The sequence below is a fragment of the Herbaspirillum sp. WGmk3 genome (genome assembly GCF_023952535.1).
GTDB lineage: Bacteria > Pseudomonadota > Gammaproteobacteria > Burkholderiales > Burkholderiaceae_D > Herbaspirillum > Herbaspirillum huttiense.
The window spans coordinates 512,608-570,278 of record NZ_JAKYWT010000004.1 but is presented as its reverse complement, the minus strand read 5'-3'; the positions used below and the strand labels follow the sequence as shown (position 1 = coordinate 570,278).

The 57,671-nt window shown below is 65.1% G+C and carries 46 protein-coding genes (1 of these 46 running past the window's edge); 34 read left to right on the top strand and 12 right to left on the bottom strand.

From position 1 onward, the window contains the following. Nucleotides 1–137: 137 nt before the first annotated feature. Together MKD49_RS18165 and MKD49_RS18160 are read right to left on the bottom strand one after the other, a co-directional pair. A complete protein-coding gene (locus tag MKD49_RS18165; protein ID WP_034332680.1) occupies nt 138–593 on the bottom strand; it encodes a hypothetical protein in 456 nt (151 codons plus the stop codon). 217 nt (nt 594–810) lie between these two features. Beyond that, nucleotides 811–1,230, bottom strand: coding sequence for a thioesterase family protein (locus MKD49_RS18160; protein WP_252697003.1), 420 nt, complete (start codon nt 1,228–1,230; stop codon nt 811–813). Nucleotides 1,231–1,440: 210 nt separating this feature from the next. On the opposite strand from MKD49_RS18160, the gene MKD49_RS18155 reads away from it, so the two are divergent. Together MKD49_RS18155 and MKD49_RS18150 are read left to right on the top strand one after the other, a co-directional pair. Beyond that, the gene (locus tag MKD49_RS18155; protein ID WP_371925486.1) at nt 1,441–2,517 is read left to right on the top strand and encodes an alpha/beta fold hydrolase; all 1,077 of its coding nucleotides are present in this window, start codon (nt 1,441–1,443) and stop codon (nt 2,515–2,517) included. A gap of 62 nt (nt 2,518–2,579) precedes the next feature. Beyond that, nucleotides 2,580–3,002 carry an EamA family transporter gene (locus MKD49_RS18150; RefSeq protein WP_034332684.1) on the top strand — a complete coding sequence of 141 codons (423 nt, stop codon included), beginning with the start codon at nt 2,580–2,582 and terminating at the stop codon, nt 3,000–3,002. A gap of 29 nt (nt 3,003–3,031) precedes the next feature. Here the strand turns inward: MKD49_RS18150 and MKD49_RS18145 are convergent, their stop codons facing one another. Further along, nucleotides 3,032–4,549, bottom strand: coding sequence for a lyase family protein (locus tag MKD49_RS18145; RefSeq protein ID WP_204725066.1), 1,518 nt, complete (start codon nt 4,547–4,549; stop codon nt 3,032–3,034). Between the two features lie 127 nt (nt 4,550–4,676). Then, nucleotides 4,677–5,438, bottom strand: a complete 762-nt coding sequence (locus tag MKD49_RS18140; RefSeq protein WP_209583213.1) for an SDR family oxidoreductase — start codon at nt 5,436–5,438, stop codon at nt 4,677–4,679. A 189-nt stretch (nt 5,439–5,627) separates the two neighbouring features. Between MKD49_RS18140 and MKD49_RS18135 the strand changes: the two genes are divergently transcribed. The 15 genes from MKD49_RS18135 to MKD49_RS18065 all read left to right on the top strand — a co-directional run bounded on the left by MKD49_RS18135 (nt 5,628) and on the right by MKD49_RS18065 (nt 31,416). After that, nucleotides 5,628–6,509: a LysR family transcriptional regulator gene (locus MKD49_RS18135; RefSeq protein WP_252697001.1), complete on the top strand. Its 882-nt coding sequence runs from the start codon at nt 5,628–5,630 to the stop codon at nt 6,507–6,509. Between the two features lie 123 nt (nt 6,510–6,632). Further along, complete coding sequence (locus MKD49_RS18130; RefSeq protein ID WP_252697000.1) at nt 6,633–8,285, top strand: VRR-NUC domain-containing protein; 1,653 nt, start codon at nt 6,633–6,635, stop codon at nt 8,283–8,285. After that, entirely contained in the window at nt 8,282–10,588 is a 2,307-nt protein-coding gene (locus MKD49_RS18125; protein WP_252696999.1) for an ATP-dependent DNA helicase, read from the top strand. Before MKD49_RS18130 ends, MKD49_RS18125 begins: the two co-directional genes overlap by 4 nt. Nucleotides 10,589–11,165: 577 nt before the next feature. Beyond that, a complete protein-coding gene (bcsQ, locus tag MKD49_RS18120) occupies nt 11,166–12,455 on the top strand; it encodes a cellulose biosynthesis protein BcsQ (RefSeq protein WP_252696998.1) in 1,290 nt (429 codons plus the stop codon). After that, nucleotides 12,452–14,800, top strand: coding sequence for a UDP-forming cellulose synthase catalytic subunit (gene bcsA, locus MKD49_RS18115; protein ID WP_252696997.1), 2,349 nt, complete (start codon nt 12,452–12,454; stop codon nt 14,798–14,800). The genes bcsQ and bcsA overlap by 4 nt, the downstream gene beginning before the upstream one ends. Then, nucleotides 14,800–17,106, top strand: a complete 2,307-nt coding sequence (bcsB, locus tag MKD49_RS18110) for a cellulose biosynthesis cyclic di-GMP-binding regulatory protein BcsB (protein ID WP_204725070.1) — start codon at nt 14,800–14,802, stop codon at nt 17,104–17,106. Before bcsA ends, bcsB begins: the two co-directional genes overlap by 1 nt. Next, entirely contained in the window at nt 17,099–18,316 is a 1,218-nt protein-coding gene (bcsZ, locus tag MKD49_RS18105; RefSeq protein WP_252696996.1) for a cellulose synthase complex periplasmic endoglucanase BcsZ, read from the top strand. Before bcsB ends, bcsZ begins: the two co-directional genes overlap by 8 nt. Then, nucleotides 18,292–22,329, top strand: a complete 4,038-nt coding sequence (locus MKD49_RS18100) for a cellulose synthase subunit BcsC-related outer membrane protein (RefSeq protein WP_252696995.1) — start codon at nt 18,292–18,294, stop codon at nt 22,327–22,329. Before bcsZ ends, MKD49_RS18100 begins: the two co-directional genes overlap by 25 nt. Before the next feature lie 33 nt (nt 22,330–22,362). Then, nucleotides 22,363–23,034 (top strand): SGNH/GDSL hydrolase family protein, encoded by a 672-nt coding sequence (locus MKD49_RS18095; RefSeq protein WP_252696994.1) that lies wholly within the window; start codon nt 22,363–22,365, stop codon nt 23,032–23,034. Beyond that, nucleotides 23,031–23,699, top strand: coding sequence for an alginate O-acetyltransferase AlgF (locus tag MKD49_RS18090; RefSeq protein WP_121038002.1), 669 nt, complete (start codon nt 23,031–23,033; stop codon nt 23,697–23,699). Before MKD49_RS18095 ends, MKD49_RS18090 begins: the two co-directional genes overlap by 4 nt. A 46-nt stretch (nt 23,700–23,745) precedes the next feature. Next, nucleotides 23,746–25,176, top strand: coding sequence for an MBOAT family protein (locus MKD49_RS18085; protein ID WP_252696993.1), 1,431 nt, complete (start codon nt 23,746–23,748; stop codon nt 25,174–25,176). Between the two features lie 7 nt (nt 25,177–25,183). After that, the gene (locus tag MKD49_RS18080) at nt 25,184–26,347 is read left to right on the top strand and encodes a cell division protein FtsQ (RefSeq protein ID WP_252696992.1); all 1,164 of its coding nucleotides are present in this window, start codon (nt 25,184–25,186) and stop codon (nt 26,345–26,347) included. A 200-nt stretch (nt 26,348–26,547) separates the two neighbouring features. Next, nucleotides 26,548–27,885: a hypothetical protein gene (locus tag MKD49_RS18075; RefSeq protein WP_209583191.1), complete on the top strand. Its 1,338-nt coding sequence runs from the start codon at nt 26,548–26,550 to the stop codon at nt 27,883–27,885. Further along, nucleotides 27,878–28,603: a DUF4194 domain-containing protein gene (locus MKD49_RS18070; RefSeq protein WP_252696991.1), complete on the top strand. Its 726-nt coding sequence runs from the start codon at nt 27,878–27,880 to the stop codon at nt 28,601–28,603. The genes MKD49_RS18075 and MKD49_RS18070 overlap by 8 nt, the downstream gene beginning before the upstream one ends. Beyond that, nucleotides 28,603–31,416, top strand: coding sequence for an ATP-binding protein (locus tag MKD49_RS18065; RefSeq protein WP_134134655.1), 2,814 nt, complete (start codon nt 28,603–28,605; stop codon nt 31,414–31,416). The genes MKD49_RS18070 and MKD49_RS18065 overlap by 1 nt, the downstream gene beginning before the upstream one ends. Before the next feature lie 59 nt (nt 31,417–31,475). Here the strand turns inward: MKD49_RS18065 and MKD49_RS18060 are convergent, their stop codons facing one another. From MKD49_RS18060 to MKD49_RS18045, 4 genes are all read right to left on the bottom strand, one after another. After that, the gene (locus tag MKD49_RS18060) at nt 31,476–31,769 is read right to left on the bottom strand and encodes a hypothetical protein (protein WP_209531803.1); all 294 of its coding nucleotides are present in this window, start codon (nt 31,767–31,769) and stop codon (nt 31,476–31,478) included. 111 nt (nt 31,770–31,880) lie between these two features. Next, on the bottom strand, nt 31,881–32,666 hold the full coding sequence (gene pcaD, locus MKD49_RS18055; RefSeq protein WP_121038023.1) for a 3-oxoadipate enol-lactonase: 786 nt from the start codon (nt 32,664–32,666) through the stop codon (nt 31,881–31,883). A 77-nt stretch (nt 32,667–32,743) separates the two neighbouring features. Then, nucleotides 32,744–33,031, bottom strand: a complete 288-nt coding sequence (catC, locus tag MKD49_RS18050; RefSeq protein ID WP_013233325.1) for a muconolactone Delta-isomerase — start codon at nt 33,029–33,031, stop codon at nt 32,744–32,746. 226 nt (nt 33,032–33,257) lie between these two features. Further along, complete coding sequence (locus MKD49_RS18045; protein WP_039788858.1) at nt 33,258–34,211, bottom strand: LysR family transcriptional regulator; 954 nt, start codon at nt 34,209–34,211, stop codon at nt 33,258–33,260. Between the two features lie 144 nt (nt 34,212–34,355). Here MKD49_RS18045 and MKD49_RS18040 point away from each other — a divergent pair, with 144 nt between their 5' ends. The 13 genes from MKD49_RS18040 (at nt 34,356) to MKD49_RS17980 (ending at nt 49,338) form a co-directional block, all read left to right on the top strand. Then, nucleotides 34,356–35,549, top strand: a complete 1,194-nt coding sequence (locus MKD49_RS18040) for a muconate/chloromuconate family cycloisomerase (RefSeq protein WP_252696990.1) — start codon at nt 34,356–34,358, stop codon at nt 35,547–35,549. A 49-nt stretch (nt 35,550–35,598) separates the two neighbouring features. Continuing rightward, complete coding sequence (gene catA / locus MKD49_RS18035) at nt 35,599–36,534, top strand: catechol 1,2-dioxygenase (RefSeq protein ID WP_121038026.1); 936 nt, start codon at nt 35,599–35,601, stop codon at nt 36,532–36,534. A 112-nt stretch (nt 36,535–36,646) separates the two neighbouring features. Beyond that, entirely contained in the window at nt 36,647–38,020 is a 1,374-nt protein-coding gene (locus MKD49_RS18030; protein ID WP_204725079.1) for a Rieske 2Fe-2S domain-containing protein, read from the top strand. Then, nucleotides 38,017–38,511: a benzoate 1,2-dioxygenase small subunit gene (gene benB, locus MKD49_RS18025; protein WP_252696989.1), complete on the top strand. Its 495-nt coding sequence runs from the start codon at nt 38,017–38,019 to the stop codon at nt 38,509–38,511. Before MKD49_RS18030 ends, benB begins: the two co-directional genes overlap by 4 nt. Before the next feature lie 21 nt (nt 38,512–38,532). Further along, the gene (gene benC / locus MKD49_RS18020; protein WP_252696988.1) at nt 38,533–39,558 is read left to right on the top strand and encodes a benzoate 1,2-dioxygenase electron transfer component BenC; all 1,026 of its coding nucleotides are present in this window, start codon (nt 38,533–38,535) and stop codon (nt 39,556–39,558) included. Continuing rightward, nucleotides 39,555–40,343, top strand: coding sequence for a benzoate diol dehydrogenase BenD (benD, locus tag MKD49_RS18015; RefSeq protein WP_252696987.1), 789 nt, complete (start codon nt 39,555–39,557; stop codon nt 40,341–40,343). Before benC ends, benD begins: the two co-directional genes overlap by 4 nt. Nucleotides 40,344–40,377: 34 nt before the next feature. After that, nucleotides 40,378–40,788, top strand: a complete 411-nt coding sequence (locus MKD49_RS18010; protein ID WP_039788846.1) for a RidA family protein — start codon at nt 40,378–40,380, stop codon at nt 40,786–40,788. Between the two features lie 98 nt (nt 40,789–40,886). Further along, nucleotides 40,887–42,254, top strand: a complete 1,368-nt coding sequence (locus MKD49_RS18005; RefSeq protein ID WP_252696986.1) for an MFS transporter — start codon at nt 40,887–40,889, stop codon at nt 42,252–42,254. 48 nt (nt 42,255–42,302) lie between these two features. Further along, complete coding sequence (locus MKD49_RS18000) at nt 42,303–43,523, top strand: benzoate/H(+) symporter BenE family transporter (RefSeq protein ID WP_371925484.1); 1,221 nt, start codon at nt 42,303–42,305, stop codon at nt 43,521–43,523. A gap of 19 nt (nt 43,524–43,542) precedes the next feature. Beyond that, the gene (locus tag MKD49_RS17995; protein WP_252696984.1) at nt 43,543–44,814 is read left to right on the top strand and encodes a GTPase; all 1,272 of its coding nucleotides are present in this window, start codon (nt 43,543–43,545) and stop codon (nt 44,812–44,814) included. After that, entirely contained in the window at nt 44,811–46,364 is a 1,554-nt protein-coding gene (locus MKD49_RS17990; RefSeq protein ID WP_252696983.1) for a dynamin family protein, read from the top strand. The genes MKD49_RS17995 and MKD49_RS17990 overlap by 4 nt, the downstream gene beginning before the upstream one ends. Before the next feature lie 78 nt (nt 46,365–46,442). Then, nucleotides 46,443–47,387 carry a methyl-accepting chemotaxis protein gene (locus tag MKD49_RS17985; protein WP_252696982.1) on the top strand — a complete coding sequence of 315 codons (945 nt, stop codon included), beginning with the start codon at nt 46,443–46,445 and terminating at the stop codon, nt 47,385–47,387. Nucleotides 47,388–47,421: 34 nt separating this feature from the next. After that, nucleotides 47,422–49,338, top strand: a complete 1,917-nt coding sequence (locus tag MKD49_RS17980) for a sigma-54-dependent Fis family transcriptional regulator (protein ID WP_252696981.1) — start codon at nt 47,422–47,424, stop codon at nt 49,336–49,338. A gap of 38 nt (nt 49,339–49,376) precedes the next feature. On the opposite strand, the gene MKD49_RS17975 is transcribed toward MKD49_RS17980, so the two are convergent. Genes MKD49_RS17975 through MKD49_RS17965 form a run of 3 tightly spaced genes read right to left on the bottom strand, consistent with a single transcriptional unit; the run spans nt 49,377 to nt 53,580 of the window. Then, nucleotides 49,377–50,285, bottom strand: coding sequence for a transporter (locus MKD49_RS17975; protein WP_252696980.1), 909 nt, complete (start codon nt 50,283–50,285; stop codon nt 49,377–49,379). Nucleotides 50,286–50,342: 57 nt separating this feature from the next. Next, nucleotides 50,343–51,809 (bottom strand): benzaldehyde dehydrogenase, encoded by a 1,467-nt coding sequence (locus tag MKD49_RS17970; RefSeq protein WP_252696979.1) that lies wholly within the window; start codon nt 51,807–51,809, stop codon nt 50,343–50,345. A 31-nt stretch (nt 51,810–51,840) separates the two neighbouring features. After that, the gene (locus MKD49_RS17965) at nt 51,841–53,580 is read right to left on the bottom strand and encodes a GMC family oxidoreductase (protein WP_252696978.1); all 1,740 of its coding nucleotides are present in this window, start codon (nt 53,578–53,580) and stop codon (nt 51,841–51,843) included. A 348-nt stretch (nt 53,581–53,928) separates the two neighbouring features. On the opposite strand from MKD49_RS17965, the gene MKD49_RS17960 reads away from it, so the two are divergent. The 4 genes from MKD49_RS17960 to MKD49_RS17945 all read left to right on the top strand — a co-directional run bounded on the left by MKD49_RS17960 (nt 53,929) and on the right by MKD49_RS17945 (nt 56,633). Then, complete coding sequence (locus tag MKD49_RS17960) at nt 53,929–54,342, top strand: hypothetical protein (protein ID WP_121038053.1); 414 nt, start codon at nt 53,929–53,931, stop codon at nt 54,340–54,342. Nucleotides 54,343–54,594: 252 nt separating this feature from the next. Next, nucleotides 54,595–55,224, top strand: a complete 630-nt coding sequence (locus MKD49_RS17955) for a DUF5666 domain-containing protein (protein WP_252696977.1) — start codon at nt 54,595–54,597, stop codon at nt 55,222–55,224. A 12-nt stretch (nt 55,225–55,236) separates the two neighbouring features. After that, entirely contained in the window at nt 55,237–55,851 is a 615-nt protein-coding gene (locus MKD49_RS17950; protein WP_252696976.1) for a cytochrome b/b6 domain-containing protein, read from the top strand. Continuing rightward, nucleotides 55,848–56,633 carry a molybdopterin-dependent oxidoreductase gene (locus tag MKD49_RS17945; protein ID WP_252696975.1) on the top strand — a complete coding sequence of 262 codons (786 nt, stop codon included), beginning with the start codon at nt 55,848–55,850 and terminating at the stop codon, nt 56,631–56,633. Before MKD49_RS17950 ends, MKD49_RS17945 begins: the two co-directional genes overlap by 4 nt. Nucleotides 56,634–56,652: 19 nt before the next feature. Here the strand turns inward: MKD49_RS17945 and MKD49_RS17940 are convergent, their stop codons facing one another. Further along, on the bottom strand, nt 56,653–57,671 hold the 3' portion of the coding sequence (locus MKD49_RS17940; RefSeq protein ID WP_252696974.1) for a c-type cytochrome. The gene runs 1,885 nt beyond the window's last position; the window shows 1,019 of its 2,904 coding nt (coding positions 1,886–2,904); its start codon lies off the right edge, out of view; the stop codon is at nt 56,653–56,655.

Sequence of the window (57,671 nt, the reverse complement as noted above, 5' to 3'; positions counted from 1 at the left end):
ACCCTCCGGGAGAGGCCGCCAAGCGTCGCCTGCCGTTGTTGCAGCTCCTTGCCGTGGCACCACCACGGCGCGTCGCTGCGCCTAGGCAGCCAACGCTTGGCGACCTCTCGCACTCGCAGATTAAATGTGAACAGGCCCTAGCGTACCTTGTACAGCACAGCAGCCCCAGGCTTCGGTTCGAAAGCAGGCACGGTGCGCTGCGCAAGTTGCTTGCCGTTGGCATCCCATACCAGGGTGTCTGCGGGGTATTCATCCTTGCGGGTCATGGTGTCGATCTGCTTGACGATCACCTGCGCGCCTGCAGGCAGCTCCGGGTTCCATGCGAATACCCCAACTCTGCCGAAGAAGACCGCCGGTGCGTCGGCGTCGAGGCGGCGGTCAGGGCACATGACCAGACCACGTTCCAGCATGACCCGCAGTGCGCCGACAGGCAGCATCTTTACCGTCGGCGTGGTGCGCGCCGCGCTATGGCCCGGGCAGACATTGGCCGAGCGAGTCACCATGTCTTGCACCACCTGACTGTCGGATTGGGCGTGTGCCGAAAAAGCAGCGGCAGAAAGGGCCGCCATGACGAGAGTTGATTTCAGAGGCATGAGAGAAGTCCTGAGAGAAAAGGTTTCCACATAGCGGCTTGCTCCGGCTTGGCATGCGGCCACGTGCAAGCTGAATGCGTTCAGACTATCCCGGCATTGATCTGTTCCCTCTCCGCATCGATGCGCAGGCCAACCAGATGGCTGGATGAAGATCAGCGGCGAACGGAAAAGCGGCGGACATCGATGTGAAGGCCGCCGCGTAAATCCGCCATGGCGGCTATGGCGCAGGTTGCTCCCGATCGGCGGCAGGAGCCGCCGCCAGCGCCGCCGCAATCGCCTCCGGCACGAACGGCCGGTTATTCATGAAGCAAGCCCCGACAAAGACCGCCTCCGCATACACCACATCCCCCACCTTGATCTGCTGCACGAAATTCACCCGGCTGCGCTTTTCGTGTTTCTGCACTTCGCAGGTGACCTCCATCGTGTCGCCCCTTTGCAGGCTCTTGCGAAAGCGCAGCGAGTATTCCAGCACCATGAACACCTGACCTTGCCGGAAGGCCTCTTCGATATCGATTCCCAGCGCTTCCTTCAAAAAGGCATGCCGCGTCCATTCCATATAAAACGGGTAGTACAGCCCATCGACCACGCCCTGGAAATCGATGTGCTTGGGATCCACTTCAAACTGTTTTGAAAACATGATGTCGTTCCTTCCGTTCAGATTGGTCAAACCGGTGACACGATAATCGCAGGGCAGGGCAGCCGTCTACCCTCCACGCGCGCAGCCATCGCAAAAGGTCGGGCCGGTAAAACGAGGTGAAGCCCGACCTTGTTGCGCGAATCCGGCTACCATCGGCGATATCGATTGTGCGCGCCATCCCGATCTCACCTACCACCCTGAATCCGCCCCATGCATTTGCCTCCTTTTCTGTTCCGTGCGAAAACTGTGCTGGCTGCCAGCCTGTTGAGCGTGTTGGCCTCCATGCCTCCGCCGGTCCCTGCTGCCACTACGACATCTGTCCCCGACATGGAAAACGCGCCGGTCTACGGCCCCCAGCTGGAGGGCTTCGACTACCGCTGGCCGGTCTCGCGTTATCGTTTCCACTCGCAGCGCCAGGACATCGAGATGGCCTATCTCGACGTGGCACCTGCCGCCGGCAGTGTCCCGCACGGCACCGTCGTCCTGCTGCACGGAAAGAATTTCTGCGCCGGCACCTGGGAGCAGACCGTCGATGTCCTGAGCCGCGCCGGCTACCGTGTGATTGCACCGGATCAGATCGGCTTCTGCAAATCCAGCAAGCCCGAGCAATACCAGTTCAGCTTCCAGCAACTGGCCGCGAATACGCACGCCTTGCTGGCCTCGCTCGGCATCGATCAGGCCATCCTGGTAGGCCACTCCACTGGTGGCATGCTGGCCATCCGCTATGCGTTGTCCTATCCACAGCAGACCCGCCAGCTGGTGCTGGTCGACCCCATCGGCCTGGAAGACTGGCGCGCCAAGGGCGTGCCGCCGGTGTCGGTGGACCAGTGGTATGCGCGCGAACTCGGTACCACGGCCGAGCGCATCCGCAACTACGAGCGCGCTACGTATTTCTCCGGGCAGTGGAGTGCGGAGTATGAACCCTGGGTGCAGATGCTGGCCGGCATGTACCGCGGGCCGGGCAAGGAGCGGGTGGCGTGGAATTCCGCACTGCTGTACGACATGATCCTCACGCAACCGGTGTTTTACGAACTGAAGAACCTGAAGACGCCCACGGTCCTCATGATCGGCGACCAGGACAGCACCGCCATCGGCAAGGAATTCGCACCGCCGGCATTGCGCGCCGGGCTGGGCAACTATGCGGTGCTCGGGCGCGAGGCGGCTGCCGTCATTCCGCACGCAACCTTGGTGGTATTCCCCGGCGCTGGTCACGCACCGCAGATGCAGATGCCGGAGTTGTTTCATGCGCAGTTGCTCAAGCGGCTTGCGCCCGAAGGCGGGCGCTGAACCGCAGATGCACAGATGGTTGCGGTTGTTGCCTTACATGATCTTCATTCAAGGATAAGACGATGGAACGCTGGATCGCCTACGCATTCATTTCCATGGCCTTTGCAGGCTTCACCTCGGTCATCGCCAAACTCGGCTTGACCGGCATCTCCAGCGATCTGGGATTGGCCATCCGGACCTGCTTCGTGTTCGTCTTCGTCCTCATGTTCGCCGCCGCTGTCGTGCCGGCCGCGCAGTTGAGCGCGGTCACCTGGCAGAACGTCCTCTGGCTCGGCCTGTCGGGTGTGACCACCGCCGTCTCCTGGGTGTTCTACTACAAGGCCATCAAGGCGGGGGACGTGTCCACCGTGGCGCTGATCGACAAGGGCAGTGTCATCGTGGCCTTGCTGATGGCGGTCTGGATTCTCAATGAAGTCATCACGCCCGCCAAGCTGATCGGGGCCGCGCTCATTGCTGCGGGATTGCTGGTGATTTCCCGCGGCTAGGCCAAGCTGCACGGCCCGCCCGGCACGACTTACTTCACCCCCGCCGAGACGGCCATCCGGTCAAAATCGGCATCCAGTTTCTGCAGCGATCCTGCAATGCGCTGCTGCCGGGCCTTGATCCACGCATCCTGCTGCGCCACGCGCGCAGTGGCCTCGCGCAGCATGCGGTCCATCTCGGCGGGTTGCGGACCGCCCACGGTGGCCCGATTGCGCACGATCGCCACCGGATCGAGGGTGCTGCGGAACTCCTGTTCCGACATCGGCAGGGCCTGCGGGAATTCCGAATTCAGCACTGCTTCGTGATAGATGCGCTGCGCCTGGTCATAAGGAAACTCCAGCGGCCGGATGTTGTTGGCCTTGGCATACTCCACCACTTCCGAAGCGAAGTGATGACCCACGCGGAAGGGCAGCTTGTACTTGCGCATGAGCACGTCGGCCAGTTCCTGGGACGCGGTCCAGTCGCTGTTGAGTTCTTCCAGCGCGCGTTTCGGATCGATCACCAGCGCGCCCAGGATGCTTTCCCAGTTCTTCAGGACCTTGACCGTATTGAGCACCATCTCCTTGTTGGGCTTCACGTCCTTGGCATCGCTCATGCCGGGCGGGATGTTGTGCGCCACGATGGCCACGCCCATGCCCTCGGCAATCACCATCGAGGCATCGCGCCGGGTGCTGTTGAGCAGGCCCGGATTGCGCTTCTGCGGCATGGCCGACGACACGTAAGTATTGGCCCCTCCCTCCTGCAACAGGATCCACGGACGCGGCTGCGCATATTGCGTCATCACGTCCTGGATGAAGGCGCCGGCATGCAGGGCAATGGAAGAGACCACCGCGCCCGCTTCCACCGGACCATCCACCGCCGACAGTTGCGCAGCGTCATAGGCGTTGTCGACGATGGCGCCAAAGCCCAGGTAGTCGGCCATGCGCTGGCGGTTCAACGGCCAGCTGGTGCCGTTGAGCACTGTGGTGCCCATGGCCGAGCGGTCCAGCCGCCCATAGGCTTCGCGCAGGCGCTGGGCATCGCGGTCCAGTGCGGCGGCAAAGCCCAGCAGGTAGTGGCCGTAGCTGTTGGGCTGCGCCGCCACCCCATTGGTGTAGTTGGGCACGATGGTGTCACGCTGGCTGGCGGCCAGTCTGACCAGCGCCGCCGTGGTGGCGTTGAGCTGGTTGGCCAGCGTCAGCAGGTCTTCGCGCAGGATGGCCGCGCGCAGCGTGGCCAGCATGTCCTGGCTGGAACGGCCGGCGTGCAGCAGCGTGATCTGCGGACCGGCCGCCTGGATCAGCAGCGGCTCGAACGTGATCACCAGCGTCGGACGCTTGGCACCTGGCAGCTCGCCATCGGCCAGCACCTTGCGGATGCCCTTGACGACCAGCGGGGTCATCGACTTGTCCAGCAAGCCTTCGTCGGTGTTGATCACGGCCGTGGCCTTGTTGATTTCGCCGAGCCAGAAGAATTCATCATGGCGCGGCGTCTGCTGCGCGTGCAAGGGCGCGGCGCAAGCCAGCAGGGCAGCGGACAGCGCGACGGCGAGGGTGGAAAGCTTGGGCAAGGCGGTCTCCTGGAAGTTTTGATTGGTCTGTGCAGGGCGACTATCTTAGCGGGCAATCGCGATTTCGTTTTGGATGATCCGCTTCGGGTGTCGCTGCACAGTCCCTGAATCAGCCGACTCAGCCGGTTCAGCCGATGCTGTTGACCAGGTTCTCGCCGCCGGTCACGTCCAGTACCGTGCCGGTGACGTAGGGATTGGTCATCAGGAACAGCGCCGCATGGGCGATGTCCTCGGCCTGTCCGGCCCGGCGTGCCGGGAAGCTGGCAGCCACCTGTTGCATCATGCCGGCCCGCACGTCGGCCGGGAGGAAATTCCACATGTCCGTTTCCACAAAGCCGGGACGGAGGGTGTTGACCCGCGTCGGTGCCAGTTCCACCGCCAGCGACGCCGCCAGCGCCTCGACTGCCGCAAAGCTGGAGGTCACGGCCGTGAAGCCCGGCTTGGGCCGCACCGCCATGCCGCCGCTGAGGAAGGTCATGGTGCCGCCCGCGCGCAGCAGTGGTGCGGCGTAGCGGGCACAGGCCCAGGTGCCGAGGAATTTGCCTTCCACATAGCTGCGCACGCCGCGCATGTCGGCATCCATGAAGCTGCCCCAGCTGCCGACGTCGGGCGCAGCGGTGACCACCAGGTGATCGAAGGGGCCGATGGCCGCAAAGGCGCTGCGCACGGCGGTTTCGTCGCGCATGTCCAGCGTGACCTGCTGCAGGCCAGCCAGTTCAGGGCGCTCTTGCGTGGACGTGATGCGGCGGCTGGCGACGATCACCGTGGCCCCGGCGTCCAATGCGGCGCGGGCAATCCCCAGGCCGATGCCGGTCTTGCCGCCGACGATGACGACGGTCTTGCCGCTGAGGGAGAGTGAACCAGCCAAGGAGGGAGTGGAGAGAGTCATGGTGTATCCGATCGATTCAAGAGTGAAAGAAAACTGATGGAGCAGGCCGGCAAGCGAAGAGCGCTTCGGCCAGCGGTGAACCGATGGTAATTGCGGCCGGATTTGTTGATAATCCCTGTGAAATTGATTGCTGTTATTCTCTTTTGGAATAAATCCGGCCTCGTGGCCTGCCTCTTTCAGCGAATACCCATGGACAGATTCCAAGAAATGACGGCCTTCGTCGCCGTGGTCGAGACCGGTGGATTTTCTGCCGCGGCGCGTCGGCTCGGCGAATCGCAGTCCAGCGTGAGCAAGGCCGTCAACGCCCTTGAACAGCGTCTGGGCGTGGCCCTGCTCCATCGCAGCACGCGCAGCGTGACGCTGACCGAACACGGCCGCACCTACTACGCGCGCACCGTGCCGCTGCTGGAGGAGATGGCGCAGACCGATGCCGAGCTCTCCAGCAGCACGCTGGACATCGCCGGCCCGGTCCGGCTGGCCACGTCCGCCACCTTCGGCCGCCTGCACGTGCTGCCGCTGGTGCCGGTGCTGCTGGCGCGCTATCCGGGGATAAGGCTCGATCTGCAGTTCTCCGATGGCGTGCGCGATCTGCTGGCCGATGGCGTCGACCTGGCCATCCGCGTCAGTCCGGTGCTGCATCCGGATGCCGTGGTCAAGCGCGTGGCCAGCACGCCGCTGGTGTGCGTGGGAGCGCGCAGTTATTTCAGGCGGCATGGGCTGCCGCGCACGCCGCAGGAGCTGGCGCGCCATAACTGCCTGATCTACAACGACATGCACGAATGGCCTTTCAGCGGACCGCACGGGCGCTTCAGCGTGCCGGTGCAGGGCAACCTGTCTGCCAACACGGTCGAGGCCATCCTGGCGGCGGTGCGTGCGGGCGTGGGACTGGGGCTGTTCAACCGGGCCTCGCTGGTCGGCGAGATGCGCCATCCGGACATCGCCACCGTCCTCGATGCCTATCTGAAGGAAACCCGCGACATCAGCCTGGTCTGGCCGCGCCGCCGCTTCCTCCCGCAACGGGTGCGGGTGGTGACCGATTTTTTTGCCAAGGAGCTGGCAGCCAGGATCTGAGCGGCTGAGCGGGCGGAGGGGCTGCACGTTGCTTCATGTTCGGCACAATGAATATGTTGCTTCTGGCAGGAAGCGATATACTGTGCATCCATACAGTTCCTTTCCTGCCTGCTTTTCGCCGCAATGCCCGCCGTCCCCGATCACCGTTTCTACTACCTGAGCAATTTCCAGCAGGCGCTGGATTGGCTGGGGCAGCGCTATGCCGACCTGCTGCAGGACGAGGAGCGCGATTTCCTGCTGCGTTTCCCGGCCTTGCCGCTGGCTGCGCGGGCGCTGTTCGTGCGCATGATGATGCGCAAAGGCGAGCACTTCCGCGCCAGCCGTCTGGCTTATCCGGAGATCGGCTGCCCGCTGCAGGCGTCCCGCGATCTGCCGCCCGAATGGGTGGAGCAGGATGCGCCGCTGTCGCTGGCCCAAGTCTTCGCGCTGGCGACCAAGCCGGAGCTGCTGCGCTGGTTCGGCGTGCGCGGTGGACTCAGGACGGCGCGCAAGGACAGCTTGCTGGCGGCACTGGAAAGCGATCCCCTTCATGCTGCGCCGCGCTGCCTGTCGCAATGGATAGCGCCGGGGCAGGGCGGGGAAGCGGTCCTGCGCATGCGGGTTGGCGGCCTGTGTGAACGTTTGCGTTTGATGTTCTTCGGCAACCTGCGCCAGGACTGGAGCGAATTCGTGCTGGCCGATCTGGCTACGCTGCGCTATGAACAGATCGCCCTTTCTGCCGAGGCGCGCGGTTTTCGCAGCCGCACCGACATTGATCTTTACCTGCAACTGCAGGCCTGCAAGCAGCGCTTTGAGGCCAGTGACAAGGTCGCGGCGGTGCTCGACGCGCTACCCGCGGAGCGCTTCGACAATCCCTGGCTGGAGAGCCGCCGGGAACGCCTGCTGTTCCAGCTCGGCCAGCATTGCGAGAAGGCCGGCGACTGGCCACAGGCACAGCAGATCTACGCTGCCTGCCGTTATCCCGGCGCACGGGCACGCGCCATCCGCGTGCTGGAAAAACTGGGCCGCTTCGGTCCCGCGCAGGCCCTGCTGACGATCGCCCGGCAATCGCCCGAGAGCGAGGCGGAACGCCAGCAACTGCTGCGCATCGCGCCGCGCCTGGCGCGCCAGCTGGGTTTGCCGCCGGCGCTGCGGCCGCGCCCCGCCGTGGTCGATCAGATCGAGCTCGTGTTGCCGGCCGAGGGCGGCCGCGTCGAGCGGGCGGTGCAGTTGCATTTGCAGCAGGCCGATGCGCCGGTGTTCTATGTCGAAAACGCGCTGGCCAATGCCCTGTTCGGCTTGCTGTGCTGGGAAGCGCTGTTCGCGCCCATTCCCGGCGCCTTCTTCCATCCCTTCCAGCGCGAGCCGGCCGATCTCTTGAGCGCCGATTTCGCGGCGCGTCGGCGCGATGTGCTGGCGCGCTGCCTGCGCCGTTTCGATGACGGCAGCTACCGTGCGCATCTCCTTGCCACCCATGAGAGCAAGCACGGCCTGCAATCGCCCTTCGTCGCCTGGGGCTGGGTTACGCGCGAGCTGCTGGTGATGGCGCTGGACTGTATCCCCGCTGCACATCTGAAGCTGTGGTGTCTGCGCATCCTTGACGACATTCGCGAGAACCGCAACGGCTTCCCCGACCTGATCCAGTTCTGGCCGCAGGAAGGGCGCTATCGCATGGTCGAAGTCAAAGGCCCGGGCGACCGCCTGCAGGACAACCAGCGCCGCTGGCTGGACTATTGCGCGCAACACGGCATGCCTGTGGCAGTGTGCTACCTGCAATGGGAACAGGCGGCAGCATGAACGAGCCTCTCTCGGCCGGCGCTGCGCAAGAGCAGTCCTCACCGCGCTACACCGTCTCGGTTCGTGCACTGTGCGAATTCACCGCCAAGCAGGGCGATCTCGATCTGCGCTTCACGCCCACACCCACCGCCCAGGAAGGCATCACCGGTCACGCCATCGTGGCGCAGCGGCGCGGGGAAGGCTACCTGAGCGAAGTGACGCTCTCGGCCGATCATGGCGCGCTGCATGTGCGCGGACGCGCGGATGGGTATGACCCCGCGCGCCAGCTGCTGGAAGAAGTGAAGACTTATCGCGGCCAGCTCTCCAGCCTGCCCGACAATCATCGCCACCTGCACTGGGCGCAACTGCGGGTCTATGGCCACCTGATGTGCGAGCGGGAAGGGCTGGCGCGCATCCATCTGGCGCTGGTGTATTTCGACATCGGCAGCCAGCAGGAAACGGTACTGGAAGAAACCCGCAGCCGCGAGGAACTGGCTACGCTCTTTGCGGCGCAATGCGAGCGTTTCATGTGCTGGGCCGAACAGGAGCTGGCGCACCGCGCGGCGCGTGATACGGCTTTGCAGACGCTGCGCTTTCCGCATGGCGATTTCCGTCCCGGTCAGCGGCAACTGGCGGAGGCGGTATTTCGCGCGCAGACGGGCCGGCGCAGCCTGCTGGCGCAGGCACCGACCGGCATCGGCAAGACGCTGGGCACCTTGTTCCCGGCCCTCAAGGCAGCCCCGGCGCAGCGGCTGGACAAGATCCTCTTCCTCGCGGCCAAGACCCCCGGCCGGCAACTGGCGCTGGATGCCGCCGCCACCTTGAAGGATCACGGCGAACTGCCGCTGCGGGTGCTGGAACTGTGCGCACGCGACAAAGCCTGCGAATATCCGGACCGGCTGTGCCGGGGCGATTCCTGTCCGCTGGCGCAGGGCTTCTACGACCGCCTGCCTGCCGCCCGCGCGGCCTGCCTCTCGCAGCCGCTGCTGGATCGCGAACATCTGCGCAGCGTGGCCCTGCAGCATCAGGTCTGTCCCTACTACCTGGGCAGCGAGATGACGCGCTGGAGCGATGTCATCGTCGGCGATTACAACTACTGGTTCGATGGCGGTGCCATGCTCTACGGCATGGCGCAGGCGCATGACTGGCGCGTGAGCGTGCTGGCCGACGAGGCCCACAACCTGGTCTCGCGGGCGCGCAGCATGTACAGCGCGCAACTGAGCCGGGCAGCGCTGCGGGCCGCGCGCGGCGTGGCGCCGCCGGCCGTGGCCAAGCCGCTGGAACGGCTGGGCCGCGCCTGGACCGCCGCCGGCAAGAAGGCCGACTTGCCCTATCAGGTGCTGGAAGCGCCGCCGGCCAAGTTCGTCGAGGCACTCAGCAGCAGCGTGGGCGCCATCAGCGATTTCCTGGCGCAGGTGGCGGTGCCGCTGGATCCGCCGCTGCGCGATTTCTACTTCGATGCCATGGCCTTCGTGCGGCTGGCCGAATCCTTCGGCCCGCACTCGCTGTTTGATCTCACCCGGGAAGATGAACGCAATACCGTGCTGTGCATCCGCAACGTCGTGCCTGCGCCTTTCCTGGGGCCGCGCTTCGCCTTTGCGCATGCGACCACGCTGTTCTCGGCCACGCTGGCCCCGTGGAATTATTTTGCCGATCTGCTGGGCATGCCGGCCAATACCGCCTGGATCGATGTCGAGTCTCCCTTCCAGGCCAGCCAGTTGCAGGTGAAGGTGGCGCATCAGATCTCCACCACCTGGCAGCGCCGCGCCGCCTCCATCGCACCGATTTGCGCACTGATGGCGCGCCAGTATGAAGAGCGGCCGGGCAACTACCTGGCGTTCTTCTCCAGCTTCGACTACCTGCAGCAGGCGCGTGATGCCTTCGCACGGGCGCATCCGCATATCGCCACCTGGCAGCAGTCGCGCCGCATGTCCGAGACCGACCGCGATGCCTTCCTCGCACGTTTCGAAAGCGCCGGGCAGGGCATCGGCTTTGCCGTATTGGGCGGCTCCTTCGGGGAAGGCGTGGATCTGCCCGGCGATCGACTCATCGGCGCTTTCGTCGCCACGCTGGGGTTGCCGCAATTCAACCCGGTCAACGAGCAGTTGCGTGAACGCATGGAGCAACTGTTCGGCTGCGGTTACGACTACACCTACCTCTATCCCGGCATGCAGAAAGTGGTGCAGGCGGCCGGCCGCGTCATCCGCACCGAAACTGACCAGGGCACGGTCTGGCTGATCGACCAGCGCTTCGGCCGGCCCGAGGTGCAGGCACTGCTGCCGGCCTGGTGGCAGATCGCCGATTCCCGCGCGCTGCCAGCGTGAACGCCGTGGCTTCTCAGGTTTTTCCCGAGTGACATCTTTTTACGAACCCCTAGCATAGGCGGGTACGTGGACATGCCGGGTCCGGGTTGCCCGATCTCCCGCAGGATGAGAGTCGAAAAGCCGCGCCAGCCGTGGCACGCGAGTGTCCTTGCGGGATCTTTCGGGAACTGTGTCAATTCCGCGTCGAAGGAGGAACAAATTGTCGCTATTGAGCGACAAAGCGTTCGTCTCACATGTAAGATTCTGCCTCTTTCTTCATATGTTCCTGGCAAGAAATGAGTGTTGTGTCTTGTCGGCTTTTTACATTTTTGACAACGAAGAAGGTTGCGGTATCAGGATTTGTTTGTTTTAATGACAACGTGGAATGTGGTCGAAAAAACAACATTCCTGCGCCTGGTCCGCGCGGAGCATGACTCCGCATCCAGAGGGGAAAAGTCCCGCCGTCAGAGCGGATGAATAAATATAGCTGGGGGATGGCAGCATATGGGAACACTTACCGCTTTTTAACAAGGTTGCAGGCAGGTCTTGCGCGCCCGGTCAAAAGCCGCCGCCGTCAGGACAGGGCAGGGAGTCAAGCATGGGAAACGATATCTCCAACTTGCTGAGCAAGTTCGGGGCGACGGTGGATGGGTATCTCGAAATCGAGGCCGCCATCAACTACAAGGAGCCGGTCCGCAAGCCCAAGGCGCCGCTGGTGGTTGCGCAGCCGGCCGCGGCGGACGTGAAGGCCGAACCGGCACCGGTCGTGGCGGCCAGCCCGGTGGTGCCGCTGCTGGACCCGCCTTCGCTTTCCTCCTCCCAGCGCATTGAGCCTGTGATCGAACCGCTGATCGAACCGGTCAGCGAGCCGGTCGTTGAAGCACCTGTCGTTGCTGCGCCTGCCGCCGTCCCGGTCGCCCCTGTCGCCAGACTTGCACCGTCCCTGTCCGTGCAGGCGCCTGTTACCTCCCCGAACCCGGCGCCGGTCAGCCAGATCAGCCCGTCGGCGCCCCATGGCCCTGGCGTACCCACCCTGTTGCGTTCGATGCTGGGCGAGGCCGCGCGCCAGCGCGAAGCCCTGCAGCGCGCCAACAATGACGACGCCGGCCAGTCCGGCGTGGCCCTGCCCCCCACGACGCCCGCACAAGTGATTGCCGTAGTCTCGCCCAAGGGCGGGGTCGGAAAGACCACCCTGTGCTCGGCCCTGGCCTGCAGCCTGGCGCGCCATGGCCGCGTGATCGCCATCGACCTGGATCCGCAGAATGCCTTGCAGTACCACCTGGGCGTGAGTGCCGACGCCGTTGCTGCAGCGGCCGCTGCCGCAGATTGGCGCAGTGGCCTGGCCGCCGGCATGGCCGGCACGCAGGTGGTCAGCCACACCCTGGTGGCCGCCGCTGGTGAAGCTGCGCTGGCCCAGCAGATGGCCGAGGATGGCCAATGGCTGCTGCGCCAGTTGCACGCCCTGCAGCTGCAGGCGGACGACGTGGTGCTGCTGGACCTGCCGGCCGGACAGACCGCCTATCTCGACCAGGCCCTGCAAGCCGCCGACCAGGTGCTGGCGGTGGTGACGCCCGACGCCGGTTCTTTCCTGGCGCTGGAACATATGCGCCAGGTCCTGCATGGCCGCAACAACTGCCGCTATGTGGTCAACAAATACGATGCCAGCCGCAGCTTCAGCCAGGACATGCTGGAAGTCCTCAAGCGCTGGATGGGCCCGCGCCTGGCCGGCGTGATCGCGCTCGATCACGCCATCAGCGAAGGCCTGGCCTATGGCTTCAATCCGCTGGTCAAGGACGGCCACTCGCCGGCCTATGAGCAATTGCAGGGCGTGAGCGAGGTGCTGCGCGCCGCTGTCGCCAAAGCCGTCGCCACGGGTGCACGCGCATGACGACCGGATCCCAGGCCCCCTCGCCATCGCATTCGCCAGCCCCGTCCGACCTGCCTGCCGCCGCCACGCTGTCACCGCATCCGCCAGGACAGGAGCCCTCGGCACGGCCATCGGCCAACCGCCTGCAGCAATGGATGCAGACCGTCGGCGCGCGCCTCGAAGGCTTGCCGCGCGGGCCACGCCGTCTGGTGCAATGGGCCGTGCTGCTGTTTGCCACGATGCTGGCGTTGCTGATCATTTCGGTACCGCTGGACTTCGCCGCCCAATGCGTCTTCGCCATCGGCTGCTTCGTCGCCGCGCTGGTGCTGCGCAAGCAGTCTGGACGGTTCCCGGTGCTGGTGCTGATCACGCTCTCGCTGACGGTGTCGATGCGCTACATGTACTGGCGCATCAGTTCCACGCTGGCCTTTGAAAGCTGGCTGGACATCTGCTTCGGCTACGGACTGCTGGCGGCCGAACTGTATTCGCTGCTGGTGCTGACGCTGGGCTACCTGCAGACCGCCTGGCCGCTGCGCCGCAAGCCGCAGATGCTGACCATGCCGCCTGCGGAATGGCCGACGGTGGATGTCTTCATTCCCTCGTACAACGAATCGCTGGACATCGTCTCGCTCACCATCTTCGCCGCGCAGGCCATCGACTGGCCGCAGGACAAGCTGCGCGTGCACGTGCTCGATGACGGCCGCCGCGAAGAATTCCGCGAGTTCTGCGACAACATCGGCGTGAACTACCTGGTGCGCTCCGACAACAAGCACGCCAAGGCCGGCAACCTCAACGAGGCGCTCAAGGTCACCGACGGCGAATTCGTGGCCATCTTCGATGCCGACCACGTGCCGACCCGTTCCTTCCTGCAGATCTGCATGGGCTGGTTCTACAAGGACCCCAAGCTGGCCATGCTGCAGACCCCGCACTTCTTCTTCTCGCCCGATCCCTTCGAGAAGAACCTCAATACCTTCCGCTCGGTACCCAACGAGGGCGAGCTGTTCTATGGCCTGGTGCAGGATGGCAATGACCTGTGGAATGCCGCCTTCTTCTGCGGCTCCTGCGCCGTCATGCGCCGTACCGCGTTGATGGAAATCGGCGGCATCGCCACCGAGACCCTGACCGAAGATGCGCACACCGCGCTGAAGATGAACCGTGCCGGCTACAACACCGCCTATCTCGCCATCCCCCAGGCCGCCGGCCTGGCCACCGAGAACCTGGCGCGCCACATCCGCCAGCGCGTGCGCTGGGCGCGCGGCATGGCGCAGATCTTCCGCGTCGACAATCCGCTCAAGGGCAGGGGGCTGCGTCTGGGCCAGCGGCTGTGCTACCTCAACGCCATGCTGCACTTCTTCTATGGCCTGCCGCGCCTGATCTTCCTGACTGCGCCATTGACGTACCTGTTCTTCGGCGCCCACATCTTCCAGGCCTCGGCGCTGATGATCACGGCCTACGTGCTGCCCCACGTGCTGCACGCCAGCCTGACCAACTCGCGCATCCAGGGACGCTTCCGCCATTCCTTCTGGAACGAGGTCTACGAGACCGTGCTGGCCTGGTACATCCTGGGGCCGGTGCTGCTGGCACTGGTGAACCCCAAGCTGGGCGGCTTCAACGTCACCGACAAGGGCGGCATCATCACCGATGACCACTTCGACTGGAAGCTGGCGCGGCCCTACATGGTGCTGCTGGGGCTGAACGTGGCCGGACTGGGCTTCGGCATCTGGCAACTGATCCATGGTGATCCGAATGCGGTCACCACCATCCTCATCAACATGGCCTGGACGCTCTACAACGTCATCATCAGCAGCGCCGCCATGGCGGTCGCTTCCGAAACCCGCCAGGTGCGCAGCGAGCCGCGCGTCACCGCCGAACTGCCGGTACGCATCAAGCTCGACGACGGCAGCATCATCGACGGCAAGACCCTCGACTTCTCGCAGAAGGGCATTGGCCTGCGCCTGCCTGCCGGCGTCAGCATCGCACGCAATGCACGCATCGAAGTCTCGATGATGCGCAATGCGCAGGAGAAGGTGTTCCCGGCAATGGTGGTGTTCAGCCGCAACGACATGGTCGGTGCGCAGTTCCACGAACTGTCGCTGCGCCAGCAAAGCGAACTGGTGCGCCTGACCTTCTCGCGCGCCGACATCTGGGACAACAACTGGGGCAAGAGCCGTCCCGATACACCGCTCAAAGCCTTGCGTGAAGTCGCCGGCATCGGCATGAATGGCGTACGGCAATTGTTCAAGGCGACCCTGATCCTGATGCGCAGCCGGCGTGCGCAACGCCGCGCGCCGGCACCCGCTGCAGCCCCCTCGGCAGTGGCGGCAGCCACTGTGCCCGTTACCGATAACACTCTGGAAAAACAATAATGAAAACGAAGCAGTCTCAAGCGCAACGGATGCCCCTGCGCCAGCGCTCCCTGTGCCTGATGCTGGCGGCCGTGATGACGGCAGGCAGCCTGCCGCTGCCGGTACTGGCGGCCACCCCCGCGACTCCGGCAGCCACGGCCACGCCCGGTCTGCCGGCACCGATCCCGATGGCCGGCGATCCTTACGTGTTCACCTTCAAGCAGCTGGGCCGCAACGGTTCGATGAACCTGCATGGCGTGGATGCCACCGACAGTCTCAACTTCGACGTGCCGGTCTCGCTGGTGGCCACCGGTGCGCACGTGACCCTGTATTACACGTATTCGCCCGCGCTGTTGCCGGACCTGTCGCAGATCAACGTGATGGTCAACGACGTCGTGGCCGGCAGCATCCCGCTGCCCAAGGAAAACTCCGGCAGCATGCAGACCGCCAAGGTCGACATCCCGGCCAAGCTGATTACCGAATTCAACCGCCTGAGCCTGCAGTTCATCGGCCACTACACGATGGGTTGCGAGGATCCCTTGCATTCCAGCCTGTGGACGCGCGTGGCCAACGGCTCCACGCTGGACCTGCAGACCACGGCGCTGCCGCAGAAGGATGACCTGGCGCTGATGCCCGTACCCTTCTTCGACCGGCGCGACATCCGCATGCTGAACCTGCCCTTCATCTTTGCCGGCACGCCCGACAACGGCACGCTGGAAGCGGCAGGGTCGCTGTCGTCCTGGTTCGGCGCGCTGGCCGCCTATCGCGGTGCGCGCTTCCCGGTACAGATCAACACCTTGCCCCAGCGCGGCAATGCCGTGCTGATGGTGGCCGGCGAGGCCGCCACCACCGTGGCCGGTGTGGCCGTGGCCGCGCCCAAGGGGCCGACCCTGACCGTGCAGGCCAATCCGAATGATGCCAATGGCAAATTGCTGATCGTCTCCGGCCGCAACATCGCCGAACTCAAGCAGGCCGCCGCTGCCCTGACGCTGGGCGGCAAGGGCCTGGCGGGCAGCTCGGTGGTGGTCGACAAGCTGCAGCCGCTGACCCCTCGCCAGCCGTATGATGCGCCCAACTGGCTGCCTACCGATCGTCCGGTGAAACTCTCCGAGCTGATCGATCCCAAGCGCCTCAATGTCTCCGGCTACAACCCGGGCGAGATCACCATTCCGCTCAATTTCCCGCCCGCGCTCTCCAGCTGGCGACAGGATGGCGCAAAGCTGAAACTGGTGTATCGCTATACGCCGCAGCCCAAGTCGTCCAATTCGTCCTTCATGGTCAGCCTGAATGATGGCCTGATCAAGGCCGACGTCCTGCTGCCGCACGACCAGCTGGACAAGAGCCTGCTGGCCGCCATCAAGGATGACGCGCTGACCCGCGAGATGAACGTGCGCCTGCCGCTGAACCTGGCCGGTCCGCAATCGCGTCTGCAGCTGCGCTACATGTACGATTTCGTCAAGCAGGGCGAATGCCAGGACGTCATCATCGACAACGTGCGCGGCAGCATCGATCCCGAATCCACCATCGACCTGCGCGGCTACGATCACTTCATGGCCATGCCCAATCTGGGCGTGTTCAAGGATGCCGGTTTCCCCTTCACGCGCATGGCCGATCTCTCGGAGTCGGCGGTGGTATTGCCCGACAATGCGACGCCCGATGATCTCTCGGCCTACCTGACGCTGCTGGGCCGCTTCGGCAGCGCCACCGGCTATCCGGCAACCGGCGTGGCCGTGACCCAGGCCGCCCAGGTCGACAAGGTGGCCTCGCGCGACCTGCTGGTGCTAGCCTCGGGCCAGAATCAGCCGCTGCTCAAGCAATGGGCCGATCGCCTGCCGGCGGTGGTGACCGGAGACAAGCAGCGCTTCCAGGTGGCCGATCTGGCCCTGCGCGTGCGCAGCTGGCTGCAGATCGATGACGAGGACCAGGCCAAGCGCCGTGCGCGGCTGGCACTGGCCTTCTCGGGGGGCGAGCCGACCTCTTACCTGACCGGTTTCGAGTCGCCCCTCGACAGTGGCCGCAGCGTGGTGGTGCTGGCCGGTGGCGATGCCTCCGGCCTGCAGCAGATCCTCGATGCGATGGCCAGCAAGGACCCGGAAGCCGAGACCATCCAGGGCAGCCTGGTGGCGGTGCGCGGCACCACCATCGATCCGCTGCTGGCCGAAGAAAATTATTTCGTCGGCAGCATGTCGCCGCTGCGCATGCTGCGCTGGTGGCTGTCGCGCCACGTGCTGGCCATGTTCGTGCTGATTGCCGGCGGCATCCTGATGCTCGGCGGCCTGGCTTACCTGACCCTGCGCGCCAAGGCGAGAAAGCGTCTCAATGCCTGACCTGCCGTTCCAGCCGCTGCGACGCAGCCTGTTGAAGGTGGTGGCCGCACTCGCGCTCAGTGGTGCCGGTGCGGCCGCCAGCGCCGCGCCGGCCGCCTGCGCGACAGTTGACTGGCCGACCTGGCAATCCTGGGCCGGCAGTCACGTGCAGCCCGATGGCCGGGTCCTGCACTCCAGCCTGCTGCCCAATCACACCACGTCCGAAGGCCAGTCCTACAACCTGCTGCTGTCGCTGATCGCCAATGATCCGCAACGCTTTGACCAGATCTGGAGCTGGACGCGCGACAACATGATGGCGCCCGATGCCGCCAACCGCCTGCCGGGCTGGCTGTGGGGGCAGGGTGCCGATGGCAAGTGGCAATTGCAGGACGCCAATTCCGCATCGGATGCCGACCTGTGGATTGCCTACGCGCTGCTGGAAGCGGCGCGCCTGTGGCAGCGCCCGACCTATCGCAGCGATGCAGTGCGCCTGCTCGACGCCATCGAAGCGCGCCTCGTGGTGGACCTGCCTGGCCTGGGCAAGATGGTCTTGCCGGGACCGCAGGGCTTCAGCCAGGGCAGCCAGGCCTGGACGCTCAATCCGAGTTACCTGCCGTTGCCGCTGCTGCGCCGTCTGCACAAGGAGCGCCCCAAGGGCCCCTGGCAGCAGATCGCCACCAACACCGTGCGCATGATCCAGGCCACCAGCCCCAAGGGTTTCGTGGCGGATTGGGTCGGCTACAAGATGACGGCGGCGCAGGCCGGCCAGTTCATGGTCGATCCGGCCAAGGGCGAACTGGGCAGCTATGACGCCATCCGCGTCTACCTGTGGGCCGGCATGACCTCGCCGCATGACCCCGGGGCCGCACCGCTGCTGGCCGCCTTGGATGGCATGCGCCAGCGCATCGTCGCCACCGGCATCGCGCCGGAGAAGGTGGCCGTGACCAGCGGTGCCATCGAAGGGCAGGGGCCGTTCGGGTTTGGCGCGGCGTTGGTGCCGTATCTGCAGGCCAAGGGCGAAAACGCCCTGGCCGCGCAATGGCAGGCGCGCGCCGCACAACAGCTGGAGAGCGGACTGGCCCAGCCCAGTGCGCAACCGGAAATTCTGTATTACAACGTCATGCTCGGCCTGTTCGGCCTCGGATGGGCCGAGCAGCGATATCAGTTCCGCGACGACGGAACGCTCAATTTGTCTTGGGAGAAGTCATGCGCACGCGCCGTACCACGCTAGCCATCGGAGTGCTGGCCGCGCTCCTGGGCGCACCCCTGGCCCCGGCCCTGGCTGCGCCGACGGACCTGCAGGCCCAGCTGGTGGAGCAGGGCCAGTACTGGCAGGCGCGCAACAACAACCAGCGCGCTGCCGAGGTCTGGCAGAAGGTGCTGCAGCTGGACAAATCGCAGGTCAACGCGCTGTACGGCATGGGCCTGATCGGCGTGAAGCAGAACCGGCCGCAGCAGGCCAATGCGTATCTGGAACGGCTGCAGGCGCTCTCGCCGCAACCCTGGCAAGCCGCCCAGCTGATGCAGGACATCGCCCTGGCCCGCCCTGAAAACCAGGCCCTGCTGGCCGAAGCCCGCCGCCTGGTGGATGCCGGCGAGCGTGACCGCGCCACCGACACCTTCCGCAAGATGTTCAATGGCCTGACGCCCTCGGGCACGGTCGGCCGCGAGTACTACAACAACCTGGCCTTCAACGATGCCAGCTGGCCGGAAGCGCGCAAGGGCATGGAGCGCCTGCTGCGCGAAACCCCCGAGGACAGCATCCTGGCGCTGTTCTATGGCAAGCAGCTGGCGCGCCATGAAGACAGCCGGGTGGAAGGCATCCGTGTGCTCTCGCGCCTGAGCAAGCAGACCGACATCGGTGGCGACGCCGATGAAAGCTGGCGGCTGGCGCTGACCTGGCTGGGCCCGCCGAGTCCGGCGCAGGCCCCGCTGTTTGAAGAATTCCTCCAGGTCCATCCGGACGACAAGGACATCCGCGACCTGCTGGCCAAGGGCCGCTCGCAGGTCACCGCCACGCAGACCCCGACGGTGCTCTCGCGCGGCTTGCAGGCCTTGGAGAAGGGCGATCTGCAGGAAGCTGAAAAGGCTTTCCAGGAACGCCTCTCCAGCCATCCCGATGAAACCGATGCACTCGGTGGCCTGGGTGTGGTGCGCCAGCAGCAGAACCGTCTGGCCGATGCCGAACCGCTGCTGGCGCGCGCCGTAGCGAAGGGTGGCAGCGGCTGGAAGAAGGCGCTCGACAGCGTGCGCTACTGGCTGCTGATCCAGCGCGGCCGCGAACTGCAGGCGCGCGGCCAGACCCGCCAGGCGCAGGATGCGCTGACCCAGGCGCTGCGCCTGGATCCGAAGAACACCGATGGCCTGGTCGCCATCGCCGATATCGAAGCCACGGCCGGCCAGTTCGAGGCCGCCACGGCGCACTATCGCCAGGTACTGGCGGTGCAGCCGGCACAGGTCGGAGCGATTCGCGGTCTGGTGAATGTGCTCTCGCAGACCGGGCAAGCCGATGAAGCGCTGCGCCTGCTCGACAAGCTCACCCCGCAACAACAGGCCGAGTTCGGCGACCAGGGCCGCCTGCGCGCCCTGCGTGCGGCCCAGCAAGCCAACCTGGCCGAACAGCGTGGCGATCTCAATGCCGCACTGGACGCCCGGCGCGAAGCGGTGCGCAACGATCCCGACAACGTCTGGACCACCTTCGACCTGGCCCGCCTCTACATCAAGGCCGGCCAGTCGCGCCAGGCGCGCGTGACCATCGATGACTTCACCCGCGAGCATCGCGACAACGTCGACGCGCTCTACGCCAGCGCCTTGCTGTCGGCCGAGATGGAGCAGTGGCAGGATGCGCTCGATACCCTGCGCCGCATCCCCGAGGCCCGTCGTACCGCACCGATGACCGATCTGTATCGCCAGGTCACGCTGACCATCCAGGTCGGCCATGCCAGCGAGCTGGTCAAGACCGGCCAGCGCCAGGAAGCCCTGGCGCTGCTGGATCGCGTGCAGCCCGAAGCGGCCGGCAATGCCGAGCGCACAGGCACACTGGCCTCGGCCTATGTCGATGCGGGCGATACCCCGCGTGCGCTGGCGCTGATGCAGCCGCTGATTGCGCCGCCGGCCACGCCGAGCGCCGCTACGCGCCTGCAATACGCGTCGGTGCTGCTCAGGGCCGGTGAGGATGCGCAGGTCTACAGCGTACTCACGGCCTTGCAGAACCAGAACATGGACGTGGCCACGCGCAAGCAATACGACGATGTGCGTTTCCTCTACCGCGTGCGCCAGGCCGAACGCCTGCGCGAAGGTGGCGACCTGGCGGCGGCCTACGACACGCTGGCCCCCGCGTTGTCACAGCGGCCCACCGATATCGGTGCGCTCTCGGCACTGGCCCGCATGTTCAATGCGGCCGGCGACAATGCCCGCGCACTGGCGCTCTACAAACCACTGGCCGAACGCAATCCGCGCGATGTCACGGTGTTGCTGGGCGCGGCCGATACCGCCATGCAGGCGCACGACAATGCCTATGCCCTGCGCCTGCTGGATCAGTTCAACAAACTGGAAAGCAGCGATCCCACCACCCTGACCGAAGCCGCGCGCATCTATCGTGCGCTGGGCAAGACCGGCGAAGCCACGGCACTGTTGCGCAAGGCGGTGGCCATTGAAAACTCGGCGCGCCAGCGCAGCCTGATGGCCCAGGGCAATGGTTTCGATCCTGCCATCAACCCCTTCCGTACCCAGCGTCGCCTGCCGGGCAACGAAAATGTGGCCGCCATCCCGCCGCCTGCCGAGACCATGCTGCGTCCGGCGATGATGACGGCTTCCGCACCGGCGGCGGCCGATGTGTTGCCGACCCCGGCCAACGCGCGCGTGACGGCGTCGCAGGCCGCGCCTGCGGTGGCCTATGGCCCGGCGCTCGGTCCGGTGTTCAGCAATGCATCGCCGGCTCCGGCGCAGATGGTCCAGACCACCCAGCCGGGCAGGGCGGGCGCTTATGCGCAGCAAGGGGCGGCACCTGCCACCGCCTTGCCGGGTGCGGCCACCGCCGCCCAGCGCGCCTTGCTGGCGCTGCAGGGCCAGCAAGGCCTGCCGGCGGACAACCTCACGCCGGCGCAGCGCGCCCTCAACGACATCCTGCAGGCGCGCAGCCCCTACGTCACGCAAGGCGTGGTGGTGCGCGGCAATGCCAGCGAATCGGGCCTGAGCCGCATCAACGATATCGAAGCCCCGCTGGAAGTGAACATGCCGGTCGGCAATGACCGCGTGGCCGTGCGCATCACGCCGGTCTCGCTGGATGGCGGCACCATGACCGACGAGGCCGCCAGCCGCTTCGGCGGTGGCGGTTCCAGTGCCACCGGCGTGGGCAAGCAGAGCGCCAGCGGCGTGGGCGTGGCGGTAGCCTACGAGCGTCCTGACGATGGCATCAAGGCCGACATCGGCACGACGCCCAGCGGCTTCAAGTATCCCAACGTGGTCGGTGGCGTGAGCGTGGAGCAGCCGCTCGGCGGCAGCAGCACCAACCGCTTCGGCGTGACGGTGTCGCGCCGTGCCGTCAACGACAGCATCACCTCGTTTGCCGGCAGCACCGACCCGCGCATCGGCCGTTCCTGGGGCGGCGTGACCGCCAACGGCGGCCGTGCCGAGATGAGTTCGGATGATGCCCAGACCGGCGTCTACGCCTACGGTGCCCTGCACAGCCTGATGGGCCGCAACGTCGAATCCAACACGCGTGTGGAACTGGGCGGCGGTGCCTACCAGTACCTGGCCAACGGCAACGACGAGAAGATGACGGCCGGTGTCTCCGCCACCCTCATCAGCTACGCCAACAACCAGAACTTCTATACCTATGGCCACGGCGGTTACTTCAGCCCGCAGGCCTATCTGGGACTGGGCGTGCCGGTGACCTGGGCCAAGCGCAGCGACCGTTTCAGCTTCCAGCTCAAGGGCTCGGCCGGTGTGCAGTACTTCCGCCAGGACGGCGCGGATTACTTCCCCACGGATGCCGCCCTGCAAGCGGCCAGCGGCAAGATCTACGGGCAGCAGACCAAGACCGGCATCGGCTACAGCCTGGAAGGCAGCGGCGAATACCGCTTTGCGCCGCGTCTGTTTGTGGGCGGTACGCTGCGCCTGAACAATTCGAGCGACTTCCGCGAACTCAATGTCGCCATGTACCTGCGCTATACCCTGGAGGACATGCAGGGCAGTTTCCTGACCTTGCCGGTCAGCCCGTATCGTTCGCCGTACTCCAACTGATTTGACTGAACATTTTTTGATAGAGAGATTGCCATGGCAGCTGCATCCATTCTCGCTGGTCTGAGTATCCTGGTCCTGGGCGAAAGCCACATGAGCCTGGCCGACCACCTCACCGAACCCCTCAATGCCAAGCTGGTCCAGATGGGCGCCAAGGTCCACTCCATCGGCGCCTGCGGTGCCAGTGCCGGCGACTGGCTGACCACCAAGAAGGTCGACTGCGGTGCCGAGCAGATCGACAACGGCAAGATCCAGATCAATGGCCGCGATGCCAGCACCACGCCGATCGCTGAACTGATCGCCAAGGACAAGCCGGACCTGGTGGTGCTGGTCATCGGCGACACCATGGCCTCCTACGACAAGCCGGCCTTCCCCAAGGCCTGGGCCTGGCAAAGCGTGACCAGCCTGACCAAGGCGATTGCCGCCACCGGCACCAAGTGCGCCTGGGTCGGACCGGCCTGGGGCAAGGCTGGCGGCATGTACCAGAAGAACGATGCGCGCACCCAGCTGATGTCGCAGTTCCTGGCTGCCAACGTGGCACCTTGCACCTACATAGATTCGCTGGCCATGTCCAAGCCGGGCCAATGGATCACCACCGATGGCCAGCACTTCACCGTGGCCGGCTACAAGTCCTGGGGTTCGGCCATCGGCGATGCGCTGGGCAAGCTGCCGGCCGATGCCGTGAGCGCCAAGGGAGGCAAGAAATGAGCGTGCTGCGCGCACTGACCGCGAGCGCGGCCCTGCTGGGCTGCGCGGGGGCGATGGCCGCTGACATTCCGCTGTATCCGACTGGCCCGGCCGAGGATGCCGCCTTCATCCGTTTCATCAACGCCACGCCGGACGCGCTGCAAGTGGTGGCCCAGAAGGGCCAGCCGCCGCTGAAACTGGACGCGGCCAAGCCGGTCTCGTCCTTCTTCCCGGTGCAGGCCAAGTCCACCATCAAGGGCACGCTGACGGTGGCGGGCAAGAGCCTGGAGCTGGGCGTGCAGGCCAAGCCGGGCGAGTTCGCCACGGTGGTGGTGCTGCCGGACCCCAAGGGCATCCGCCAGGTCACGGTGCAGGACAATCCGGATGACTTCAATGGCCTGAAGGCCTCGCTGGCCTTCTTCAATCTCGATGCTTCCTGTGCCGCCGCCGCGCTGCGTCCAGCCGGCCGCACTGCCGACCTGTTCAAGGGCGTGGCGCAAGGCAGCCTGCAGCGCCGCTCCATCAATCCGGTCAAGCTGTCGGTGCAGCTGGTCTGCGGCGGGACCAACACCGGCCCGGTGCTGGACCTGGGTGAGTTGAAGGCAGGCGAGCGCTACAGCGTCCTGCTGCTGCCCTCGGCCAGCGGTCCGCGCCTGCTGGCCGCGACTGACAAGCTGGCCAACTGATTGCTTGACGCTGACTTACGCTGACTGACGCCGACTGCACCACGCCATGGTCTTTGCCTCGCTTGAATTCCTGACGCTGTTCCTGCCGCTGTTCCTGCTGGTCTATGCCCTGGTGCCGCAGCGCGCACGCAATGGCGTGCTGCTGGCGGGCAGCTGGCTGTTCTATGGGTGGCTCAGTCCGCTGTTCCTGTCCCTGCACGTGGTGCTGACCATCGTGGCCTGGGTCGGCGGGCTGCTGGTGGATCGCGCCCGTGCGCGCGAAGAAGGGCAGGGCAGCCTGCGCCGTCCCGTGCTGCTGATCGCGCTGGTGGTGTTCAACACGGCGGTGCTGGTCTGGTACAAGTACGCCAACATCGTCGCTGCCACCGTGAGCGATCTCATGCAGCACTATGGCGCCATGCCGCTGGCGTGGCAGAAGGTGGCGCTGCCGGCGGGCCTGTCCTTCATCGTGCTGCAGGCGATTTCCTACCTGGTGGACGTGCATCGCCGCACGGTGGCGGTGGAGCGCAGCTTCATCAATTACGCCACCTACATCTCCATGTTCGGCCACTCGATTGCCGGCCCCATCATCCGTTATGACTGGGTACAGCGCGAGTTGCGCGAGCGCTGGTTCAATCGGGAAAATTTCTCGCTGGGTGCGCGCCGCTTCATGGTCGGCATGGCCATGAAGGTGCTGGTGGCCGATACGCTGTCGCCCCTGGTGGATGCAGCCTTCCACCTGGAGCATCCGACCCTGGTCGATGCCTGGATCGGATGCCTGGCGTATTCGATGCAACTGTTCTTCGATTTCTCCGGCTACAGCGCCATGGCCATCGGCCTGGGTTTGATGCTGGGCTTCCACTTCCCCGAGAACTTCAATCATCCCTATCTGGCCGGCAGCATCCAGGATTTCTGGCGGCGCTGGCACATCTCGCTCTCCAGCTGGCTGCGCGACTATCTCTACATCGGCCTGGGCGGCAATCGCCACGGCGTCTGGAAGACTTATCGCAACCTGTTCCTGACCATGGCCATCGCCGGTCTCTGGCATGGCGGCGACAGCTGGAATTATTTGCTGTGGGGTTCGGCGCATGGCGTGGCGCTGTGCATTGATCGCGCGTGGTCGCGTTCTTCGTTGCCTTCCATTCCTTCGTGGCTGGCCCATGGCTTGACGCTGCTGTTCGTGTGCCTGGCCTGGACCTTGTTCCGCGCGCCGGATTTCGCCACCGCTGCCACGATGTATGCGGGCCAGTTCGGCTTGCATGGCACCGGCCTGAGCGATGCGCTGGCCGTGATGCTGCGGCCGGTGCAGGCGCTGGCCGTGCTGCTGGGTTTGTTCTGGATCGTCGCCCCGCTGTGGCAGGCGGCGCTGGAGGCGCGCTGGGGCGAACGCGCACTCTATCTCTGGTTCGTGCGGGCGTGGCCGATTGCCGCCTTCCTGCTCTCCTTTGCACTGATCGCCAGCCGCGAAACCGTGCCTTTCCTTTACTTCCAGTTCTGAGCCGACGATGAGCACGCCCCCCGTTCATGCTGCACATACGCCTCCTGAGCCCAGCGCCATGGCGCGCCGGGCCAGCCGTTGGGCCGGTGCCGCGCTGGCCGCCGTGCTGTGTGCAGGATTGATCTCCTGCGGCTGGCTGGTGTACGCCGGCAAGATCGACTGGCTACCCGCCAGCTGGACGCGCGACGACGCCTTGCATGGCGAGCTGACGCATCAACTGGCCAAGCAGCTTTCCAACGCCTGGCTGCCGGACCAGGCCGCCAAACTGGAGCGTGCCGGCAGCTGGCTGCTGCTGGGCGATACCGGCCCGCGCGTGCGCACCGGCTGCCCCGGCTGGCTGTTCCTGGCCGAAGAATTGCAGGTCAATCGCCACGCACAAGCCAACGCGCAGACCAAGCGCGCCGCAGTGCTGGCCATCCGGCAGGCGCTGGCCCAACGTGGCATCGGCCTGCTGGTGGCGGTGGTGCCGGACAAGAGCCGCATCGCCGCCAGCGCCTTGTGCGGCCTCACGCGTCCGGCCGAATTGAATGCGCGCGCCGCGCAATGGGTGAGCGAACTGAATCAGGATGGCGTGGCCGCCATCGACCTCGCCCCTGCGCTGGCACCACTCGGTGCTTCGGCCTACCTGCACACCGATACCCACTGGAACGAGACCGGCGCGAACGCCGCCGCGCAGGCCATCGCCGCGCGCATCACGGCCGCTGGCGTGCAGGCCACGCCGCAGCAGGCCTATACCGCTCAGCCGGGCAAGCTGGCGCAGCGTCCCGGCGACCTGGTGCACCTGGCCGGACTGGACTGGCTGCCGCTGCGCTGGCAACCCACGCCGGAAAGCGTGGCCGCCACCGTCTTCACCGAAGCGGCCGCCACAGGGCAGGGCGCCACCGCCAAGGGCGGCGATGATCTCGACGATCTGCTGGGCGACAGCCAGTTGCCCAACGTGGCCCTGATCGGGACCTCCTTTTCGCGCAATTCCAGCTTCGTCGGCTTCCTGCAGATGGCGCTGGGCGCGAAGATCGGCAGCTTCGCCAAGGATGGCGGCAAGTTCTCCGGCAGCGCCCGCGATTACTTCGCCAATCCCGCCTTCACCCAGACGCCGCCCAAGCTGGTGGTCTGGGAAATCCCCGAGCGCGACCTGCAGACGCCCTACGAAGCGATCTCACTGGCCCGCTGATCGATCATTAAGCTGGCGTTAATGCTGTCTCAACGGGCATTAACGTTGCATTAATGCAATAAATCATTTCCTTTCCGGCGCATTTTCATGTGTGCCGCCGTCCGCTTTGCTGGAGGCAGGTCCCCGGGCCTGCTAAACTTGCCGGTCCGCCCACCGACCGGGCAGGATCCAGGCACTGCCTGGTCAACCTCCACGACAAATTGACAGAAGAATTCGACCCCGCTCCCCTTGCGGACGAGCATGACTCCGGCTCCTTCGAGAGCTACTTCCGCGATCCTTCGCAAGCCGCCGAAGCGCCCCTGGCCTGGGGCCTGGGCCAGCGGCTGGACGTGCTGGACGCGCTGCGCGGCCTGGTCTCCGGTGGCCAGGCTGCTGCGCGCCTGCGCATCTGGATGTTCCTCGAACTGGCGGCGCAGCCGCAGGGCCGCCTGCAGCGCGAGGACCTGAACCAGCTGTTCTACGCCCTGAAGCCCGAGGCCATGGAAGCCGCCCTGAAGCGCCTGCGCGATCTGGGCCTGCTGGTCTGGGACGCCACCGGCCAGGATTACCAGCTCTCGCCCATTGCCCAGCAGGTGCAAGCCCTGCTGGCCCCGCTCACGCGCGCCGTCGGCGAGGATGACGAGATGGCCGCGCTGCTGGCGCAAGTGGCCGGGGCCCAGGCACTGGGCCTGTCCGATGCCAGCCAGATCCGCCACCTGCATGCGCAATTGGCGCGCCTGCACGACCAGTTCGCCGATGCCATTGCCAGCGGTTCGGAAGCCTTGCTGCGCCAAGCCCAGCCGCGATTCGAACGGGCCCTGAAGCTGGTCAATCGCGCCGGTGAAGCGCTGACCGCCCTGATCCGCAGCGAACACGCCGACGCCCGCCTGGAACGCGAAGCGCGTGCGCTCGGCAACGGCCAGGCGCGCCTGCTGACCATGGCCAGCCAGTTCACCCGCGCCCTGCAGCAGGCCGACCGCCAGCGCGTCACCCTCGGCAGCACCGGCGTGACCAGCTCGGACGTGCGGCGCTGGCTGCAATCGCATGCTGACTTGTCTTCGCTGATGGGGGAGGCGCTGTCCATCGGTGTGAAGCCGGTCTTCGTCAGTGGCCACGAATTGCTGGATGTGGCCGAAGGCGAATTCGAGCGCGACCGTCCCGATACCCAGCGCCAGCAAGGCTTGCCGCCTCCGGCCCAGGCCGTGGAAGGCAAGATCGAAGCGCTGCGCATGCCGGTCGAGCTGGGCGAACTGATTGAACAACTGACACGCCTGGGGGCCCTGCCGGAAGGCGAGGACGCCAGCGAATTGCAACCGCAGCCACTGACCTCGGTGGTGCTGGGCGGCAGCTTCGGCAAGGCCGCGTATCGCCTGCAATTGCTGCCGCTGCTGGGGGACGCCCAGGCGCGCACCCTGCAAGGGCAGACCGGCGACCTGGCGCGCCTGCCGTGGCAAGCCGGCTTCCTGCCGCGTGTCGACAAAGTCGATGACCCCGATGTCGCCGCCATGAGCGCCGGGGCCGTCCATCCAGATCCATCCCGGGAAAGACCGAATGAGTGAGACCCTAGACGAGGCCGGCCTGTTGGCCGCCGAACTGCTGGCGCGCCGCTGGCTGCCCCGCAAGCACCCGCGCGTGCGCCGCGCCCTGGTCGATGCCGACCTGTGGCAAGCCCTGCAGGACCGCCTGGCCCAGGTTGGCCTGCGCCTGGTGGACAACATCCACGCCGATCACATCAGCGTGGCCCTGGTGCGCCCGGCCGAATCGGCCGTCTTCGGCGAGGCCGGCATGAATGCCAACAACAACCTCGACCTGCCGCGCGATGCCATCTCGCTGCTGGTGGTGCTGTGGGCGCTGATCGTGCTGCCCAAGCGCGAGCGTCAGTCGGCGCGCGCCGCCGGTGACGATGCCCAGCAGCAGGACGAGATGTTCCACACCGACAAGCCCATGCCGACGGCGGCCGAAGTCAGCCCGGTGATTTCTTATACGGCGCTGCTGGCCGACTTCGGCAACCAGCTCGGCAAGAAGACGCGCATGGATACCAACCTGCGCCGCCTGGAAGCCCACGGCTTCATCGTGCGCCGAGGCGTCGACATCGCCGAAGGCCCCTTGCTGGAGCTGCTGCTGGACTACGATGCCCTGGCGCCGCGCATCCTCGATGGCGCCTTGGGCGACGTGCTGGCACTCGCCACGGCACGTGACGAAGCGGGCACTGCGCCAGAGGCGCAGGCCGAAGCCGACGCTGCTGCCGATGAATCATCCGAAGAGGGAGACGCCTGATGTTCCACCTGCAATCGCTGGAACTGCTGCAGTGGGATTATTGCCAGCGCCTGACGCTGCCCCTGGACGGTTCCATCATCACCATCGCCGGCCCCAACGGTTCCGGCAAGACCACGCTGCTGGACGCCATGCGTACCCTGCTGGGCCTGGATTGCTCGGGCGGGCGCAGCTACAAGACCTACGCCCGCCACGCCAACGCCGACACCACTTGGCTGCGTGCCACGGTGGACAACCGTCCGCATGGCCGCCAGACCTCCACCCGTCCGTTCGCGCGCAACCTGCTCTATGCGGACCAGGTCACGCTGGCCTGCCGCATCGAGCGCAACGGCGGCGACTGGCAGCGCCGCTACTGCATGAGTGATGGCGATGTCGCCATCGAAACCCTGGCGCAATTGCCCGAGAAGGATTGGCTGGGCCTGGACCACTGGCGCAAGCGCCTGGAAGGCGCCGGGCTGTCGCGTGCGATTGCGCGCGTGCTGGCACTGGAGCAGGGCCAGACCGACCGCCTCTGCGAATTCTCGCCCAAGGAATTGCTGCGCCTGGTGTTCGAAGTGTTCGGCGACCAGGAAGTGCTGGACCGCTACGAGGAAGCCCGCCGCCATCAACGCGACCTGGCCGCCGAGGTGACCTTGGCCGAACAGGAACTGGCCTACAGCGAAGCGCAACTGGCGCAGCTGGACAGCCGCGTCACGCTGTATCGCACCTATCAGGGCAAGCTGCGCGAGCGCGAGACGCTGGCCACCGAAGTCATTCCGGTCTTGCGCTGGCACGAAGAGCGCCAAGGCACGGCCACGCGCCTGCGCGAACTGCATCGCCAGCGCCTGCATCACAATCACCTGCGCCGCCAGCGCAGCAGCGATACCTTGCAGCTGTCGTCCCTGCTGACGCAGCAACAGGCGGCACGCGAGAAGGTGACTGCGCTGGAACGCGACAAGGCGGAAGCCCAGCAAGCCCAGCAAAAGGCGCGCGATGCCGAGAAGCCGGTGGAAGAACTGGTCAAGCAGGCCGATGAACTGCTGGCCCTGTCCGCGGTGGAAGGCGATGCCACACAATTGCTGGCCCGCGTGGAAGAACTGGAACAGCAGAAGAGCACGCTGCACGATCGCTGGCGTGACCTGGAGCAGCAACGCAAGGACGCCAGCGGCGCGCTGGACCGCCTGACCGGACAACGCCAGGCCCCGCGCCCGAATGACGTCCAGCAATTCACGCGGGCCTTGCGCCAGGCCGGCATCGCCCATCACCTGCTGGCCGATGTGATCGAGATTGCGGACGACCAGTGGCGTGCCGCCGCCGAAGGCGTCTTGCGCGCCTCGTGCTGGGTGGTGGTGCTGGATGATCCCAAGGATGAAGCCGCCGCCATGGCGCTGGCCGAGCGTGAGCGTTATCGCCATTACGTGGTCTCCGATGCCGCCACGGCGACCTCGCAGCCGCCCGCAGAGAGCCTGTTGGCGGTGTTGCGCTTCTCGGCCAAGGCCCCGTCCTGGCTGCTGCGCCAACTGGCGCAGATCCGCCGTGTGGCCGATACGGTCGAAGGCGCAAGCAGTGGTGGCGAATGGATCACGCCGCAAGCCTACTGGCGCGATGGTCGGGGCGGACGCAGCGTGTGGCGCGATCCGGGCGATTACCAGTTCGGTGCGGCCGCCATGGCCGCGCGCCAGGCCTCGATCCAGAAGCGCCTGGCCACGCTGGACGAACAGTTGACCGACATCGTCCTGAAGCAGAGCGAAGTCAAGCGCCAGCTCGACGCCGCCAAGAAAGCCACCGAGGGCCACCTCGCAGCAGAGGCGCTGGCGAAGCGAAGTGAAGAGTTCGAACAGGCGCGCCGTCAGTTGCCCGCACTGAAGGCCGCGCGCGTGGCGGCGAGTGAACGTTGGAGCCAGTTTGATGCCCAGTACGCGGACGCCATCGAACAGCGCACCATCCTCGATGGCAAGCTCGATGCCTTGCAGCGCCGCCTGCGCGACAGCGAAGGCGATCTTGCGGGGCAGGAGCGTGACTGGCGCGTGCGTCACGATGAGCAGCGCGCCCGTGCGCTGGCCTCGCGTGCGCAGAAGGGCCGCTTCCCTGCGCACTGGATTGCGACTGCGACGGTGCAGGCGCTCTACGAGAAATACAGCAACGCCAAGCAGGCCGAGCTGCGCATGGCTTCCGTCGAAAACGAACTGGAAACCGGCCACTGGGAAAAGGATGGCACGGTCGAAGACAAGCACCTCATCATGCAGGGCACGGTCGGCAACCAGCGCAACGAACTGGATTCACGCAAGATCAGCAATCACCAAGCCGAGGAAGCCGTCGGCAATGCGCGTGAACGCTACATCGACGTGTTGCGCGCGACGGTACGCCGCTATCGCAAGAACATCGTCGACCTCGGCGCCCTGGCCGGTGTGGTGGTCAGCGCCGATCTGCCGCATCTGGACAATGACGACACCATCCTGCGCCAGGCTGAACTGAAGGTCAGCTTCAACTTCGACGGCAAGGGCGAGATCGGCCTGAACGATGGCGAAGCGTCCGGTGGCCAGCAGGTCATCAAGTCGCTGATCCTGCTGGTGGGGCTGTTGAAGGATGACGACATGCCGGGCGGTTTCGTCTTCATCGACGAACCCTTTGCCCACCTCGATGTGCGCAACATCCAGCTGGTCGGCAACTTCCTGAAATCGACCCGCGCGCAATACGTGCTGACCACGCCGATCACGCACAACGTCGAAGTCTTCGAGCCGGCCGACATTACGCTGGTCACCTCGAAGAAACCGCGCGAGGCACGCTGGGCGCCGCCCATCGGCGTGCTGCAGCGGCGCTTGCGGCTGGATGCCTGAACGCGGTCAGGCACTGGCAGGGAAAACGAAAGAAGGCCGGCGTCATGCCGGCTTTCTTGTCAGCGCATCTCGCGAATGATCCGCGCCTGCGGTGGCAGGAATTCCTCCGGCACCTCCGGCACATCGGCTTCCAGCAATTGATAGGCCACCGATTCGCACCAGTGAATGCCGCGCGCCAGGGCCAGCGGCCGCGAAGAGTAGCGGCCCGGCAGGGAACGTTTGGGGAAGAGTTTGCCGATGGTGCTATGACGGATTTCCACGCCACTGACGAACCATTGTGCGTCATTGGCCGCACACCAGACCAGAAAGGTGAACGGGGAAGATTCGGCGGTAATTTCGTAACAGGAGACCATGTGAGTGCGTTGATCAGACACTAACAAAAATTCACATGGCCGCCATTATAGTGGCCTCCTGCAAAGCTCACACAAGCGCTCCTCGTTCACCCCTTGCCGGGGCTCCCGCTCTCAGGCCGCTTCGGTCAGGAACTGCACCACCGCCTGCGTGAAGGCGCGTGGCTGTTGCTGGTTGGAGATGTGGGCCGCATCAAATTCCACATACAGCGCACCCGGAATGGTGGCACGCATGAACTGCGCATCGGCCGGTGGCGTCGGCACGTCGCCGCTGCCGGCAATCACCAGCGTGGGCGCGCGGATGCCCGCAATCGCTTCCCGCAGATCATTGTCGCGCACCGCTGCGCAAGCGCCTGCATAGCCCTCCGCCGGCGTGGCCAGCAGCATGGCCGTCAATGCCTGCACTTGCTCCGGATGCTGTTCGGCATACTCGGGCGTGAGCCAGCGTGAAACGACCGCAGCGGCAATGGCCGACAGGCCATCACGCTGCACGGTCTCGATGCGGCTGTTCCAGGCCTCGGGCGTGCCGATCTTGGCACCGGTATTGCAGAGGATGAGCTTGGCCACGCGGTCCGGATGATGCACCGCCAGCCACATGAAGGTGCTGCCGCCCATGGAGAGACCGCAGAAATGCGCTTGCTTGATGTCGAGCTGGTCGAGCAGGGCGATGACGTCGCTGCCGAGTTGGGCAATCGTGTAAGGACCGGGCGTGACCTCGGACTGGCCGTGGCCGCGCGTGTCATAACGCAGCACGCGGAAATGCTTGCTCAGTTCGGGAATCTGCGGATCCCACATCGCCAGCGAAGTCCCCAGCGAATTGGACAGCACCAGCACCGGCAGGGCCGCGTCGCCGTCGAGCTGGTAATGCAGTTTGATTCCGTTCAGGGTTGCAAAGGGCATGAGTAAATCCTTGGCCCGCGCCACCGGACGGTGGTGACGGGCGTGTGTGAATCAAAAAGCGTCAGATACGCCGGGAATCAGCCAATCTGCGCGATGGCCGAGGGATGCTGGGTCAGCGGAGTGACCGAAATGGTCATGAAGGGATAGAGCGGCAGGGCCGACAGGATGTTGTGCAGCTCATCATTGCCGGAGACGTTGAAGATGCTCACGTTGGCATACTGCCCGACCACGCGCCACAGGTCGCGCCACTTGCCTTCGCGCTGCAGCTTCTGCGACATCTCCTTCTCGTCCTTCTTCAACTGATCGGCCACGGCCTTGTCGAGCGTGGCGGGAATGTTGACCTGCATTTGAACCATGAACAGCATGATGTGTGCTCCGTTGTCGTTATGGGTGGAATGTCGTGCAGCGCGCGCCCTGGTCGCGATGGTGAACGCGGGGCGGGAAATCGTCATGTTCGATAAACGAACATAAATCCTTTGTTCGCACAAACGAGTGTAGGCGTCCGTGCGGGCAACTGTCAACTTGGGCAGACGGTTTGCTGCGCGTCAACTACGCGCAGGATGAGCGCTGGGGGCGCATCGTGATGGCCTCTCACTCGCGCCGTTCGGGATTCGGAAAACCGGTCGCCGGGAAGGAGCTGGTCTCGATGTCCAGCCAGGCCGGGCGTTCGGCATACATGTCGGCCACCAGTTGCTTGATGGCCTCGATGTACCAGGCATTGTCGTTGATGCGATGCGTGAGGATGATGGGGGAGGTCGCGCGCGGATCGTCGATGAGCCGGTAATGCAGGTCATTGCGCAGCCGCGCCGAGGCCGGGATCAGGCACAGTCCGGATTCGGCCGCCACCAGGCCCAGCGCGGTCTGGATCTCGCGCACCTCGTGCACTTCAGCCGGGTGGATGTCCTGGTCGTTGAGCAGGCTCAGGATGTGGTCGGCGAAACTGGGGCGCGGCTCCTTGGGATAGACGATCAGCTTCTGTCCATGCACTTCCTTGAGGCTCACGCGCTGATGGCTGGCGGCCAGCGGGAAAGAGGGAGGGATGGCCAGCACCAGTTTTTCTTCGCGCAGGACGATGCGCGCCACCGTCGCATCATTGCTGCGGATGCGCCCGAAACCGACATCGATGCGCCCCGACTTGAGGGCGGCGAACTGCTGCATCGAGGTCAGCTCCAGCAACTGGATGTCCACCTCCGGATAATGCTGGCGCAGCTTGCGCACCAGCACCGGCAGGCCGCCATAGAGCGTGGAGGCGACGAAGCCGATGGACAGCGTCTGGCGCTGGTTCAGGCCGATCTGCTGGGTGGCGTTCTTCAACTGCTCCAGCCGGTTGAGGATCTGCAGCGCCTGCTCGTAGAACACCCGGCCGGCTTCGGTCAGGCGCAGCGGTCGGCTGTTGCGCAGGATCAGCTGCACGCCCAGTTCTTCTTCCAGCAGCTGGATCTGGCGCGACAGTGGCGGCTGCGCAATGTGCAGCTGTTCCGAGGCGCGCGTGAAGTTGCGCGTATTGGCCACGGCCACGAAGTATTTCAGTTGTCTGATGTCCATGGCCGAAAATCATATCTCACAGAAACTAATGATGTCTAATCCTTTGATTTTTATAGGAGCCTTTATAAACTATATAAAAAAGGTATGAAACTAGACGAATTTGGTGTTGGCAATGGCAGGGCTTCCGGGTGTTCAATGCAGTCCATGGATACCCCACAACACCTTCACGCTGCGGCCCCGGCCCTGATCGACCGGGTCGAGACCTTCCTGGTCGATCTGCCGACCATCCGTCCCCATCAATTGTCGATGGCGACGATGAACGGGCAGACCCTGATGCTGGTGCGCCTGTACTGCTCCGACGGCACGGTCGGCGTGGGCGAGGGCACCACCATCGGTGGCCTGGCCTACGGCGCCGAATCGCCCGAGGGCATGAAGCTGGCCATCGATACCTACTTCGCGCCGCTGCTGCTGGGCGCCGATGCCAGCCTGATCCCGGCCATCATGGCGCGCCTGAGCAAGGCCATCCAGGACAACCGTTTCGCCAAGTGCGCCATCGAGACGGCGCTCTTCGATGCCCTGGGCCAGCGCACCGGCCTGCCGGTCTCGCAGTTGCTCGGCGGCCGCGCCCGCGAAAGCCTGCCGATCGCCTGGACCCTGGCCTCCGGCGACACCGCCAAGGACATCGACGAAGCCGAGCGCATGCTGGCCGCGCGCCGCCACAAGATCTTCAAGCTCAAGATCGGCCGCCGCGAAGTCGAGGCCGACGTCGCCCACGTGGCCGCCATCAAGAAGGCCCTCGGTGACCGCGGCTCGGTGCGGGTGGATGTGAACATGGCCTGGAGCGAACTGGAAGCCCAGCGCGGCCTGGCCGGCCTGGTCGATGCCGGCTGCGAACTGGTGGAGCAGCCGGTGGCCTCGGCCCCGGCGCTGGCCCGCTTGAAGGGCAAGCACGCCATCGCCATCATGGCCGATGAATCGCTGACCGGTCCGGCCTCGGCCTTTGCGCTGGCGCGCATCGGCGGTGCGGATGTGTTTGCGATCAAGATCGAACAATCGGGTGGCCTGCGCGCCGCCCAGCAGGTGGCCGCCATCGGCGATGCGGCCGGCATCGAGCTGTACGGCGGCACCATGCTCGAAGGCGCCATCGGCACCATCGCCTCGGCCCATGCCTTCGCCACCTTCCGTGAATTGCAGTGGGGGACTGAGTTGTTCGGTCCGCTGCTGCTGACCGAGGAAATCCTGGCCGAGCCACTGCAGTACCAGGATTTCCAGTTGGCCATACCGAACCGCCCCGGACTGGGCATCGTGCTGGATGAAGAGCGTGTGCAATACTTCCGGCGCGACCGCAAGCAAGGGGCGACAGTGACAGCAGCGAGGCCGGCCACACTGGCCGGATAAAACAAGAAAACGCACTTCCCCAATCAACAAATCCAAAAGGAGACTCAACATGGCAGCCAAGATTTTCAGCACCCCCGAAGTCCAGGACTTCCTGCGCCTGGCCAGCGGCCTCGACACCGAAGGCGGCAGCCCGCGCACCAAGCAGATCGTGCATCGCATCCTGTCCGACCTGTTCAAGACCATCGAAGACCTGGAGATCACCTCCGACGAATACTGGGCCGGCGTGGCCTACGTCAATCGCCTGGGCGCTGCCAGCGAAGCCGGCCTGCTCTCGCCGGGCCTGGGCCTGGATCGCTTCCTGGACATGCGCATGGATGCCGAAGACGCCGCACTGGGCATCACCGGCGGCACCCCGCGCACCATCGAAGGTCCGCTGTACGTGGCCGGTGCGCCGGTGGAGCAGGGCTTCGCGCGCCTGGACGATGGCAGCGACAAGAACGGCCAGACCATCATCATGCACGGCACTGTCTATGGCTCGGATGGCAAGCCCATGGCGGGCGCGCAGGTCGAAGTCTGGCATGCCAACACCAAGGGTTTCTATTCGCACTTCGACCCGACCGGTGAACAGAAGCCCTTCAACATGCGCCGTACCATCATCACCGATGCCCAGGGCCGCTACAAATTCCGCAGCATCATGCCGGCCGCCTACGGCTGTCCGCCGGCCGGCCCGACCCAGGGCCTGCTGAACCAGCTGGGCCGCCACGGCAACCGTCCGGCACACATCCACTTCTTCGTCACCGCCGATGGCCATCGCAAGCTGACCACGCAGATCAACATCGAAGGCGATCCGCTGATCTATGACGACTTCGCCTACGCCACCCGCGAAGGCCTGGTGCCGCCGCTGGTCGAGCGTACCGATGCGGCCAGCATCAAGGCCGAGGGACTGGAAGGCCCGTTCGCCGAGATCGTCTTCGACATCAACCTGACCTCGCTGGTCAACGGTGCCGACAACCAGGTCGTGGACCGTCCGCGCCTGGCCGCCTGATCGCCTGATCGTCCTGCGCCAGCCGCTGGCGCAGGCCAGCCTCATCCCCGCCGACTGCCTTGCCGCGATGGTTTCCCATCGCGACAGGCGGGCTGCACCCTGGAGAAAAGACATGACCACCCTTGCCGCCGACAAGTATGAAGAGGTCGAGCGCCTGCTCGACACCGCCCTGGATGAAGATGCCACCAACGGCATCTTCCGCTGCCGCCGCGACATCTTCACCAATGCCGACCTGTTCGAGCTGGAGATGAAGCACCTGTTCGAATCGAACTGGGTCTACCTCGCTCACGAGAGCCAGGTCCCCGAGATCAACGATTACTACAGCACCTGGATCGGCCGCCAGCCGGTGGTGGTCACCCGCGACAAGAACGGCGAGCTGCACGCGGTCATCAATGCCTGCGCCCACAAGGGGGCCATGCTGTGCCGTCGCAAGCACGGCAACAAGAGCAGTTTTACTTGCCCGTTCCACGGCTGGACTTTCTCCAACAGCGGCAAGCTGTTGAAGGTCAAGGACGAGAAGACCACCGAATATCCGGTCTCCTTCAACAAGAACGGCTCGCATGACCTGACCCGCGTGGCGCGTTTCCAGAACTATCGCGGCTTCCTCTTCGGCAGCCTCTCGGAAGACGTGCTGCCGCTGGAAGAGTATCTGGGCGAGACCCGCGTCATCATCGACCAGATCGTCGACCAGGCGCCCAATGGCCTGGAAGTCCTGCGCGGCAACTCCAGCTACCTGTATGACGGCAACTGGAAGATGCAGATGGAAAATGGTTGCGACGGTTACCATGTCAGCTCGGTGCACTGGAACTACGCGGCCACCATGAGCCGCCGCAAGGAAGGCGGCACCAAGGCCACCGATGCCAACAACTGGAGCAAGGCCGTGGCCGGCGTCTACGGTTTCGAGAACGGCCACATCCTCCTGTGGACCAATACGCTCAATCCGGAAGTGCGCCCGATCTGGAACCAGCGCGAAGAACTGGCCGCCCGTGTCGGCCAGGCACGCGCCGATACCATCGTGGCCCAGACCCGCAACCTGTGCCTGTATCCCAACGTGTTCCTGATGGACCAGTTCGGCACGCAGATCCGCGTGGCCCGTCCCATCAGCGTGAACCAGACCGAGATCAGCATCTTCTGCTTCGGCCCCAAGGGCGAGAGCGCCGAAGACCGCCGCGTGCGGATTCGCCAGTATGAGGATTTCTTCAATGTCTCCGGCATGGGTACCGCCGATGACCTGGAAGAATTCCGCGCCTGCCAGGCCGGCTACGCCGGATCGGCCGTGCGCTGGAACGACATGAGTCGGGGCGCGCCGCTGTGGAAGCAGGGCCCGGACGAGAATGCGAAGAAGATGGGCATGAACCCCAAACTGAGCGGTGAACGCAGCGAGGACGAAGGTCTCTTCGTCTGCCAGCACCACTACTGGACCGAGCAGATGCGCAAGGCCGTCAGCAAGGAACGTGCGGCCGCAGAGCAAGGAGCACAAGCATGAGCCAACCTGCCCAACTAGATGCAGTCTGCGCCTTCCTCTATCGCGAGGCGCGTTATCTCGACGAACGCCAGTGGGAATCCTGGCTCGAACTTTACGCCCCGGACGTCGAATACTGGATGCCGGCCTGGGACGATGACGACCAGCTTACCGAAGACCCGCAGCGCGAGATCTCGCTGATCTACTACGCCAACCGCGATGGACTGGAAGACCGCGTGTTCCGCATCAAGACCGAGCGCTCCAGCGCCTCCATGCCGGAGCCGCGCACCAGCCACATGATCGCCAACGTGGAGATCCTGGACGAGCACGACGATGTGGTGGAGGTGCGCTACAACTTCCATACGCTGTCGCACCGCTACAAGATCACCGACCAGTTCTTCGGTACCACCCTGGTCAGCTTGCGCAAGACCGAAGGCGGCTTCCAGATCGCCCGCAAGAAGATCGCCCTGAAGAACGACTACATCCGCCAGGTCATCGACGTCTATCACGTCTGACCAGCCCGCAGGAGACATGACATGAGCAGCTATCGCATCGCCCTCAATTTCGAAGACGGGGTGACCCGCATCATCCAGTGCGGTCCCAAGGAAAAAGTCCTGGACGCGGCGTTCCGCCAACGTATCAACCTGCCCATGGATTGCTCCGACGGCGTATGCGGCACCTGCAAGTGCCGCGCCGAAAGCGGGCAGTACGACCTGGGCGACGACTATATCGACGATGCGCTCAGCAGCGATGAAGCGGAACAAGGCCTGGTGCTGACCTGCCAGATGATCCCGCAATCCGATTGCGTGGTCGCCGTACCGGTGGCCTCTACCGCCTGCAAGACCGGCAGCGCGAAGTTCGGCGGCAAGGTAGCCGAGGTCACCGCCTTCGGTGAGGCGGCCTTTGAACTGGTGTTGGAGGTGGCGGCCGATGCACCGGCTTTCCTGCCGGGCCAATACGTCAACATCGCCGTGCCGGGCAGCGGCCAGCATCGTTCGTATTCGTTCAGCTCGCCCTCGGGGGACACGCGCATGAGCTTCCTCATCAAGAACGTGCCGGGTGGCCTGATGAGTGGCTGGCTCAGCAAGGTCGGTACTGGCGATGCGCTGGAGATGACCGGTCCGCTGGGCAGCTTCTACCTGCGCCCGGTCGACAAGCCCGTGCTGATGCTGGCCGGTGGTACCGGGCTGGCGCCGTTCCTGGCGATGTTGGAGGAGATGGTGCAGCAGGGTGTGCAGCAGCCGGTGCACTTGATCTATGGCGTCACCCGCGACCAGGACCTGGTACTGGTGGATCGCCTTGAAGACCTGGCGAAACGCTTGCCCGGCTTCAGCTTCACCACCTGTGTAGCCGATGCCGCAACGAGCCATCCTCGTCAGGGGTACGTGACCCAGCACATGCCGGCCGAGGTGCTGCACGATGGCGCAGTCGATGTCTACCTGTGCGGTCCGCCGCCGATGGTGGAGGCGGTGCAGAAGCACTTCCAGGCACAGGGCATCGCCCCGGCCAGTTTCCATTACGAGAAGTTCGTCACCAGCCAGCCGGTGGCGGTGGCGGCATGAGCGCAGCGCTCCCCCGCGCACGCTTCGCCGGCAAGGTGGCCGTGGTCACCGGCGCCGCCCAGGGCATCCTGCGCGGCGTGGCGCTGGGCATCGCGGCTGAAGGTGGCCAGGTGCTGATGGTGGACCGCGCCGGCTTCATCCATGAAGTGGCGATGGAAGCGCCCGAAGGACGGGCCACCGGCTTCGTCGCCGACCTCGAAACCCATGACGGCGCGCAGGCCGCCATGGCCCGCGCCATCGAACTGCATGGCCGCATCGACCTGCTGGTCAACGGCGTGGGCGGTGCCATCCGCATGCGCCCCTTCGCCGAATTCGAAGCCGATCAGATCGATGCCGAAATCCGCCGCTCGCTCATGCCCACGCTCTACGGCTGCCACACGGTGCTGCCGCACATGCTGCGCGCGGGCCGGGGCACCATCGTCAACGTTTCCTCCAACGCTACGCGCGGCATCCGCCGGGTGCCGTATTCGGCAGCCAAGGGCGGCGTCAATGCCATGACCTTGGCACTGGCCATGGAATACGGCGAGCAGGGCATCCGCGTGGTGGCCACCGCCCCCGGCGGCACCCAGGCACCACCGCGCCGCGTGCCGCGCAATGCGCAAGGCGACAGCGCGCAGGAGCAGGCGTGGATGCAGGAGGCCGTGCAGCAGGTGACCAGCTCCACTTTCTTCAAACGCTATGCCACGCTGGAAGAGCAGATCGCACCCATCCTCTTCATGGCTTCCGACGAGGCCAGCTACATCACCGGGGCCGTATTGCCGGTCGCCGGTGGCGACAATGGCTGAGGCCTCTCAATCAACTTCATTGAACGGAGACACCATGTCTGAACGCCAGGCCATCATTCCCGAGGGAATGGAAGACGTCTACGAAAAAATCGGTTATGCCCCCGGCGTATTGGTCGGCGATGTTCTCTACGTCTCCGGCCAGATCGGGCGCGGTCCCGACATGCAACTGGTGGAGCCGCGCGAAGCCCAGATCGTGCAGGCCTTCGAGAACCTCAAGCGGGTGCTGGAGAAGGCTGGCGGTACCCTGGACGACATCGTCGATCTCTCCACCTTCCATACCGACATGCGCGATTTGCCCTTGTTCATCAAGGTGCGCAACCGCTACCTGAACGCCTATCCGCTACCAGCCTGGACGGCGATTGGCGCGCACATGCTCGGCGGTGCGCCGGGCTACATCATCGAGATCAAGGCGGTGGCGCATCTGCGCAAGAAGGGACAGGCCTGATTCGCACTGGATTACTGCAAGAAAAACGCCGGGCATAACAAACACAAGAACACAAAACAACGCCAATCCCGCAAGACAAACGACAACGGAGGAGACCCATGAAGACCCAGGAAGTGAGCCAGATCATCGATGGCGCGCGTTTCACGCAATTCCACTGGATGGTGATGTGCCTGTGCGCATTGCTGCTGGTGTTCGACGGTTATGACCTGTTCATCTACGGTGCCGTGCTGCCGGTGCTGATGAAGGAGTGGTCCCTGTCGCCGGTGCAGGCTGGCGCGCTGGGCAGCTATGCGCTGTTCGGCATGATGTTCGGTGCCTTCGTCTTTGGCCCGCTGGCCGACCGCATCGGCCGCAAGAAGGGCGTGGCGATCAGCTTCGTGCTCTTCAGCGTCTCCACTTTCCTGAGCGGCTTTTCCACTTCGCCCACGGAATTCGGCATCTATCGCTTCATGGCCGGCCTCGGTTGCGGCGGCCTGATGCCCAATGCCGTGGCGCTGATGAATGAATACGCGCCCAAGCGCCTGCGCAGTACCTTGGTGGCCATCATGTTCAGCGGCTACTCGCTGGGCGGCGTGCTGTGCGCGGGCCTGGGCATCTGGATGCTGCCCAACTTCGGCTGGCAATCGATGTTCTTTGCCGCGGCCGTACCGCTGGTGCTGCTGCCGGTGATCCTGTGGAAGCTGCCGGAATCGGTCGGCTTCCTGCTGCGTGCGGGCAAGCAGGAGCAGGCCCGTGCCATGCTGGCGCAGGTCGCTCCGCAAGCGGTGCTGGGTGCCGATGTGCAGCTGGTGCAGAGTGATGCCAAGGGCTCTGGCGCGCCGATGCTGGACTTGTTCAAGCAGGAGCGCACCCTCGGCACGCTGATGATCTGGATCGCCTTCTTCTGCTGCCTGCTGATGGTCTATGCGCTGGGTTCGTGGCTGCCCAAGCTGATGGCCAGCGCCGGTTACAGCCTGGGGTCGTCGCTGTCCTTCCTGCTGGCGCTCAACTTCGGCGGCGTGGTCGGCGCCATCGGCGGCGGCTGGCTGGGAGACCGCTTTACCTTGCCCAAGGTGGTGGTGAGTTTCTTCGCGGTCGGCACGGTGGCCATTGCGCTGCTCGGCTTCAACAGCCCGACCCCGGTGCTGTACCTGCTCATCATCGTGGCCGGTGCCACGACCATCGGCACGCAGATCCTGCTGTATGCCAATACGGCCCAGTTCTATCCGCTGGCGATCCGCTCCACGGGTCTCGGCTGGGCTTCCGGTGTGGGCCGCTCGGGCGCCATCGTCGGTCCCTTGCTGGGCGGTGCGTTGATGGCGGCCGCGCTGCCGCTGAAGATGAATTTCCTGGTGTTCGCCGTGCCGGGACTGGTCGCTGCATTGGCCATCGGTATCTTCCTGCTGCGCTATCGTCATGGCCAGCGTGCCGTGGCAGCGGAGACTGCGTCGACCGTGACCGCCACGCCGATCTCGCGCAGCGTTTAAGATCGTAGCCGGTCAAGCCGGTCCGGCACCTGGCGGAGCGATCCACGGGTGCCGGACCTTTCGTGCGTTCGTGTAGTTGCATTTCGCAAGGAAGCTTCGATGGTTCAACGACAAGGCTCGCTCACTGCGTGGGTGGCGGGTTTTCTGGCAGTCCTGATTTCTTATGCCGGTCCGCTGGTGATTTTCGTGCAGGCGGCCCATGCGGGCCAGGTGCCGCAATCACAACTGGTGTCCTGGGTGTGGGGCATCTCCATGGGTGCGGGCGTGAGCGGCCTGCTGCTGAGCTGGTGGTTCCGGATGCCCATCATCACGGCCTGGTCAGCACCGGGGACGGCGCTGCTGTTGAGCCTCTTTCCCGGAGTGGGCATGCCGGAAGTGGTGGGGGCCTACCTCATGGCGGCCTTGATCCTGATCGTCATCGGCGTGACCGGCTGCTTTGAAAAAATTCTCGCCTTCATCCCCAAGGGCATTGCGGCCGGCATGATGGCCGGCATCCTGTTTCAGTTCGGGGTGCAGGCCTTTCGCTCCAGCGTGGGTGCGCCGCTGATGGTGTTTGCCATGCTGGCCGCCTATCTCGCAGGACGCCGCTGGTGGCCGCGCTACGGCATCGTGGTGGTGGCACTGACCGGTTTCGCAGTGGCCTTTGCCGGCGGCCGCACCGAACTGGGAGCCCTCCACCTGGAGTTGGCGCAGCCGGTCTTCATTGCCCCGCACTTCAGCATTGGCATGTTCTTCAGCCTGACGGTGCCGCTGGTATTGGTGAGCCTGACCGGCCAGTTCCTGCCGGGCATGGCGGTGCTGCAGCTGGCGGGCTACCATCCGCCCACGCGCGCCGTGGTCACCGGTACTGCGCTGGCCTCGCTGCTGACGGCCTGCTTCGGCGGCATCACCATCGTGCTGGCGGCCATCACGGCCGCGCTCTGCACCGGCAAGGATGCGCATCCGGAACCGGGCCGGCGCTATATCGCCGGTATTGCCAATGGCGTGTTCTATCTCATCGGCGGCACCTTTGCGGCGTCCATCGTGACGCTGTTTGCCGCCTTTCCCAAGGAACTGATCGCGGCCCTGGCCGGGCTGGCACTGATCGGTGCCATCGTGTCCAACATCCGCCTGATGAGCGAGGACGGCAGCCATGCCGAGCCTGCCGTCATCACCTTCCTCGCTACTGCGTCCGGCATGACCCTGTTCGGACTGGGCGCGGCCTTCTGGGGCGTGGTCATCGGCATGGCCGCGCACTGGCTGATCGGCCGTCCCGCCCAGAAAAAATGAAAAACATGGAGACCCCCCAATGACCCCTCAGCATGATTCCTTCGACCCGCTCGCCAGCGAAGTCCTGGCCGTGGTGCCGGGCCGCGCGCATGACCTGGCACGCTTGCGCGTGCTGGCACAAGTGCAGGCCGCGCCGACCGTGACGGTGGTCGGCAAGTACAACCACGGCAAGAGCCGCCTGCTCAACGAACTGATGGGGCGCGACGTGTTTGCGGTGGCCGACCGGCGCGAGACGGTCACGCTGTCCGAACACCATCACGCCGAACTGCGCTGGCTGGATGCGCCCGGGCTGGATGCCGACGTCGCCCTGCAGGATGACAGCCATGCCCAGGAAGCCACCTGGCTGCAGGCCGATGTGCGCCTGTTCGTGCATGCGGCCAAGGAAGGCGAACTGGATGCGGTCGAACGCCATCTGCTGCAGGCCCTGCGCGAAGACCAGCAGCGCACGCGGCGGCAGACGCTGTTCGTGCTCACGCAGGTGGACCAGATGAGCGATGACGAGCAACTGGCCAAGGTCAGCGCCGCCATCTCTGCCCAGGCACCGGGGCTCACGCTGTATCCGGTGTCGTCGACGCGACACCGCAGTGGCGTGGAAGGAGGCAAGTCGCTGCTGCTGCAGCGTAGCGGCATTCCGGCGCTGCAGGCCTTGCTGCGTGACGTGGTGGAGCAGGTGCCGGGCGCGCGCCGACATGAACGCCATCTGCTCTTCACCGAGATCGGCCAGCAGGTACGGCAGCAACAAGCTGCGCTGGAGAGCGGGCTGCAAACGCTGCGCCAGCGCCAGCAGCAGCAACGCCAGGATTTCGAGCAAGGGTTGCAGGCCGTGCTGGAAAAAGTCCATCAGGATCTGCTGCCGGTCGTCGAGTTTCAGGGGGACGATCCCGCGCTGGTACCCGATACCGCCGCCGACGAATTCAAGCTCACCGCCGGCAAGCGCGAGCGGGCGCGCATTCACGTCGCTTATTCCCGCGCCTGCATCGCCATTCGTGCGCACCTGATCCAGCATGGTGTGGAAGGCTTGCCGGCCAGCCAGCAGACCTCGGTGGCCAGCCTCGATACGGTGATGGTGGCCGTGCTGGGCATCTCCATCAAATACCGCGCCGACCTGCGCCGCCGCTTCTGTGAACCGGCGGGGCAGGCGCAATTGAAAGAGGCCTTCCTGCACTACTACGAACTGTCGGAAGACCGTCAGGCGCTGCAACAGCAGATCGCCATCGGCCAGGCCGAACTGCACGCGCATGAACGCGCGCAGCAGGCACTGGCGCGGCTGCGCGAAGGAGAGGGCGCATGAGCCATGAAGAACAGCGTTTCATCGAGTCCATCGGCCGCACCGGCCAGGGCGAGGCCGACCTGCAGCCGGTGCTGTCTGCATTGCGTGATTGGCTCGTGGCGCTGGCGCAGGCCTTTGAAGCTGCCCCGCTGCCGGCCAGCGGCCTGCAGTCGGCCAGCCCCATGGCGCGCCGTATGGCCGCCTTGCACGAAGAGCGGATCCACCAGGCGCGCTGCCGCGAGGAGCAATGGATTGCCCTCGCTCCCGCCCGTGCGCTGGCCCAGCGTTTCGAGGGCAAGCTCATGCTGCTGGTGTTCGGCAAGTTCAATGCCGGTAAAAGCTCGCTATGCAACTTTCTCGCGCAACGCTTCCGCGAGCGCCAGCAGGCGGTGCAGTATTTCCATCTGCAGGACGGGGCGCTGATGGAGAGTGAAGATCCTTTCCATGAAGGCGCTACCGAAACCACGGCGCGCCTGCAGGGCGTCTGCTTGGGCGACGGGCTGGTGCTGCTGGACACTCCCGGCCTGCATTCGGCCACCGGCGAGAATGCGGCGCTCACGCAGCGTTTCCTCGACAGCGCCGATGCGGTGCTGTGGCTGACCAGTTCGACTTCGCCGGGACAGGTGCAGGAGCTCGATGAACTGGCGCGCGAACTGCGCCGTGGCAAGCCGCTGCTGCCGGTGCTGACGCGCAGCGACGTCATCGATGAGGATGAGGTGGATGGCCAGATCGTCAAATGCCTGCGCAACAAATCCGATGCCAACCGCGCCGACCAGGAAGCCGACGTCCGTGCCCGCGCCGCCGACAAGTTGCAATCGCTGGGTGTGGCGCTGCATCAGCTGAAGGCTCCCGTGTCGGTGTCCGCCTATGTGGCCCGCACGGCCGGTGCGGATGCCGAAGCGATGCGCGGTGCCGGTTTCGAGCGCCTGTATGCCGCACTGTCGGACCTGCTGGCACCGGCCCTGGCCTATCGCGACCGCAAGCCGGCCGAAGTGCTGCTGCACCATCTGCAGGAAGCGGTACTGGCCCCTCTGCAAGGGCAGACCCTGCCCGCGCTGCGGGGCTTGCAGCAGTTGGTGCAGAGCGAACTGCAAGCACTGCCCGCCAGTCGCACACGCGTCGTGCAACTGGCCTGGCGCGAGGTGATGCCGGGCCTGCCGGCCTTGCTGGAGCAGCACGCCGGCACGGACGATGTGGCCGCTGTACTGGCCAGCCTGCAAGCATCATTGATGCACGCCTTCGAGCGCCACGCGCGCGCCGTACTGGACAGCCATGTGCTGTCCGCACCGGCCCCGGTGGCGCTGGTCCTGCCTGCGGGCAGCGGCTATGAACGCATTGCCGACGATTTGCCGCCGTCCTACGAGAAACTGTACGAAGCGCTGAGTCAAAGTGTACTGGCGGCCTTGGAGCAACTGGCCGATGAAGTGGCCGGGCACTGTACTGCCCGGTTGGCGGCACTGTCTGATGCGGTGTCCGTGCAGCGGGCTCTTGTCGACGAGCACGCGCGGCGTTTGCAGCAGCTGGAAAGTGGCCTGCGCGCTGCACCGCCGGAAGTGCTTGGCACGCCTTGAAGCGTCCCGGCGCAAATCACGGAATCAAAACAATAAATGCATGCGCACGCATGCAAATGAGCAACAGAGGAGATCAACATGCGGATGCATCTTGTCAAATGGGCCTGCGTGGCCTTGTCGGTCGTGGTCACGGCAGCGGCCAGCTGGAGCCTGTTCAATACCGCGCGCGGTGTGGCTGAAGAAGTGCTGGCAGCTTTGTTGCCACTGGCCATGGCGGCCATCGCCTTGATCGGCACGCGGCGACCATCGGTAACGATCCAGGTGCCGGAACAGGTTCTGCTGGCCAATACCGAACTGGCCACAAGTGAACCGGCCGCCCCCTTGTCCGCAGTACGGTACGCGTATCCTGTGACGCCGCAAGCCTTGCAAGTGCTCCACGGGCTGGTGCAGGATCTGAGCAGTCTGCTCGACCGCACCATCGCCGACATGGCGCGTGCCGGTGTAGTGGCCAAGCAGTCGGGGGGCAGCGTCGATCGCGCGGTGGCCGCAGTCGAGCAGACCGTGCGATCAGTGGCTGCCATCAGCAGCTACATCGAAACATCGCTGTCGACCTATCGCTCGCTGGCCGGGCAGGCAGCCACCATCGGCGGCATCGTCGATACCATCCACGAGATCGCCAGCCAGACCAATCTGCTGGCCCTGAACGCGGCCATCGAAGCGGCGCGCGCCGGCGAGAGCGGGCGCGGCTTTGCGGTGGTGGCCGCCGAGGTCAAACGCCTGGCGGGTCGGGTTGGCCAGTCCAGCAAGGAGATCGGCAAGATTGCCAGCTCGCTGAGCCAGTCCTCCGGCGCTGCCCTGCGTGAGGCCGAGCGCGCCGCAACGCTGGCCACACTGGGCCGCGCCAGTGCCGGCCTGGCGCATGAGGCCATGAGCGAAGTCATCGACGGCGCGCGCAAGCGCGTGGCTATCGTGGGGGGCATCAATGAGGCACTGGCGCGTCAATCCGACGTGGCTGCCGCATTGGCATTGCAAACGCAGGGTTTGCTGCCGAGCGCCGGATTGCAGGCGGTCCCGCAGGCTTGATTGGTAGCGCTGCATCCCATCCCCTGGAGATACCATGACCGAGTTCGCCCATCTGCCTTCGGCTGCACTGGCCGAGTCTGAACGCATCCGCACCGCACGCCGCCTGTTCTTCGAGGAAGGCACGCTGCCCAGCGGTCTGGTGCCCGATGCCGTGCTGCGCTCGTGGCAGCGCTGCCAGGGCGTTGGCTACCGGACTGGCGAGGCGGTCAGCTTCGATCCGGTCCAGCCCAGCGTGGTGTCGTCCTTGCTTGAACGCAGCCATGACCTGATCGAGGCGGCTCGCCCTGAATTCGAACGGCTGGCACGTGTACTGGGCGAGGGGGCTTACGGTTTGTTGCTGACCGATGCCGACGGCCATGCGGTGGCCGTGCACGGCCCGCTGCAACACTGTGGCGAATTGATCCGGCGTGCGTTGCGCCCGGGTGTGAACCTGGCCGAGGCACGCATCGGCACCAGCGCCATGAGTACCGCCATGGCCGAGGGACAGGCCATCGGCGTGTTCGGACAAGAACATTTCTTTGCCCAGCATGGCAGCTTCCAGTGCGCCGCCGCACCCATCTACGGCGTGCAGGGCGAACTGCGTGGCACCATCGATGTCACGCGCGATACGCCCTTGCCCCAGTTCGGTGTGCTCTCGCTGATGCAGGACAGCGCCAGCGTCATCGAAGCCACGCTGCTGCGCGCAGTACCGGCGCGACTGCGGGTGCGGATGTGCTGGTACCACGGCGCGTTGGGCGGGCTGGGCAATGCCATGATGGCCTTTGGCGCAGATGGCGAAGTCGTGGCCGCCAACCAGGCGGCGCGCCGCCTGCTGGACTTGCGCAGCGAAATAAGGGGATTGCATCACGATGATGTGTTCCAAGGCCGCTTTTCGGAACTGGTGGATCGCCTCGGCCATCAGCCGCTGCTGCCATGGCGTTTGCGCTCCGGGCTCACGCTGACCATGGCACCGCTGGATACACCGCAGCCGGCGCGCCCGGCCGCGTTGCAGCCTGCACGTCCATCGGTGGCGCTGGCCCCTGCTGCCGCGCTCCCCGAATTCGGGGATGAAGAGGTGGCGCGTGCCCTGCCACGGGCAGTGCGCGCGCTCGATGCCGGACTGCCGGTACTGATCCTCGGTGAATCGGGCAGTGGCAAGGAGGTCGCGGCTCAGGCTTTGCATCGAAGCAGCCGCCTGCGGGGGGGGCCCTTCGTGGCGATCAATTGCGGCGCCATTCCGCGCGAGCTGATCGAGGGCGAACTGTTCGGTCACACCGACGGTGCCTTTACCGGGGCGCGACGCGGCGGGGCCAAGGGCAAGCTGGAACAGGCCGATGGTGGCACGCTGTTCCTGGACGAGATCGGCGACATGCCGCTGGAATTGCAGACGCGCCTGCTGCGCGTGCTGGAGACGCGCGAGGTCACGCGCCTGGGCGGCACCGGCAGCCGCAAGCTGGAGTTTCAATTGCTTAGTGCCACGCACCAGCCACTGGATCAGTGGGTGGCGCAAGGGCGTTTTCGGGCCGACCTGCTGTTCCGCCTGGATGGACTGCGCTTGCCCTTGCCACCCTTGCGTCAACGCGCGCAGTTGCATCGCTTGCTGACGGTCCTGCTGGCCGACGAAGGACTGCATGAAGCGCAACTGGAAGCGGATTGCCTGCAACACCTGCTGCAATTGCCCTGGCCGGGCAACTGCCGCCAGTTGCGTGCCGCCTTGCGGCTGGCACGGGTGATCGCCGAGCCGGGTGAGCTGATAGGTCGGCAGCATCTGCCGGCAGAGCTGCGCCAGCCCTGCGCCGAGTTCGCCCCGCCCGCCGCGATGAATCAGCAAGCGGGCGTTTCCTTGCGCCAGCATCATCAAGCCTTGCTGGCCGCGACCCTGGAGGAGGTGCAAGGCAATGTGTCGGCAGCGGCCCAGCGCCTGGGCGTGAATCGCTCCACGTTGCATCGCTGGATGAAGAAATCGCGCTGATCGCGCAAGGCGACGATCAGCGCGTACGGCTTCAGGCTTCAGAACACTTTGGCGATGCGCAGGTTGATGCGATTGGATTCCTTGGCACCGTTCTCCACCTTGATGGACTGCCCATACTGCACCATCAGTTGTACCGTCGGGGCGACGAACGTGGAGAAGCCCGCTTGCAGGCGTCCATTGTTCATGCGGTCATTTTGCGCGACGCCATTGAGCTTGGTCGCCCCGCCGAAATCCTGGTACCACGACAGTGCCAGTGACGTCGTCGGCGAGAACATGTAGCGCAGGTGCGTTTGCAGGCCATAGGAAGCGTCCTGTTCGCGCTTGAGTCCGAGGAAGTTGGTGTTGTCGCCATAGACGGCATATTCACCGATCACATCCAGCATGAAATTGGCCGGCAAGGCCGTGACGTAGCCCAATTGGAAGATCCCTTTCCAACGGTTTTCGCCCACGTTGACCGGTCCCTTGCTGCCATCGTAATTGCCCGCCGGTACTGCGACGAAGGCCGATACGCCCAGCCAGCGCTGTTGCTGCTGCTGGTTCAGCAACCACAGGGTCCCGCCCACCAGCGGATCGCCTACACCGCTGGCCGAGACCGGCTTGAGCGGCCCGAAGGCGGTCTGCAGATCGACCTTGCCGAAGGGGATGATGATTTGCGGATCGATGGTGTAATCGCCCACTTGCATGAAGTGGACGAAACGTGCCAGGCCGATGTCAGTCACCAGCCTGAAGTCGCCTGCCGTGCGGTTGCCGTTCGCATAGTTGGCATTGCGCTCGGTGTGCTGCCCGTACAGCAGGGCCAGGTTGGCGCCGGCGGGTAGAGCCGCATAGTCGCCCGGATCGGTGGCGATTTCAGCGGCCGCGGCGCTGCCGGCCGAGAAGGTCAAGGCGCTGGCGGCGGCCAGCAGGGCGCGCCGCAGCGGGCGGACGCGATGGTGCGGGGCTTGCATGGAATGGTCTCCTGGTTATCGTTGTGATGGGGTGCTGCACTCGTGCATGCGTGGTATTCAGAAGGGATACTGAATCGGCTGGTCCATGATGCTGATCCACTGGCTTTGGGTGAATTCATGCACGCTGGCCGGGCCACCGAAGCGGCTGGCATTGCCGGAATCTCCCATGCCGCCGAAGGGCACCTGAAATTCGTTGTTCACCGTCTGATCATTGATGTGCACCATGCCGCAGCGCAGCTGGCGGCCCAGTGCCGTGGCGCGTGCCACGTCACGGCTGTGCACGGCGGCAGCCAGGCCATAGGGGCTGCCATTGACCAGCGCGATGGCCTGGCGTTCGTCGTCGAAGACGGTAATCGGCGCCACGGGGCCGAACAATTCCTCGTGATACACCGGCATCTCGGGTGTGACGCCGGCCAGCACGGTGGGCGCATAGAACAGCTCATCGTAGTGGCCGCCCGCGAGCAGGGTGGCGCCCGCTGCGATACTCTGCGTGACCAGTCCGTGCAGGCGGTCACGCTGGCGCGCATTGATCAGCGGGCCCAGATGAACCTGCCCCCGGTACGGGTCGCCCACATGCAGTGCCTTGGCGCGGGCCGCCAGTTTTTCGGCATAGAGCGCCGCCACCGAGCGATGCACCAGATGGCGGCCGGCCTGCATGCAGATCTGTCCCTGATGCAGGAAGGAGGCCCAGGCGCCGTTGGAGGCGGCGGCATCCAGATCGGCATCGGCCAGTACCACTTGCGCATTGTTGCCGCCCAGTTCCAGAGCCACCTTCTTGAGCGATTGTCCGCAGTGCTGGCCGATGGCGCGGCCCACTGCGGTCGAGCCGGTGAATGCGATCATGCCGACCTGCGCATGGGCCACCAGCGCCTGTCCCGCTGCCGGCCCACCGGGAATCACGTGCAGTACGCCTTGTGGCAGGCCGGCGAGCTCGAACAGGCGCGCCAGCAACAGGCCGCCACAGACTGCGCTCTGGGTGTCAGGCTTGAGTACAACCGCATTGCCCAGCGCCAGCGCCGGTGCCACTGAACGCAGTGACAGCAGCAGCGGGAAATTCCATGGGGAAATCACGCCGACCACTCCGATGGGAATCTGCCGCCACTGGTTGCTGCGACCGGGCAGGGACGAGGGGAACAGCAAGCCGTCGGGCTGCATCGGCAGTGCAGCCGCCATGTGCAGTTGTTCGCAGCATTGCGCCAGTTCCCATTGGGCCTTGGCGGTGGTGGAACCGCATTCGCGCACGTTCCAGCGATTGAATTCTTCGGCATGCAGTTGCATGAGTCGCGCCGCTTCGCGCAGGATGCGTGCACGTTCGCTGAAAGTGATGGCGGCCCAGGCCGGTTGGGCCGTCGCCGCGCTGGTGACGGCGCGGTCGATGTCGTCGGCATTGCCGATGCCGGTGGCGGCCAGCGCTGCTCCGTTGGCCGGTTCGATCACGTCGGCGTGGCCGCCGGCGGCGCTGGTCCAGCCATCGGACCAGATCTTGCCGTGCCAGTGCTGGTCGCTGTCAAAGAGGGTATGCATGATGTCCTTTGTGTCTGTGAAGGTCAGTAGATCAGGCTTGCTTGAGGATCTCGGCCATCCGTTCGCCGATGATCATGCAGGGGGCCATGGTGTTGCCGGTGGTCACGCGCGGCATGATGGAGCCATCCGCCACGCGCAGGCCGTCGATGCCGTAGACGCGCAACTGGCTGTCGACCACGGCCATCTGGTCGCGTCCCATCTTGCAGGTGCCGGTCTCGTGCCAGTAGGTGAGGGCGGCGTCGCGCACGAAGCTCTCCATCTGTTTGGGAGAGAGCGGGCCCGGCATCACCTCGCGCTTGGCATAGGCGCGCAACTCGGCCTGGTTGCCGATCTCGCGGCACAGCTCGACGGCGCGCACCAGCGCCTTGACGTCAGCCGGATCGGAGAGGAAGTTGGCGTGGATCTTGAGACGGTCACGCGGATCCGCCGATTGCAGTTCCAGATGACCGCGGCTCTTGGGTTGTACCAGGCCCGGCGCGATCGACCATGCGGCCTGCGGTACCTGATACTGCTTGGCCGTCGCCTCGGAAGTGAACGGTATCTCGATCTGGAACGGCTGCAGGTCGGGCGAGGCCAGCTTGCTGTCACTCTTCCAGAAGAAGGTACATTCGGCCAGATTGTTGCGGGGTGCCTCGGGCGTGTTGTATTCCCACAGGCAGCCGCCGAGCAGGATGTGATCCATGAAATTGCGACCGACGCCAGCAAGAGCATGGCGCACCGGTACGCCGGCCCGTCGCAGCATGGTTTCGTCCCCGATGCCGGAGAGCATCAGCAGCTTGGGCGAGTTCAGCGCACCGGCCGAGAGGATCACTTCGCGGCGGGCACCGATGCGACGCTGCCGGCCCTGCCAGTTCAACTCCACACCCGTGGCACGCTTGCCCGACAGCGTCAGGCGCTGCACTTCGGCCCGGGTCAGTACGGTGAGATTCTTGCGCTGCATGACCGGGTGCAGGTAATGCGAAGCCATGTTGCGGCGACGGCCATCCTTGATGGAGGTGTTGGCGATGGCGCATCCGCCGGGGCCTTCCATCATGACGCCGTTGTGATCCTCGAAGGAGGGGATGCCGATGGCCGCAGCCGCGCGCTTCATGGCCGGGGCGATGGGATTGGGGTCCTTGGCCGGCTGGACCCAGACGTTGCCGCCCTGACCGCGATAGGCTGGATCGGGGGCGCCCTGCCAGTCCTCGATGCGCTTGTAGATGGCCAGTACGTGATCGTAATTCCAGGCCGCATCTCCTGCCTCGGCCGCCCAGTGGTCATAGTCGCTCTTGTGGCCGCGGGCGTAGGCCATGACGTTGATGCTGCTGCCACCACCGATGGCGCGGCCCATCGCCAGGCTCAGGGTGCGCTGATGAAGGTGGCGCTGCGGCAGCGACTTGTCGCCCCATTCGCGCTCGGTCCCGAGATTGGTGAACCAGACGCCCGGGTCCAGGATGCTGGGTGCATCATCGCTGCCGCCCGCCTCCAGCAGCAATACGCTGAGCTCAGGATTTTCCGACAGGCGGCTGGCAATCACGCAGCCAGAGGAACCCGCGCCGACCACGATGTAATCGTACTGGCCTTGCAGCGTGCTGGCGCGTTCGGCCTGGTTGGTGGCGATGGCCTCGGCCTGCTGCGCGATGCTTTCGATGGCGGTGGTGCCCAGGCCCAGGGCCGCTGCCAGTTTCATGAAATGACGGCGATCGATCTTGCCGTGCATCAGCGCCTGTTCCAGCGCATTGATGCGATCGCCATGGGCGAGGTCGTCCCCGCCAGTGGATGGGATGTGCATGAAGTCTCCAGTTCTTGGTTTCTTGGATTGCGTCCGGAATGACGCAATGACCGATCAATGGCAAGAGGTGTGCCAAACTCATTGATGGCGTGCGATGGTCTGCAAGTCATTGAAAGAAAAGACTTTTATTGCTTTTCGCAGAAGCGGTGGCACCACCGGGAGTGATGCAAATTGCGCCGGTGGCGACGTCACCGACGCAGCTTGCGTCAACCGATGGAATCTTTTGCGACCGACGCCGTCTGCATTAAGTCTTCCTTAATTTTTCAGTTTTACAGTTAGTCCGTCGGATCTCCCGGCAGTCCGCACCAGCGGCAGCGCTTTCATCCTGAACCACGACAAGGAGCCATCATGGACATCAACAAGATCACCGCCATCAGCGCCATCGTCTTCGGCCTCGCCGGCATGGCGGCACCCCTGACCCACGCCCAGGACATGCAGGGCACGGTCGCCTACATGAACGGCGGCATCGGCGCCGGCGAGCAGGCCAAGCTGCGTGAATCGGCCAAGGACTACAACCTGCGCCTGCTGTTCTCGGAAGCCAAGGACGGCGCCTATGTCAGCAACGTCAAGCTGGACGTGGCCGACCTTCACGGCAAGAGCGTCTTCAGCCTGGCCACCGCCGGTCCCATGACCAACCTCAAGCTGCCCAAGGGCGAATACGAAATCACTGCCGTCTACAACGGCGTCAAGAAGACCAGCAAGGTCAGCGTGGGTGAGAAGCCCGTCTCGCTGAGCTTCAACTGGGCGCATCAGGACAACTGAGTCCCGGCGCATTCATCGGCCAGTCATTGGCCATTCGCCGGTCATTCGTCGGTCATTTATCGGCCGTCGCCCCAGCCCCCTTCGAACGTCAGCCATAGCCCGCTCCGCAGAGCGGGCTATGGGCGCTTGCGCGCGGTCTGCCAAGGCAGGAGAAGAATGACATTTTTGTCATTGAAATGTCATTCGAATGACGTTTCGGCTTGCCTAGAATCAGGCTCCCCCTTCAAAAATCGTCTTTCAGGACCATATCTCATGACTAACACAACTCTGCCCCGTCTTCTCCGTGGCGCGCTGATCCCGGCGCTGCTGGCCAGCCAGTTGATCGCTTCATCGGCCATGGCGCAGACGCCGCCGCAGGTCGGCATTCGCGGCAGCATCGTCTCGGTCGGCAAGGATCAGCTGGTGGTCAAGACCAACAAGGGCGCCGAGCAGAACGTGGCCCTCGACAAGGACACCCGCGTGGCCGCCATTTCGATTGCCGACATCAACGACATCAAGCCCGGCAGCTACATCGGCGCGGCCGGCATCCCGCAGCCGGACGGTTCCCAGAAGGCGCTGGAAGTGCACGTCTTCCCGCCCGCCATGGCCGGTACCGGCGACGGCCATCGCCCGTTCGACCTGGCGCCCAACAGCACCATGACCAATGGCACCGTGGGTGACGTGGTGGCCAGCCAGGGCCGCACCCTCACCCTGAAATACAAGGGCGGCGAGAAGAAGATCGTGGTGCCCGAGGATGTGCCCGTGGTCAGCATCGAAGCCGGTGATCGCTCGCTCTTGACCGCAGGCGTGAAGGTAGTAGTGCGCGCCCGCAAGAACGCCGATGGCAGCCTGACCGCCAACAGCGTGAGCGCCGGCAAGAACGGCATCACCCCGCCGATGTAAGCAGGTGCGACGATGCCCCGTTCACCCGTTCTTCATCCGCTGGCCGTGCGCATTGCCCACTGGCTCAATGCCGTGGCCATCGCCTGCATGATCAGCAGTGGCTGGGGCATCTACAACGCCTCGCCCATCTTCGGCTTCAAGTTCGCGCCCTGGATGACCCTGGGCGGCTGGCTGGGCGGCGCCATCGCCTGGCACTTCGCGGCGATGTGGCTGCTGGTGGCCAATGGCCTGTTCTACCTGCTGTATGGCAGCTTCAGCGGCCACTTCCGCCGCCACCTGCTGCCGCTGCGCGCGGCCGATGTGGTGAGCGACGCGGTGCAGGCCATGCGCTTTCGTCTGCCGCATCAGCCCGGCGTCTACAACGCGGTGCAGAAGCTGCTGTACTGGGCGGTGATTCTGCTGGGCATCCTGGTGGTGCTGTCGGGTCTGGCGCTGTGGAAACCGGTGCAGCTGGACTGGCTGGCCGATCTCTTCGGCGGCTTCGACTTTGCGCGCAAGGTGCATTTCGCCGCGATGGCCGGGATTGCTGCCTTCGTGGTGGTACACCTGGCCCTGGTGGCCATCGTTCCCAAGACCCTCATCCCGATGTTCACCGGAGGCCGTGATCACGAGGCCAATGCATCATGAAAGACAAGGAAGACATCAAACCGCCACGTCCGGAGAAGGCCGGCAAGATACTGCTGGCCGACCATCACCCGGCCCTGCTGAACGTGCAGCGCCGCCTCATGCTGCGCTCGGCGCTCTCGGTGGGGGCGCTGTCCATGCTGTCGGGCTGCGACCTGCAGGACAACGACAGCGTGGACAAGGTCCTGTGGGCCATGTCGCGCTGGAATGACCGGGTGCAGGCATTGCTGTTCCGCAGCCAGAAACTCGCACCGACCTATGCGGCCAGCCAGATCACCAATCCGTTTCCCTTCAACGCTTTCTATGATGAGTTCAATGCGCCCGACATCGATGGCAGCGACTGGAAGCTGGAAGTCTCTGGCCTGGTCAGCGACAAGCGCAGCTGGACCCTGGAGCGCCTGCGCGCACTGCCGCAGGCGGCGCAGATCACGCGCCACATCTGCATCGAAGGATGGAGCGCCATCGGCCAATGGTCGGGCGTGCCGCTGAGCTTGTTCCTGCAGGCGGTCGGCGCGGATCTCACGGCGAAATACGTGGGCTTCAAATGTGCGGACCGCTATTACTCCAGCCTGGACATGCCCACGGCGCTGCATCCGCAGACCATCCTGGCGCTGGACTTCGGCAAGGAGGCGCTGCCCACGCAATACGGCTATCCCTTGAAGGTACGTGTGCCGACCAAGCTGGGCTTCAAGAATCCCAAGCATGTGGTGGCCATCTTCGTGAGCAACCAGAACCCGGGCGGCTATTGGGAAGACCAGGGCTACAACTGGTTCAGCGGGATCTGATCTCGCCGGTGCCCGCCGCTCAATGCGCCGCCATGGCGCGCGAACGCGCGATGCTGGCCTCAACCCCCTGCCAGGCGGGTTTGCCGCCGGCAAATTCGCTGCGCAGGTAAGCCAGCAGGTCCACCATCTGGGCGTCGCTGAAACTGTTGGCGAAGCCAGGCATGTAACCCAAGGCAGGATTGGCCGGCTCGCGGATGCCGTGCAGGATCACGTGGACCAGGTTGTCTGGCGTGTCGCTGTGCAGGTTGGTGTTCACGCGCAGCGAGGGTTTGACCCCGAACAGCGTCGGCCCGGTCCCTTCCTGGTGGCAAGCCGCACAGGCTCCGGCGAAAAGGCGCTGTCCATTGGCCAGTGACTGCAGGGCGGTAGGGCCCGGTGCCTGCGCTGCGATGACCGGCGCCGGTGTCGCGCTACGCGTTGCCACGCCGGATTGGAACGAGGCAAGGTAATGCGCAATGGCGCGCACGTCACCCGGTGGTAATTGCGCCAGTTCCGCCACCACCGGGGCCATCGGCCCTGCAGCGATGCCGTGCGGCGCGGAGAATCCGGTGCGCAGATAGGCGAACAGTTCTTCCTCCGTCCACGGTGTGGGCGACTTCGACAGGGCCGTCAGCGCCGGGGCCTCCCAGCCATCGACCGTGCCGCCCCCCAGGTACTGCCGTCCGCCTTGTTCTGCCCCCAGCGCGTTGCGCGGCGAGTGACAGGCCGCGCAATGCCCTGCGCCCTGGACCAGATAGGCGCCGCGATTCCAGAGATCCGAACGCGCAGGATCAGGCTGGAACTCCCGGGGATCATGGAACAGCGTATTCCATCCGGCCAGCAGTGGCCGCACGTTGAAGGGGAAGCGCAAGTCATTGGCTGGCGGGGTGCTGGCCACGGCCGGTTGTGCCATCAGGTAGGCGTAGAGCGACTGCAGGTCGGCCTCGCTGATCTTGGCGAAGGCAGTGTAGGGGAAGGCCGGATAGAGATGCCTGCCGTCACGATGGATGCCCTCGCGCATGGCACGCTCGAAGGCCGCGTAAGACCAGTTGCCGATAC

Coding starts and splice junctions, on each gene's coding strand:
- MKD49_RS18165 (WP_034332680.1), bottom strand. CDS start 593: ATGCCTCTGAAATCAACTCTCGTCATGGCGGCCCTTTCTGCCGCTGCT.
- MKD49_RS18160 (WP_252697003.1), bottom strand. CDS start 1,230: ATGTTTTCAAAACAGTTTGAAGTGGATCCCAAGCACATCGATTTCCAG.
- MKD49_RS18155 (WP_371925486.1), top strand. CDS start 1,441: ATGCATTTGCCTCCTTTTCTGTTCCGTGCGAAAACTGTGCTGGCTGCC.
- MKD49_RS18150 (WP_034332684.1), top strand. CDS start 2,580: ATGGAACGCTGGATCGCCTACGCATTCATTTCCATGGCCTTTGCAGGC.
- MKD49_RS18140 (WP_209583213.1), bottom strand. CDS start 5,438: ATGACTCTCTCCACTCCCTCCTTGGCTGGTTCACTCTCCCTCAGCGGC.
- MKD49_RS18135 (WP_252697001.1), top strand. CDS start 5,628: ATGGACAGATTCCAAGAAATGACGGCCTTCGTCGCCGTGGTCGAGACC.
- MKD49_RS18130 (WP_252697000.1), top strand. CDS start 6,633: ATGCCCGCCGTCCCCGATCACCGTTTCTACTACCTGAGCAATTTCCAG.
- MKD49_RS18125 (WP_252696999.1), top strand. CDS start 8,282: ATGAACGAGCCTCTCTCGGCCGGCGCTGCGCAAGAGCAGTCCTCACCG.
- bcsQ (WP_252696998.1), top strand. CDS start 11,166: ATGGGAAACGATATCTCCAACTTGCTGAGCAAGTTCGGGGCGACGGTG.
- bcsA (WP_252696997.1), top strand. CDS start 12,452: ATGACGACCGGATCCCAGGCCCCCTCGCCATCGCATTCGCCAGCCCCG.
- bcsB (WP_204725070.1), top strand. CDS start 14,800: ATGAAAACGAAGCAGTCTCAAGCGCAACGGATGCCCCTGCGCCAGCGC.
- bcsZ (WP_252696996.1), top strand. CDS start 17,099: ATGCCTGACCTGCCGTTCCAGCCGCTGCGACGCAGCCTGTTGAAGGTG.
- MKD49_RS18100 (WP_252696995.1), top strand. CDS start 18,292: ATGCGCACGCGCCGTACCACGCTAGCCATCGGAGTGCTGGCCGCGCTC.
- MKD49_RS18095 (WP_252696994.1), top strand. CDS start 22,363: ATGGCAGCTGCATCCATTCTCGCTGGTCTGAGTATCCTGGTCCTGGGC.
- MKD49_RS18090 (WP_121038002.1), top strand. CDS start 23,031: ATGAGCGTGCTGCGCGCACTGACCGCGAGCGCGGCCCTGCTGGGCTGC.
- MKD49_RS18085 (WP_252696993.1), top strand. CDS start 23,746: ATGGTCTTTGCCTCGCTTGAATTCCTGACGCTGTTCCTGCCGCTGTTC.
- MKD49_RS18080 (WP_252696992.1), top strand. CDS start 25,184: ATGAGCACGCCCCCCGTTCATGCTGCACATACGCCTCCTGAGCCCAGC.
- MKD49_RS18070 (WP_252696991.1), top strand. CDS start 27,878: ATGAGTGAGACCCTAGACGAGGCCGGCCTGTTGGCCGCCGAACTGCTG.
- MKD49_RS18065 (WP_134134655.1), top strand. CDS start 28,603: ATGTTCCACCTGCAATCGCTGGAACTGCTGCAGTGGGATTATTGCCAG.
- MKD49_RS18060 (WP_209531803.1), bottom strand. CDS start 31,769: ATGGTCTCCTGTTACGAAATTACCGCCGAATCTTCCCCGTTCACCTTT.
- pcaD (WP_121038023.1), bottom strand. CDS start 32,666: ATGCCCTTTGCAACCCTGAACGGAATCAAACTGCATTACCAGCTCGAC.
- catC (WP_013233325.1), bottom strand. CDS start 33,031: ATGCTGTTCATGGTTCAAATGCAGGTCAACATTCCCGCCACGCTCGAC.
- MKD49_RS18045 (WP_039788858.1), bottom strand. CDS start 34,211: ATGGACATCAGACAACTGAAATACTTCGTGGCCGTGGCCAATACGCGC.
- MKD49_RS18040 (WP_252696990.1), top strand. CDS start 34,356: ATGGATACCCCACAACACCTTCACGCTGCGGCCCCGGCCCTGATCGAC.
- catA (WP_121038026.1), top strand. CDS start 35,599: ATGGCAGCCAAGATTTTCAGCACCCCCGAAGTCCAGGACTTCCTGCGC.
- MKD49_RS18030 (WP_204725079.1), top strand. CDS start 36,647: ATGACCACCCTTGCCGCCGACAAGTATGAAGAGGTCGAGCGCCTGCTC.
- benB (WP_252696989.1), top strand. CDS start 38,017: ATGAGCCAACCTGCCCAACTAGATGCAGTCTGCGCCTTCCTCTATCGC.
- benC (WP_252696988.1), top strand. CDS start 38,533: ATGAGCAGCTATCGCATCGCCCTCAATTTCGAAGACGGGGTGACCCGC.
- benD (WP_252696987.1), top strand. CDS start 39,555: ATGAGCGCAGCGCTCCCCCGCGCACGCTTCGCCGGCAAGGTGGCCGTG.
- MKD49_RS18010 (WP_039788846.1), top strand. CDS start 40,378: ATGTCTGAACGCCAGGCCATCATTCCCGAGGGAATGGAAGACGTCTAC.
- MKD49_RS18005 (WP_252696986.1), top strand. CDS start 40,887: ATGAAGACCCAGGAAGTGAGCCAGATCATCGATGGCGCGCGTTTCACG.
- MKD49_RS17995 (WP_252696984.1), top strand. CDS start 43,543: ATGACCCCTCAGCATGATTCCTTCGACCCGCTCGCCAGCGAAGTCCTG.
- MKD49_RS17990 (WP_252696983.1), top strand. CDS start 44,811: ATGAGCCATGAAGAACAGCGTTTCATCGAGTCCATCGGCCGCACCGGC.
- MKD49_RS17985 (WP_252696982.1), top strand. CDS start 46,443: ATGCGGATGCATCTTGTCAAATGGGCCTGCGTGGCCTTGTCGGTCGTG.
- MKD49_RS17980 (WP_252696981.1), top strand. CDS start 47,422: ATGACCGAGTTCGCCCATCTGCCTTCGGCTGCACTGGCCGAGTCTGAA.
- MKD49_RS17975 (WP_252696980.1), bottom strand. CDS start 50,285: ATGCAAGCCCCGCACCATCGCGTCCGCCCGCTGCGGCGCGCCCTGCTG.
- MKD49_RS17970 (WP_252696979.1), bottom strand. CDS start 51,809: ATGCATACCCTCTTTGACAGCGACCAGCACTGGCACGGCAAGATCTGG.
- MKD49_RS17965 (WP_252696978.1), bottom strand. CDS start 53,580: ATGCACATCCCATCCACTGGCGGGGACGACCTCGCCCATGGCGATCGC.
- MKD49_RS17960 (WP_121038053.1), top strand. CDS start 53,929: ATGGACATCAACAAGATCACCGCCATCAGCGCCATCGTCTTCGGCCTC.
- MKD49_RS17955 (WP_252696977.1), top strand. CDS start 54,595: ATGACTAACACAACTCTGCCCCGTCTTCTCCGTGGCGCGCTGATCCCG.
- MKD49_RS17950 (WP_252696976.1), top strand. CDS start 55,237: ATGCCCCGTTCACCCGTTCTTCATCCGCTGGCCGTGCGCATTGCCCAC.
- MKD49_RS17945 (WP_252696975.1), top strand. CDS start 55,848: ATGAAAGACAAGGAAGACATCAAACCGCCACGTCCGGAGAAGGCCGGC.